This window comes from Prescottella sp. GW823-FHT02E09, assembly GCF_058797375.1.
The window spans coordinates 113,399-155,273 of record NZ_JBXAJP010000013.1; the positions used below are offsets into that span (position 1 = coordinate 113,399).

The window sequence follows — 41,875 nt, forward strand, 5'->3', positions numbered from 1 at the left end:
TACTACGGACCTCCGCGGTCGGCAGCGCCATGTTTTGCAGGGTCGTATCCTCCCATTGCCCCTCCGCCGGTCGTCACTACACCGCAACAATCGAACCTGTTCGCCGCAAACACCAGTGGGCAGAATCCCGTGCCAACGGTCGACATGAATCGCGCCACACAGGAACAGATAGGCACGTTGCCCGGTATGACGCATGAGTTGGCGGCAGCCGTAATCGCTGAACGGACTCGCCGTGGTGGATTCACCGGGTTCGATGATTTCGCAAACGCGGTGAACCTCCAGCCACACCAACTGGTTAAGATTCGCGACCACGTCACATTTAGTGGGCCGCAGAGACAATCGGCACCGTCAGCCAATCAATCCCGCGGTCGAATCCTTGACATCTAACCTCACAGTGCGGATAGCGCACACGATCGCGCGCACTGTGGCCGAGGGGCCGGGAATCAGGTTCGCGGTCTGGGTGCAGGGTTGCGCGATCCGATGCGACGGTTGTTTCAACCCGCACATGTGGAACCCAGCAGGCGGACACCTCACGACAATCGAAGCTCTAGCCCAGGCGGCTCAAGACGCTGATGTCGAGGGTGTGACCCTTCTCGGCGGTGAGCCATTCGAACAAGCGAAGGCGCTCGCCGAGTTCTCCCGCGTGATCCAGTTGCACGACATGTCGGTGATGACCTTCTCCGGCTATACATACGACGCATTGACCACGATGTCCCATGAGGACTCTGGGGTGGCGGACCTGTTGAATCGAACTGATCTGCTCGTCGACGGACCTTATCTTGCCGAGAGTCCCGATACGACGCGTCCGTGGGTGGGGTCGACGAACCAACAGTTCAGGTTCCTGACAGACCGCTACCGTGGGCTCGCCGAGAGCCTCCAGGCTCTGCCTGATCGGATCGAAGTCCGAGTCGATGCAATGGGCAGAACGGCGGTCAACGGCTGGGCATCCGTGGATGCACTCGACGAGCTGCTGACAGATCTCGGCACGCCCATCAAGCGCGGATCAATCCGATAGCAAGTGGACCGCACCGGGACATATTCGTTGCGACACTCAGCCACCACCGACACGCCGGCACGGGCGCATCCCAACGAATCCTCATTGCTAGGGTCTGCCGAGGTGAACGCGACCGCCGTCGGCCGCGAAGGAACAACGTGACAACGGGCGGTGACGTGGCACAAGACAGTGACCGGTGGCTGCTTAGTGAGAACGCTCAGATTGTCAGCCACACAGTCTCCTGACACGTCGCGACGCGCAGTTGATATAAAGCTCTCACCACTTCTGGGGAGAGAGAATTCATGGTTGCGCCGACGCCCACTCATCTGAAGCATCAAGCACTCCTGGCCGATATCGAGCGTGGCCTGATCAAGATCCCTCAGTTCCAGCGAGAGTTTGTCTGGTCATTGCCGAGCTCGGCCAAGCTACTCGACAGCGTCATCAAGGGCTACCCCGTTGGCACTTTCATCTTCTGGACAACTCGCGAACGACTTCGCTCCGTTCGGGAGATTGGGGGTATCACACTCCCTGCAGCTCCCGAAGGTACCGAAGTGGCCTTCGTTCTGGACGGACAGCAGCGCTTAACCAGCCTGTTCGCCGCGATCCGCGGCGAGAAGATCACCCGACCGTCCGGGAGCATCGACGACTTCTCCCAGATCTTCGTCGACCTGCGGGCAACCGAGCATGATCCGATCGTCGTCACCGACGTCTCCGAACTCGAACCTGGCTCGTGGATCGCTCTGACGGACCTTCTGAACGGAGGCACGAGGGTGGCAAAAAAGTACGCCGACGAGTTCCTCGACAACATCGACTCCTACCGCGAGAGGCTCGCCTCCTACGACTTTCCGATTGTCAAGGTCGCTGACGTCGAGATCGACGTGGCCACCGAGATTTTCACGCGGATCAACGTCGGCGGTAAGTCACTGACCACATTCGAGATCATGGCGGCGAAGACCTACGACGAGGCCCGTGACTTCGATCTCTCGGCGAAGTTCGATGACTTGCTCAGCCGCCTCGAGTCGGTCGAGTACGAGACTGTTTCCGATGCAACCCTTCTCCAGCTCGTCTCACTCATCCTGGACGGCGAGTGCAACAAGAAGTCGATTCTCCGACTCAACAAGGATGAGTTCATCGATTGCTGGTCCGCTGCAACAGATGCACTGGAGTCTGCTGTGGAGTACTTCCGTGGCACCTACCGGATCCCTGCGTCGAAGCTACTTCCGTTCAGTGCGCTGCTCGTACCGTTTGCGTACTTCTTCTACCACCAAGAGTCGAAGCCGACCCCAGCTCAGAAGAGGCTGCTGGAGGACTTCTTCTGGCGCTGTGCGCTCGGTGGCCGCTACTCATCATCGACCGAATCCCGGCTTGCTCAGGACAAGCACCGAATCGACCGGATCCTCGTAAGCGAGTCACCGGAATACGATTGGGCCGTCGACGTCACTCCTGACTTCTTGATTCAGAACGGTTGGTTCACACCGAGCCGCGCCTTCGTCAAGGCCATCCTCTGCCTGTTCGCATACCACGAGCCAAAATCGTTCGAGGACAACGCGAAGGTCCACATCGGCAATGCGTGGCTGAAGCAGGCGAACAGCCGGAACTACCACCACTTCTTCCCGAGGGCCTATCTGAAGAAGAAGGGCCGCACGGAGCGTGAGGCCAATAACGTACTCAACATCACCATCGTCGATGCCGATCTTAACAAGAGGCTGATCAGGGCCGACGCGCCGTCAAAGTACATGAAACGCTTCTCATCTGCGAACCCCGACATTGAGAAGACCATGGCCTCGCACCTGATCGGATCATTCAAGAAGTTCGGATTCGGTTCCGACGACTACGACGTCTTTCTGCGGAAGCGCGCCGAGTTGGTGAGTGGGGAGCTCGGCAAACGCATCATTGACCGACCAATAGACCAACGTGGCCAGGTGGCACGAGATGACGATCTCGACGAGGAGCCTGGATACCGCTGAGCCGCTACATGGCGGAGTTGCATGTCTGGGACACCGGCGCTGAAAGAAATTCCGGTCGGTGATGTCCGATATCCTTCTGTGTGCGGCCCGACGGACTTCCGCTGTGATTCACAGCCGCGGACATGCCCCCGCCCGCACGACTGGATTCGTGCTGCCCCGGGGACCCCGCTGCGACCTTGCTTCGTACGTCGGCGAAACGCGTCGCCGACATCGCTCGTCCCGACTCGCTGGTCGAACAAACTGTTGGAGCAGATGCTGTTCACCACCGGACGCCGAGCGAGCGAAGCGGAACAGAAGTCGTGGGGTCGTAGGCTGTCGGTTTTCGCCCGCGATCTCGTTGATGTGGGACTGGGCGATGTCGAGATGCTCATCGAGTACCACCTGCCGTTGACGTCGCAGCGTGCCGACGTCGTCCTCACCGGCATCCATCCAGACACGGGGGGGCACCGTCCTACGTGGTCGTCGAGCTCAAGCAGTGGTCGTCGGCTTATCGGTTCGAGGACAGTCGGAGCTCGTCGAGGTTCCTGGCATGCCGGGAGGCCCGAAGCTGCACCCGGTCGCTCAGGTCAAGGGCTACTGCGACTACCTCGCGGCCTTCGCGAAGGCCGTCGCCGATCAGCCCGACGCGCTCGCCGGTTAGGCATATCTGCACAACGCGACGGACCCGTCATCGGTGTCTGACTTCGTAGTTTCCCGACATCCGTCACCGGCCGCCTGTTCACCGCGGCCGACCGAGACGATATGGCCGCGTTCCTACGCTCACGCCTTTCCACCACCGCCGCCGGTCACGCTGCAGGCGACACCCTGATACGGTCCGCGGTCGCGACGTCCCAACAACTGCTTCAGCAGCTGGCCGTCGACCTTGTTCTGCATTCCGTCGAGCATGCCCGATCCACCGACAGCAAGCGGGTCGTGGTCGTCACCGGCGGACCAGGGCAGCGGCAAGAGCGCCATCGCGTTTTTCCTCGTCGGTGAACTCGCCCGCCGAGACCGGACGGGTCACCGAATCGACGGTCACTTCAGTACTTAAGGCTGGGCACATCGACCGGCACTACGGACCGCACACCAACCACGTAACCAATGGTCTGCTTCTGCGTTCGGATATCCATACGCTGTTCGACCTGCGACACCTCACCGTCCCCAGCGCCATGACAGTGCTCCTGGCACCCTCGCTTCGCGAGACTGATACGGGCTACTCTATGACAGGAACGTCCGAATGCCGGCCGATGCCAACGCATACCCTGCCGTCGACGCACTGGAACGGCACCGTCAATCTTGCAAGTGGACGTAGACACAAGGTCTGCGGAGCACGGCGTTCGGATCCTGAACTACACCGCAGACCGGAATTCCTTGTAGCTGATCTCCAGCAACCCACGGTCCGGCCGCTCGGACGCCTTGGCAGGCAAAACCATCAACCGCTTGCCATGCCGCTCCTTCAGCCCATGTTCGAGCATCGGTCCATCGATCTCCGCGAGTAGATCCTCGCGAATCTCGACGACGAAGTCCGGGCTGATTCCGAGAATCCGATGGTCGTAGGCGGCATGGTGAATCTTGCACAGGGCCATGCCGTTTCGCACCGACGCGATGCCCAATTCGTTCCCGTCGGGGACGATGTGCGCGGCGTCGAGCAGTTCGCCGTGCGCCAGTGCGCATACAGCGCAGCGCGTCTCGTATGCGCGCATCACCGTCGCACGGAAGACCGGCTGATGGAGCCGCCGCTTCGTCTCGGCCACCACATACCGGCGTAGAGTCTCTTCAACCCGCGAATCCGGTCGATGCAGATCGCGTGACGCATCGATCGCAACGACGAACTGATGCCTGTCGGGTTCCTCATCGACCAGATACACCGGGAAGATCGGTTGGTAGCGACCGACTCCCACCCCGTAGAACCAGATCAGCGGCACCTGGTGATCCATCGCCGCCCGTAGTCCACGATTGTCCATGTGATCAGGATCGGTCCCGGACCACTTGTACCGCAGAAATCCGTCGCCACCGACTTCATCCTCATAAGGCCGCTCGGATCCCTCGGCCCGATAGGTCGTCATGATCGACAGCGCGGAGCTCAGTTCTTTGGGCTTGCGGATTCCGCGGGTCTTGTCGACCAGGCGGAACATCTCGCCGTCGAACGTGAAGTCGAGCAGTTCGTCCCGAGTGATCGAGTCGACCCCGTCGTTCGTGCGAACAGTGAGAAACCGCATCGCCTCTTGCCTCAGCCGAGCATCATCGCTCGCCCCCATCACCACAGCCATGCCTGCTCTCTCCGATCCGCGGAAGTGACTCGCAGGCTATCCGACGACGAGCACAAACCTTGACACAGAGTCAAATGGCACCGACTCGCTGCCGCATGTCGCAACGGCATAGGTCGTGTGTCTCGGGGCCGCATCCTCCCGTATCCCCCGGACGAACGCCGCGATACCGTAGACACCCACCGAACACCGACTTTGCAGCGACCGAACCGTAGATCCGGCCGGCGCCGGACAGGGGAATGATGACCGAGCACGACACGACCGAACAGCCGCTCCAGCTCGAGGGCGCGTTTGCGATCGCCACGGAGGAGCGCGATCAGCTGCACAGCCTGTCTGTGCGGACGCTGACCGAGCTGCTCGGCAGTGCGCCCGAGACCGATGAGGACGGCGACATCCTCGTTCCCGTGCACGGCTTCGGCGTGTACGTCACCGTGGCGGACGACGGCCCGCAGCTGCACGTGTGGTCCTCGCTCGTCACCGGGATTTCCGACCGCACCAAGGCCGTCGAACAGCTCGTCGAGCTGTCCACCGAGTGGCCGCGTCTGCGCTTCACCCTCGAGGACGAGCACCTGCTGGTCTCGACGGTCCTCGACGCCGACCCGTTCGCGCCGCAGCACCTGATCAACCTGGTCGACGAGATCCACGAGTTCACCCACGAGCTCGACGACGATTTCGCGGCGAAGTTCGGCGGCACCCTCGACTGTGATGCCGACGACGACTCCTACGCGGGCGGTTGCGGCGGCTGCGGTGACGACTGCGATTGCGGTCACGACGCCGGCGACCTCGGCGCCACCATCGCCGTCGGAGAACCCAAGGCGTAAGCCTGCAGTGACGTCGGCGGCGCCACTCGCGCCGTCGACGTCCACTCGTTCCGCCTCGCGTCGGACGTCAGCCGTCGACCTCCAGGCCGTATCCGGTCGCCAGGGCCGCCAGGCCGTCCTCGTTGCCCTGGCCGACGGCACGGATCCGCCAGGCGCCGCCGCGCCGGTAGATCTCGGTAAGGACCATGGTCCGTTCGACGGTGCCCGCGTCGAGCACGAACGTCGCGAAGGTGCTGTCCGGTCCGTCGACGCTGACCGACACGGCCCCGAGGTCGCCGAAGGTGCGCTCGCCGTCGATGGCCGCGGCGATCACGATGCGGTGGCATTCAGCCGGCAGCGCCGCGAGGTCGACGCGAATGCACTGCTCGCTGCCACCGTCGATCGAGAGCTCGACCGCGTTGTCCTCGTCGACCGGGTTGTTGTAGAAGACGAAGTCCTGGTCCGAATCCACCCGGAAGTCCTCGCCGAGGAGGAAGGCGACGACATCGACCTCGAACTCGTCACCCACATTCTCGGCACGCCAGGCCACGTTGACGGCCCACGACGACGCCTTCGGCGGAAGATCCACCACCTGCCCGCGCGCCAACATCGGTGCGGACAAGCGTGATTCGGCGCGCATGTGCGCCGGAATGACGCCCGAGCTGAGTGCCTCGTTGACGTCGGATTCACGAATCAAGGGGAGTCCGCGCGCCTCGACCCGCGCCATGCGGCGGTCGGACTCGCCGTCGGTCAGGACGAGCACATCGGTGACGGCGGCGGTGAGATTGAGCGACGGCCGGGCACCGAGCTGGACGATCCGCGAGCGCATCAGCACACAGTCCAGATGGGATCCGCCCATCAGCAGCACCCGACGTCCGCGCCACGGCGTGGACCTGCTGACGGGGGCCGGTCGCGGAGTGACTGCGGGTGTCGGTGCGGCCGGGACGATCTGGGGCTGCGGGTCCTCCGCGACGATCACCTCGGGAACGACCGTCACCGGCTCGACGGGTTCGGCAGGCTCGACGGCGACCGAGACGACCCGAACCTCTTCGACAACAGCCGGTTCCACGACGGGCTCGGGCGCGGCGGGGAGCACGATGCGCGTCGACTCCGCCTTCGCCACGCCCGGCTCGACCCACGCCAGCAACTCGTCCAGCTGCGCTTCCGAGATGACCGGGATCCCATCCGAGACGGCCCTTCGCACCTTCGCGTTCTGCGAGAGCGGATCGTCGCACACCACGACGCTGGTCTGGCGACTCACCGAATTCATCACGTCGAACCCGGCGTCGGCCAGCCTGGCCGCCAACGCGAGTCGTGGGGTCCGGGTGGAGCCGCTGATGACCACCTTCATGCCTTGCACGAGCCCGGTCGCCGGATCGAGCCGACCCGGGTTCACGAACTCGGACGGCACCCGCTTCACCTGGTCGGGGTACACCGTCGTGCGGCGGCCCCGGCAGCTGACGACGGGCAGCGGCAGCTGCAGCGCCTCCGCCAATGACGCGCTCCGCGTGAACACCTCGGTGAGCACCCGCGCGTCGTCGTAGGCGTCGTGCGCGTTGAACTGCGGAATCTGCCAGTATTCGGCGAGGGTGGACAACCGGTGATTGGGAACGTCGAGTTCGAGACGCCGCGACAGTGCCAGCGTGCACAGCCGATTCTCGATCGGGGTGGGCACGCCGACCCGCTGGAACTCCGCGTCGAGAAACCCGAAGTCGAAGGACGCGTTGTGCGCCACCATGGTCTGCCCGGACAGCAGTTCCGCGAACTCGTCGGCGACCTCGTCGAACCGCGGCGCGCCCGCCAGCCGATCCGGCGTGAGGCCGTGGATCTCGACAGGTCCCGGATCGCATCCGGGATTCAGGAGTGTGGAGAAGTCCCTTTCGACGGATCCGTCCTCCCGCAACACCAGCGCCGCAAGGCTCAGGACTCGGTGCGATGCGGCACGAAGGCCGGACGTCTCGACGTCGACCACCACCCACTTGTGGCCTGTCGGCATCGAGTGAGCCCGCTTCTCGTACACGCCCGCCCTGGTCATGCGTTACCTCCGAAGTCGTGCCTGGGCCACGTCGATCCCCCGGCGCAGAATTGCCTGGACATCATTGCCCATCGAACCGACAGGTCGGACGGCGACCTACTACCGCAATATGTCAGGCCCCGAGTCGCACGCGGCAGAGCGACCGCACCCGACGACGTCGGGTGCGGTCGCGATGGTGAACCGGACGAAGACTACCGACTACTTGCCCACGCGTTGCGCGTCGGGCTGCAGCGACATCCACGCCGAGATGAGCGCATCCATGTCGGTCCGGGCAGCCGGCAGGGCCGCGTGCTCCGGCTCCGGCTCGGGTGCCGGTCCCTCCTTCAGGAACGGCCGGACCAGATCGAGCGGCAGCGGGAAGACGACAGTGGAGTTGTTCTCCCCACCCATCTCCCCCAGGGTCTGCAGGTAACGCAGCTGCAGCGTCGTCGGATTGCGGCTGATCACGTCGGCGGCCTCGGCTAGCTTCGCGGACGCCTGGAACTCGGCCTCCGCGTTGATGATCTTGGCGCGCCGCTCGCGCTCGGCCTCCGCCTGCCGCGCGATGGCCCGCTGCATGTCCCGCGGAATCTCGACGTCCTTGATCTCGACGGTGGTGACCTTCACACCCCACGGTTCGGTCTGCTGATCGATCACCTTCTGCAGGTCCTCGTTGAGCCGCTCCCGCTCGGCGAGCAGCGCGTCCAACTCCGCCTTGCCGAGGATCGACCGCAGCGTCGTCTGCGCGATCTGCGACGTCGCCGCGAAGAAGTCCTCGACGCCGACGATCGCGCGGTCCGCATCGACCACTCGGAAGTACGCGACCGCGGTGACCTTGACCGGCACGTTGTCCCGGGTGATCACTTCCTGCATGGGGACATTCAGCGTGACGGTTCGCAGACTCACCCGCACCATCCGGTCGACGGCCGGAATCAGCAGGACCAGACCGGGTCCCCTCAATTCGACGAGCCGACCCAGCCGGAACAGCACCCCCCGCTCGTACTCGCGCAGCACCCGCACCGCCGCCGACGCCACGATGACGGCGAGCATGGCGACGACGAGGACGACAACAGCGATGGTGATCAACATGGCAACTCCCACGGTTCACGACGACGCACGCTCAACGTGAGTCCACGGACATGCTCGACGATGACGGACTCCCCCGCCCGCGGCGTCTCGGTGTAGCCGAACTCCATTCGGGCGCCCCACAATCCGCCGTCGGCCTCCACCTGACCGTGGTCGCCGTCCCAGCTGCGGACGGTGGCCTCCGACCCGACCATCGACTCCGCCCCGGCACGCACGGGTTCGCGCCGCGCACTCAGGACCTTCCGGCCGGTCACGGCGACCGCGCCGACTCCGACCACGGCGACGCCCAGCGTCACCGGAAGCGCAACCTCCATGCCCAGCCCACCGGACGTGAACAGCAGCCACACCCCGGCCGCGGAGAGCGCGGTGCCCGCGACGCCGAGCGCACCGAAGGTCGGGACGTGCGCCTCGATCACGATCAGCAGCACGCCCAGCACCAGTGCCAACACACCCAACGCGGCCATCTTCAGTCACCTGCGAGGGCCCGGTCGCCTCGCGTAGCCATTCGCGATCGAGCCCTCATTGTCAACGGTATGCCCGGTTCCTCGGCGCTGCCACCGTGTCGTGCGCCGCGGCGTCGGTGGTTGGTGCGATCATCGCGGCATGCATCTGCTTGACGAGGGGTTCGAGCCGCCGGAGGCGTGCGTGCAGTGGTGTGCCGCCCGCGCCTATCCGCTCCATGTGCTGGACGACGGCGTCCAGGTGGACCTCAACTGGTGGAACCATCATCTCCGTGAGAGCAACCACGAGATCGTGCTTCACGGACGGGATCTGGACGGTCGGGTCGTCGACCGCGGGACCGCGATCGTGCAGCGCAACGACCTCCGGCTCGACAGCGAACTGTTCGACGCCGACCACAACGGACTGGGTCTGCTGTTCCTGTGCGCGGCGTGGCGCAGCGCCCACCGCGGCCGGCGCGCCACCCGGCGACTGCCCGACGTGTTCGACCCCTACACCCCGAAGGATCCCCTCCGGAAGATCAAGTTGATCTTCGACCACTGCGCCACCTCACGGACCCTGCCGCCCGCGTCCAGCAGCAACTGGTCCGGCTGGCCCGACACCCCAGGCGTCGGCGTGTCCCTCATGGCCGTCTACCTGTGGGCGGTCGGGGTGACGCGGGAGGGCATCCGGGCACAGATGATCGACCAGCACGGCGTGTCCACGCTGATCCACGAGGGCTGGCTCGAGGAGCCGTCGGTCAGCGGCTTCACACTCCGCCGCTACGACCGCTACCAGGAGCTGCTGCGCACGTGGTCGATCCAGGCCCGAACCCACCCCGAATTGATCGAGATGTGGCTGGTCCAACGGTGGAACGCCCGGGTCCAGGAGGCCCGCAGCGGCGCCCGCGCCGAGCCGACCCTGTTCTGACCAGCGTCGACATTCGGCCCTTGTGGAAAAACAACGACTGGTCAAACGGTATCGCTGATCGGTTGTGTCATTTGACTAGCTGCATGATCAACCGGACCTCGGAAAACTGATACGACACACGTCTGAATTGTGTGATAGTCGTCCAAACATCAACGGGGACGCAATCCGAACGAAGGAACAACCATGACTACACCTGCCGGGTGGCATCCAGACCCCGAAGGCTCCGGACAGCTGCGGTGGTGGGACGGACAACAGTGGACGTCGGCACTTCAGCCGCACACGACGGGCCCGACACCGTCCGGACATGCGCCGGAGGCGCCTGCAGGTGAATCCAAGCGCAAGAAGTGGCCGTGGCTCGTCGGCCTCGTCGTAGCGCTCATCGCCATTGTTGGTGTGGTCAATTCAACCGGTGAATCGTCTGATAATGCATCGAGCAGCCCGGCGAGCTCGACACAACCAACTACGGTCGAGAAGGCTCCGGCGACAACGAAGCCCACGACCTCGACTGAGGCTCCACTACCCCCGCCGCCCCCGGTAGCACAGGTGGCACCTGCCGAGACAGTGCCGCTAGCACCCCCCGTCACCGTCAAACCGGAGACAACCGCGCCGGCAAGGGCAGAATCCGGGATGACGGGTGGCCAGAGGAACGCTGTACGAGCGGCGAGAGATTATCTCGATTACACCGCCTTCTCGCGACAGGGCCTGATCGAACAGCTGGAATTCGAGGACTACTCGACTGCGGACGCGACTTTCGCCGTGGACTATGTGGCGCCCGATTGGAATGAACAGGCTGCAAAGTCCGCGGAAGCCTACCTCGACTACACGGCGTTCTCGCGCCAGGGCCTGATTGATCAGTTGATTTTTGAGGGGTATACGAGCGAACAGGCGCGTTACGGAGTCGACCAGACCGGAATCTAGCCTCCTGCACCATTTGATTCTTTGCAACAGTCCTCGGGATTCGGCCTCGAAGAGAAGCCCGGGCGAATGATCTCGTGGACACTGGTGGAATGCCCACCAATCCAGTCACGATCACAGTAACCGGACACGCCGAGCGCTCGTTCACGCCGAATCGGTGTGTAGTGCAGCTGAACATCGCGTTCGACGGCGCCACCCGCGCGGAGGCCGCCGACCCTGCCGCGAAGTCCGCGGCGGCGCTGGTCGAGCTGGTCCGCGAGCTCGAGGACGATTCGACGCGTCCACTCCGGCGGTGGTCGATCGATCAGGTCCAGCACACGCGGTATCGGCCGTATCACCCGCAGGGCAAGAAGCTGCCGTGGAACTACCGGTCGACGGCCTCCGGTTCGGTGACCTTCCGCGATTTGGACGCGGTCGCGGCTTTCGTCGACAGCGCGTCCGCGATCGAGGGGGTCGACGTCGGGCAGCTGCAGTGGACACTCACCCGGAAGGCTCACGCCCAGGCCCTGACCCGGGTGCGCGATCTCGCCGTCCGCGACGCGCTCGCCAAGGCGAAGGGGTACACCCGGAGCCTGGGCTGCAAGCGCATCGAGGCGGTGGCCCTCGCCGACCCGGGCATGCTGAACGCGGGGCCGCGACCCGACTTCAGCGCGCCGGCCGTGCGGATGATGGCGGCATCGGCTCCCGTCCAGGACACCGAACGATCAGCAATCGAGCTCACGCCGGAGAGCCTCCGCCTCGCCGCCGACGTCGAGGTCCGGTTCGAGGCTTTCTGAGGGCGTTCGGAACTGCGTGGCAGACAACCAGCCACACGGACGCCGGTCCTGTGTTCACCAGTCGGTGCCCAGGATCGACGGTCGGTCGTCGAAATACTCGTCGTCACCGTCCGCGGGGGCATCGGCGATCGAGGCAACGTACTCCTCGTCGATCCGGCGCTGCCCCTGCGCTGCAAGGGCTTCCATCTCTTCGTCGGTCAACTGGGACAACTCGCAGAGTGCTCCGACAACCAGCGGATTGACGACGCCCGAGAAGGTGGTCGAGTCGACGACGTCGCGCAGACTCGTCCGTCCCGCGAGGACCTCGGTCACCATCTGTTTGAAGGCCGGATCGGGTGTGGCATCCGACAGAGTCCGTAGCGACTTCCTCAGTCGCAGGGCCATCGCCGGGTCTTGCTCGAGCGAGGGAAGCAACGGACGCTCATCAGCCACCGTCACACCCCACTGCGATCGTAGGCAGCGCCGGGCAGGGCCGGGAGCTTCGTATCGTTGATGGCGCCCATGTAGCCGGCGACCAGGCCGGTCACAGCCTGCGCACCCTGAAAAGCCTTGTTGAGCACGTCGATGATCTTCTGGATCGTTTGGAAGACCTTCCACCCGGTGGCTAGTGCCACGGCCCAGGCACTCGCGGTGATGATCGCGCCGACTCCGGTTGCCGCTGCAAACGTCGAGGCCCCTGCCGCGGCCAACTCGATCAAGAACTGGATCATCAGATCCGTGGCAATCGCCAACAATCCCTTGATGGACTGTGAGAACTCGTACATGCCTAGTGCCACAGTCTCCAGTTCGGCACCCATCGAATTGATCGCGTGCTGCTGAGAATCGACGGCGCGGACCAACTCGTCGAAGTAGCCGGCGGCCGAATCTGCCGCCTCTCCCTCCCAGGACTTTGTAGCGGTGCTCGTCGCCGACGACAGCGCCTCTGACATCAACACGTTGAAGTCGCCGACGGACTTCACCGCACGACCGGCCTCCTGCACGGCCGCCCAGTCACCGGCGACCGAATCCGCGATCGTGTCGATCGGGTTCTGCTCCACTCCGATCATTCCGAGTGCTCCCATGACGGGCGCGGTCAGCCAATAGGTCGGGCTGAGATAGGAACCGCTGAGCGCGTTCTCGAGCGGATCCGGTATCGGATCCTCCGCCACCGGTTTCTGCAACGCACTGCGTGGATCGTCAGTCATAGGGCCCCCAGTTCGAAACGTTCTTCAGTGGCGCTCAGTACACGCGGTCCAATGCGGCGGCGTTTGTCGAATCAGTCGCCCGGTACTGCTCCGCGGTGCGGGCGATCTCCTCACCCGACAGGGCGACCAGGCGCCCGATCGCGGCGGCATTGTCCATCAAAAGCGCCCGAACGGCGGTGACCGTGGGTGCAACCGACAGGAAGATCCGACCATCAGCCATCCCGATCGACAAGTGCTCTTCCAGATAGGCCGTGGCCTCCGACACCTGCTCGGCGAGGTCCCCCAGCCTGGCAGCGAAGTCATCCAGTGCATTCGGATCGACCAGCACCGCATCCCCCAATCTCTGGCCGGAGCCCCTCCCCGGGCGCCGATCACGTTGGCAACGTACCAGTGAGGCCGGGAAGACTTGCATTGGGCCGCGATCGGAGGCTATGCATACCGATCGTGGCTCCCTCAACGACGGACCAGGTCGTCTTCCCTCTGCGTGAAGGGTCTGACGGCGAACTCGGCCGATGGAAGGATCATGCTCAGGCACGGAAGCTGATGCGCTTCGTCGCGGTAGTGATGCCCGAACTCTGTGTGGCGCATGGTGAGCCGGGTACATGGTCTAAGCGTTTCCGGTGCTACTCACGGCCCAGGACCGACTTCGATCGCAGGTCACGGCGCTCGCAACTACTGCACGATTTCGTGTTCACCTCGGACCGACTCTTCCGACAGGTGGACCGCCTGGCGACAGCCTACTCGACCACCGTCACGACATATGGCTGCGCCGCATGCCGACGCTGGCTCCGCCTACGACGCGCCCGGTCCGCAGCGCTGCTCGTGGTTACCCTGCTCCTGCTCATCGCCGTGCCGATGGCACTGGCCGAGTCCGCACAAGAAGGTCTCGTAGCCCTTTCCCTCTTCGCGGGGCTTGGCATTCTGGTGGTCACCGCCGCGTCCGCGCGATGGATCCATGCGTTCGCCCGGGCGTCAGTCAGCGAGGACGGCACCCGTCTGGTCATCGACGGCCCCCACCCCGGCTATGCGCGCGCCGCCATGATGTTGGGCGCCGAACGACACCCGCGCGTCGAACGCGCCGAGGAGCACTAGGACTCAGCCCCGCCGCAGCCCACTCGCCCGCAGGACCCGCCGCCGCACGCCGGCGCGGACGGCGTCCTCGGTGCCGACGATCCGCACGTGGGTGCGGGCGCGGGTGATGGCGGTGTAGAGCAGCTCTCGGGTGAGCAGCGACGACTCCTCGCCCGGCAGGATCACCGAGACCACGTCGTACTGGCTGCCCTGGCTGCGGTGGATGGTCATCGCATAGACCGTCTGCACCGACGCGAGATGACTCAGGTGCACCAGATACGGGTCCTCACCGCGGGCGAAGGCCGCCACGAGTTCACCGTCGCCGCCGGCCACGACAACGCCGGTGTCGCCGTTGTAGATCCGCATCTCGTGGTCGTTCGCGGTCACCATCAGCGGCTGCCCCGCGTACCAGCGTTCCGGATCCAGCCGGCTTCCCGTGGCCTCGCCGATCCACGTCATCGCGTTGCGCGCCCACCACGACGCCCCGAACGGTCCCTCGCGATGCGCGCACAGCAGCCGGTGCTGCTCCGACGCCCGCACCGCGGCGGCCGCGTCACCGGCCAGGGCGGCGGCCGTCACCTCCGCCGACGTCGACACCACATCGGCGCGCAGCGCGGCCAGCTCCTCGGCGTCGACGAACGACACGTCCGGCTCGCCGCTGCGCAGGATCTCCAGCACGCGGTCCTCGTCGCCGTCGCGCACCGCGACCGCCAGTTGCGCGATCGCGCCACCGAACCGCCGTCCACGGCTGAGCCGAATCACGCCGCCGCGCAGGCGGTCCCGCTCGGACACACTGAGCGCCGCCTCGTCGGGATCGTCGGACGCCGACAGGTCCGCGCCGACGACGCGCCCCAGCACCGGGTTCGCGGCCCCGGCCACCGGGCGGGCCACCAGGTCGGCGAGCACGGCACCGGCGTCGACGGAGGTCAACTGGTCCGGGTCGCCGACCAGGACCAGTCGCGCCTCGGGCCGCACGGCCTCGAGCAGCCGGCACATCATGGTGAGCGACACCATCGACGTCTCGTCCACCACGATCACGTCGTAGGGCAGATGGTTGGTCTCGTTGTGCCGGAACCTACTGGTCCCCCGCTGCCAGCCGAGCATGCGGTGCAGCGTCATCGCCGGGAGTTCGGCCTGCAGCCCGACGGCCTTGACCTGATCGCTCACCGACTCCTGCAAGCGCGCCGCCGCCTTGCCGGTGGGCGCCGCCAGCCCGATCCGCAGGCCGGGCTGCTGGCGCTCGAGCAGCGCGAGCACCCGGGCGACGGTGTGCGTCTTGCCGGTGCCGGGGCCACCGGCGATCACCGACGTCCAGTGTGTGGCGGCGACGGCCGCCGCGATCCGCTGCCGGTCCGGCGCGGCCGAGGGCCTGGAGCTGTCTTGGTGGTCGCGGAACAGTTCGTCGAGCCCGGCGCGCAGCAGGTCCTCGTCGACCGGCGGATAGCTGTGGGCGCGTTCGTCGAGGATGCGCCGCACGGTCTGCTCCTGCCGGAAGTACCGGTCCAGGTACAGCAGGCTGCCCTCGTCGGATTCGACGAGTCGCAGCGGACGCAGCGGTCCGGCGTCCCCGCCGATCACCAGCGGGCTCGACCGCAGCCCGTCCATCACGACGGTGTCGTCGGGCCACGGCAGTGCCGCCGGATCCACCTCGAACTTCTCGTCGACCGTCACCTCACGAAGCCGGCCGAGGTCCAGGCACACCGAGCCCGACCGCACGGCCCGCACCGCGAGCGCGGTCGCCAGGTGCACCGGCTCGCTGGTCTCGCCGCCGAGCATCGCAAGCCGCAGCGCGACGTGCACGTCGGCGGCCTCGAGCACCCCGGCCTCGTTGAACTCGCGCAGCACACCCTTGCCGCGCTGCGCGACCCGCGCCTCGATCATGCGTCCCCCTCACGATCGGTGATGCCGGCCAACAGATCCGACAGCTCCACCACCAGCGCGGCCGGCGGATCCCAGTCGAACACCCCGGCGCCGTCCGGCGTGTCGGGGCCGACCATGCCGCGCACGAACAGGTACTGCACACCCCCGAGATGCGTCGCCGGGTCGTAGCCGGGCAGCCGCCACCGCAGATACCGGTGCAGCGCAACCGCATACAGCAGCGCCTGCAACGGATAGTGCGAGCGCATCATCTCCCCCGCCATGGCGTCGCGGGTGAAGTCGGCGGTGGTCAGTTCCCCCGGCGCGATGCGGTTGGTCTTGTAGTCGACCACCACGAATCTGGGCCCGACAGCACCGGTGAGCCGCAGCACCGCGTCGATGCTGCCGGTGAGATAGCCGCGCAGCGGGGTGGGCTCGAGCGTCGCGAGCCGGTCCGCGTAGGGGGCCAGCACGTCGTCGGCGGGCAGGTGCGCGCGCAGCAGCGCGGCGATCCGGTGCAGCGTCACCGCGATCGACGCGGGATCGTCGCCGCCGGCGAGCGGCAGCTCGAAGTCCAGCTCCGGCAGCCGGTCCGAGGGCGTGACGTCGGCGAGGGTGCCGCCCCCGGCGAGCGGGGTGCGCAACACCGGCAGCAGCGCGGCCGCCAGCGCGTCGGGCTCCACCTGCGACATCCGGGCCGCGACCGCCTCGCGGCAGTGCCGTCGGAGCTCGGCCTCGAGGTCGCCGCTGGCGGTGTCGACGTGTTCGAGGATCTCGTGGACCAGGGTGCCGAACACCGCGCCGTAGGGCATCCCGTTCATGGTCGACGGGATGCCCGCCACGGGCGCGGCCGCGACGAGCGCCGGCTCCTCCGGTTCGTCCTCGATCTCGGGTTCCTCGGCCTCGCTGGTGACGCCGGGATGCTCGTGCGCGGACGCGGTGAGCGCCGAGTACGACGTGCGCCGCCACCCGGCGTCGAGCACCCGATCGAACACCGCGGCCTTCAGCTCGCCCGTCTCCTCCTGCGGCGGCGTCCACGACACCTCCGGGACCGGGTCGGCGCCGACGGCCTCCACCTCGATCGTCACCGGCGCGGTCTCGGCCCACCGCGTGAGCTGCTGCGCCACAACGGGATCCTCGGGCACCGCAACCTTCTGCGGGACGTCGCCCTCTCCCGGTTCGCGGCCGAACAGCATCCGGTGCAGCGGCGCCTCGGTGGTGGAGTAGGCCGGCGCCCACCACAGCACCAGCTGGCACTGGGCGCGGGTGAGCGCGACATACAGCAGCCGCAGGTCCTCGCCCGCGGCCTCGGCGTCGCGGCGGCGCCGCCGGTCGCCGTAGCCGGGGCTGCCCTCGCCGCCGATGTCGAGGATTCGCCGGCCCTCGTCGTCGTGCAGCAGCAGCCGATTGGGGTCGGAGAACCGTCCGGTGCTCCACCCGAACGGCACGTACACGATCGGGTATTCGAGCCCCTTGCTGGCGTGGACGGTCGCGATCTGCACGGCCGCGGCGTCGCTGTCGAGGCGTCGGCTGCGGTCGCCGCCACCGGACTTGGGGTCCTTGATCCGGTCGATCAGCCAGCCGGTGAGCGCGGTCAGGCCGAGGGATTCGTCGACCGCGACGGCGCCCAGCAGTTGCCCGATGTGCCGCAGGTCCGTCAGGGTGCGCTCCCCCGACGCGATGGTCAGCAGCCGGGCCTCGAGACCGGACTCGGCGGCCAGCCGTTCGAACAGCGCCGCGAACCCGGACTGCGCGAACACCGCCGACAGCTCCCGCAGCTGCCCGCCGACGCGGGCGACCAGTTCGTCGCTGCGGGTGTCGATCTGTTCGGCCGTCCACCCGAGCAGCGGGGTGAGCGCGGCCAGGCGCACCCGATCGGGGCGATGCGGCTGCTCCAGCGCCTGCAGCACCTGCAGCCAGTGCTGCGCAGCGGGCGTCTCGAACACGCTGGTGCCACCGGCCAGTACCGACGGCACCCCGGCCCGGTCGAGGGCCTCGCGGACCAGCGCGATCTGCGCGTTGGTGCCGGCGAGGATCGCGATGTCCCCCGGTTCCACCGGCCGCGCCGCGCCGTTCAGGTCGAGCGTGGCGTCGCTGTCGAGCAGCCGCACGATGTCGGCGGCCACGTCGGCGGCGACGCGTGTGCGGAGCGCCCCGACCGCGGGGTAGCCCGAATTGTTGAGCCGTCCGGCCCCGGCCCGGCACAGGTACCGCAGACGCAGCGGCGCGGCGCCGTGCAGCCGGGTGCCCGCCTTCGCCGCCGACACCGGATGCACGACGATGTCGTGGTGCCCGAGGGCCGCACCGCCGTGCAGATGCCCCAGCGCGGCAACCAGTTCCGCGTCGCTGCGCCAGTTGGTGGTGAGCTCCTGGCGGCTGCCCGCCGCCCCGACAGCGTCGAGGTAGCTGAGCACCTCGGCACCGCGGAACGCGTAGATGGCCTGCTTGGGGTCGCCGACCAGCACCAGCGTCGAGTGCCTGTGGAACGCGGACCGCAGAATCCCCCACTGCTGCGGATCGGTGTCCTGGAACTCGTCGACGAGCACGACCCGGTAGCGCTCACGTACCCGCCGGCACGCCGCCGCCCCGTGCTCGGGGTCGGTCAGGACACCGTGCAGCAGCGCGGGCAGGTCGTCGAAGTCGCGGATCCCGGCCAACCGCTTGCGTCGCTGCGCCTCACGCCGGACGGCGGACGCGAACGCGACGGCGTCCCCGGCGCGGCCACCGTCGGTGTCCTCGGGGGCGAGCGTGGACTGCGGGTCGAAGATCGCGGCCCGCGCGGCGGCGCGCGCCTCCGACGGCCGCAGCGTCGGCGAGTCGGACCGCGCGAAGCGCTGCAGGAACAGGTCCGCGATCACCTCGGAGACCAGGTCCTCGGCCTCCTCGACCAGCACCGCATCCGGATCGCGCTCCCCGGCGATACCGAGGCCGTCGAGCATCCGCTGGCAGAAGCTGTGGGTGGTGACGATGGTGCCGGCGTCGAAGTCGGACAGCGCCTGCAGCAGCCGTCGGCGCCGGGCCGCCACCACAGTGTCGTCGACGCCCGCGAGATGCGCGACCAGTGGGTCGCGACTTTCGCGGGCCGCGGCAGCGTCCGCCAATCCCGCTGCGGCCGAGGCGAACCGCTCCCGAGTCCGCTCGCGGAGTTCCTTCGTGGCCGCACGACTGAACGTCACCAGCAGCAGCTGCGACAGGTCGATGCCCTCCTCGGCGACGAACCGGGCGGCGAGCCCCACGATGGCGTAGGTCTTGCCGGTGCCGGCGCTGGCCTCGAGCACGGTAGTGCCGGTGGGCAGCGGGGCGAAGAGGTCGAACGCGGTGTCGGTCATCGTCGGGACGGTTCCAGCGGTCACGGCTCTCCCAGGGTCTCGGCCGCGAGCAGCGGGCCCCACAGCACGGCGGCCTCGGTGCCGAAGCAGGTCGGTTCGTACGCACCGGGCGGCGCCTGCTGTTCGGTGAGCACCGCCAGGCTCGCGCCGGACCCGTGCACGAACTGGACGTGGCGGTCCTTGCCGTCACCGAAGTCGCCGCCCCACGCGCGCTCGGCCGCTGCCAGCGCCATCTCGATCGACCGGCCCCGGAAGCGCTGGTCCGCGTAGGCCGCCGACGCACCCAGGGTCACGGGCAACGGTGCGACCAGGCCCCGGTCACGCATCGCGACCAACCGCACCAGGATCTCCGCCGGGTTCTCCGGCGCCGCGAGCGACGACCGCATGACGGGGGTGCGGCCGCTGCCGCGTCCGGTGGTGACCGCGGTGAGCACCTCGTCCCGTCCCGTCGCCGCGACCGCCAGCAGCCGCACCCACGCGCCGATCCGATGCTTGGGCGCCAGCCGGGAGAACGTGGTCCGGGCGAGCACGTCGCCGTACAGCCCGTCGACGGTGCCGACGAGCCGACGCCCGCCGAGGTCGACGTCGATGTCGACGGCCTCCGAGCGTCCGGTGTACACCGGCCCGGCGGCCCGGGCCAGGGAGTCGACCGTCCACTCGATCTCCGACAGCGCGGTGTCGCCGAGCTTCGCCGGCGGCAGGGTGCCGCGCCGCCACTCCGCGGCCCGGAACGCAGCCGGATCGATGCCCGCCAGCCGCGCGGCGAGCATACGTTCACCGATCCCCCACCGCGCCAACGGATCCAGCTCGAGGTCGAGCGCGTCGGCGACGTCTTCGTCGAGGTCGGGCACCCGGAACCCGAGCCGCTGGCGGAGGAATCCCTGGATCGGATTCTCCAGGAACGAGATCAGCTCGGCAAGGTTCACGAACCCCGGTTCGGGCGGGGCCAACGGCGCGGGCAGGAAGTCGGGCAGCGGCCGCGGTGGCTGCTGCGCGGCCCGGGCCCCGGCCAGCGCGGCGCGGTCGAAGCTCCGCGGTCGGTCCGGATCGAAGTTGCGGGGATCGAACGGCTGCAGGGGATGCCGCGTGACGGTGTCCGCTCCCGTCATCGCCGCGAGCACGTCCCGCAGCTCGCTCAGCGGCACGGCAGGCGGGCGCGGGGTGCCGTTGACCGGGTCGGCGCCGGTGTAGAACAACAGCAGACGCTCGGTCGCCGACATGATCGCGTCGAGCAACAGCTGCCGGTCCTCGCTGCGCGGATCCCGCTCCCCGAGCAGCGGATCGCGGGCGAGCACGTCGTCGCCGTCGATGTTGGTGCCGCGCGGGAACACGTCGTCGTCGAGCCCGAGCAGCACCACCACCCGGTGCGGCACCGACCGCATCGGCACCATCGTGCAGACGGTCAGCTCTCCGGTGCGGAAGTTGGCGCGGGTGGGCCGGCCGGCCAGTCGGGAGCGCAACATCGCGCGGACGTCGGCGAGCCGCAGCTGCGCGTCACCCCCGTGCTCGACGGCGGCGGCCAGCTCCCGTCGGGCCTGCCCGAGCTGCCAGGCGTCCGCCTCCGCCACGTCGACCAGCAGGTCCAGCGCCCGGCCCAGCGCCGCCGACCACTGCTCCCCGGACTGCGGACCGACCAGCCCGCGCAGCGCGACGTCGAGCCGGTCGACGTACTCGGCGAGCCGTCCGGTGAGGTCGATGTCGTTGCTCTCGACGTCGTCGAGAGGCAGTGCGAGCGACAGCCATTCGTCGTCGACGTCGTCGGCCGCGGCGCCCAGCAGGATGCGGTCGAGTGCCGCCTTGAGGGTGTTCTGCTCGAAGTCGGCCAGCCCGAAGGTGCCGCGTTCGCGGCGACCGATACCCCAACGGGCGCCGGCCGCGGTGGTCCATTCACGCATCCGCTCGAGATCGTCGTCGTCGAACGAGAACCGCCGGCGCACCGGCGCCGTCGCGGCGAGGTCGAGGACCTCACTGACGGTCACCCGGGAATCGGCGAGGTCCAGCAGCGTCGCGACGACACCGAGGACCGGGTTGGTCTGGTGCAACGCCCGGTCCGCGAGCCGCACCCGCAGGCGGTGGCCCGGATGGCCGAGCTGCCCCTGCACGCCCTGCCCGAACGCGGCCCGCACCAGCGGCGCGTAGGTCTCGACGTCGGGGCACATGACGAGCACATCGCGGGGCTCGAGCGTCGGGTCGTTCTGGAACAGGTGCAGCAGACGTTCACGCAGCGCCTCGACCTGGCGGGCGGGCCCGTGGCAGGCGTGGATCTCGACGGTGTCGTCCGGCGCCCACTCGGAGGGCTGACGGTCGGCCGCGATGTCCGACCGGAGCCGGCCGAGCAGCGTCTCCGACCGGCGCGGCCCGGGATGGTGGACGTCGACCATGTCGCAGGCGCCCAGCCGGGACTGCAGTTCCCGCACGTCGCGGGCGAGGCTGGCGAGCAGGGGATGCTCCACCTCGAGGGCGCGCCGATCGTCCGCGCGACGGATCGGCGGATCGGCATCGGCCATCGCACCCCACATCTCGAGGCTGGGATGCGGGACCCACAGGTGCACATCGCGATTCGCGCCGATTGCGGAGAGCACCGCGATCTGGTCCGTGCCGAGACGGGTGGGACCGAACAGCGACAGGCGCTCGGGCAGGTCCAGCAGTGCCGGTTCGGTGCGCAACCGCGCGCACGCGTCGTCGAGTCGCTCGGCCGGACCGGGACTGCCGATGCGCTCGCGCAGCCGACGCCACAACTGCGGCTGCCACCGCAGGTCGTCGTCCAAGGGGTCGGTGCCGTCGATGTCGCGGCCGGCGGCCCAGTCGACGAGCATCGTGGGACGCTGCGCACCGTAGGACCGGAACAGCTCGGCCAGGTGTGCGGCGGTGCCGTAGCGGCGCCCCGCACGGTGGTCGTCGCTGCCGTGACCGAGGTGTCGGGCCAGCACCGTGCACCAGGATTCGTCCACGCAGTCGTCGATGACGGCCAGCAGCGTCCACAGCATCCGTGACGGATGCCACGGGTCGCTGTCGATGTCGTGGCCGATGGCCGTGGCCAGCGCCCCGTCCACCAGTCGCGTCGGGGACGGGAAGTCGATGTTGGCCGCGATCCCGTCGCCGTCCACCGCACCGAGGACGCGCGAGAGCCGCTGGGTGAGCCACCGCTCGACGCCCTTCGCGGGCACCGCGACCACCTCGCGCTGGAACGGGTCCGCGAGCGGCGTGACCAGCACGTCGGCGAGCGCGGACGCGAGTGTTCCAGCGCTCTCCGCGCGGTGCAGCGTCAGCAAATTTCGTACCCCCTCCGGCGTCCCCACACCGTGTCGTCGGGTCAATTCCAGAGCCTAGGAGTATCACACGCTCCGGACATCCGAGCCTATCCGGACGGCCGGCACGAGTGGTCCCGCACCGTTCCGGCCGAAAGCGGTCCGCGGTGCACTTCGGTTTTGTACAGAACCGCCTCCGGCGGAAGCGACTGTCCCCATCCGAGGCAGAAGGACGCCCATTGGACCGCTCGTTCTGTCCACTGAAATCTCACAGCCCAATGGACGCTTCCGCTGAATACCTTGTTCGTCGCCGCCGCGGGATCGGTGATCGCCGCCCCGATGCTGAGATTCGCATGACGCCGATGGGGTCTGTTCCCGGGCCGTTGCCGGCCGGGAACAGACCCCATCGTCGGTGACTGTGCGCTGCTTGCTAGTTGCCGGATCCGAAGCCGCCGAGGGAGCCGAGGCTGCCGGTTCCGCCGGGCTCGCCCGGTCCGCCGGGTCCGGGGTCTTCGCCGGGTGCCACGATCACCGATACCTGGTCGGACGAGGCGTTGACGGTGCCCTGGCCCGAGTACTCGGCGGTGATTGTCCGCTGGCCGTCCGTAGCCGGGGTCCACGCGGTCGTGGCAGTCCCGTCGGATCCGACCTGGCCGGTACCGATGACGGTGCCGCCGTCCTTGAAGGTCACGGTGCCGCCGGCGTTGGCGGGGCTGACCTTCGCAGTCAGCGTGGTGGCCTGGCCGACGGTAGCGCCGACGACCGCGTCGAGGGTGGTGGTCGAGTCGGTGGTGGAGGCAGGCGCCTCGGCGACGTTGACCTGCCCGGTAGTGGTCGACCCCGTGACGCCGTCACGGCCGGTGAACGTAGCGGTGAGGGTGTGCGCGCCGGCTACCGTGGGCACCCACTGGTAGGTGACCTTCCCGTCGTTGCCGACCGGCAGTGTCGCCAGTGACGTGACGCCGTCACGGAGTTCGATGCTGCCACCTGGCGCGGTCGGGGTGACCGTGGCGGTGACAGTGGAGGCACGGCCGACCTGGGCGCCGGTGACCGGTGCGAGGGCGATCGTGGAGGTCACGTTCTGCTCGGCGACCTCCACGGTGATCGACGACGACTGGGAAGCGGTGGCGAACGCGTTCTCGGCGAAGTACGCAGCGACGGCGTGGCTGCCCCGAACGGTGGGGGTCCAGTCGAGGGTCGCGGTTCCGGCGGCGTCGAGGGTGCCGTGGCCGATTGTGGTTGCGCCGTCGCGGAACTCGACACTGTCGCCCGGTGCGCCGCCGGTGACGGTGGCGGTCAGGGTGCTCGCCACTCCGACGCGAGCGCCGGCGACGGGAGCGAGGGTTGTCGTGGTGCCGGTCTTGGCCATCGTGATCGACGGGCCCTTGGTGCCGTAGTTGCCGCTGCCGAGCGATCCGCCGTAGTCCATGCCGGTGGCCAGGGCGATATTGCGGGCGCAGTTCTGGCCGACCTTGTAACTGACGCTGAACTCCGGTGAAGCGTGGAAGCCCGGACGATTCTGGACCACCCACGAAGTGACGCCCCAGGAGGCGCGAACGTAGCCGGTCCCGTTGCCCTCGTCTGCCACGACCCCGTCGGTATTCGTCGGGGATCCGCCCATCTTGGCCGAACCCGGAACGTAGGTCAGGCACGACGGGTGCCGGTCCTTGACGTTGTAGATGAACTCGTCGACCCAGTTGGTCCGGTCGAACTTGGTCGTCACGGTGATCGTGTCGCCGACCGCGGGGGTCGTGTTGCTGACGGTGCGGGTGAAACGGGAGCTTCCGTCGTCCCAGGTGATCGACCCGGGGGCTGCGCCGGCGACACCTGCGCCGAGGATGGCGAACGCACCGATCGCCAGTGTCGTTGCCGCGCCGACGGCGATGCCACGCGTCATCGCTCGTGATGTCATGTGTTTCCTTTGCTCGCTGGTGTCGCGACCGTCGACATCGAGGTCGCAGCGTTGGTTGAGTGGCCCTGTGCTGGGTATCGGAGCGGTCGGGGCTGCGCTTCGACAGACTGCGGATCGATTCACACAGATCTCCGTTCGATCAAGCACATTCCGGCAGCATATGACTGCAGGACCCCAGCGAATGAAGCGCCCGTGCGCGAACCGAATCACGCACGGGCACCTTTATACAGACAATCGTCCAATTGGCGCGGGGCTTTCGCGGACCGGACGGCCGAGGACCGGAGAAACCGCAGGTTCGTGCCTCTCATCGACTCCGACAACCAACTTGCTACGCTCCCCCGTGACACCAGTAGCCAGGGGGGCGAGATGTCAGAACTGTTTGTCGAGCCGGACGATGTCGACGCATTCGCGAAACATGTGGCGGACCTGAGTGCGCAAGCAGATGCCGCGCGCCAGTACTCCGAGAAGTGGACCGCAATCGGGTACAGCGAGGGCCGCATGTTCGTGCCGGTCGTCGAAAAACTGAGCGGATTGCACGATGTGCTGTCGGAGAACTTTCGCCGCATGACCCAACTCTCTGCGGACGCAGCGAACGAACTGGCACGCGCCGCTGCCATGTATCGGACGAGCGAAGGTGCGTCGCGCGATCGGATCGACTCCACCTACTGAGCTCGATCACCTTGGGGGAAAGAAAGAATGACGACGACGATCGACCTGAAGGACCCTGTCGCGAACGATCCCGTTCCGGACCTCGTCGAGAACATTCTCGGCGCCGCGCAGTACATGAGCCCCTCCTACTGGATCAACGAAGCGGCGAAGCTGGTCTGCGGTACCGACCCGATGGCGTGGATCGCGGCGCAATTCGCAGGCGATTGGGAGGCGGTTCAGAAGGCAGGTCTCAGCATCGCCGTTCTGGGCGAGTTCAATGCGGAATACTCTCGCCAGATCGACCAGGAGGTCGCGGGCATACCGAGCTTCTGGAGAGGTCAGGCTGCGGACGGCGCGTCAACATACTTCACCGACTACGCGGCCACAATCCAGAGCCAATCACACGACTTCACGCAGATCGGTGAGCAGATTCACCAGATCGCGGTCGGTATGTACGAGACCGCGAATGCAGTCAAAGGACTGTGGCAGATGCTCTTCGATTGGCTGATCACAATCGGCGTGACCCTGGCAGCGGCCGCCGCTACCAGTTGGACGGGCGTAGGTGGCCTTGTCGGCGGCGCCGCCGTGCTCGCGGAGATCGCCGCAGCCACTGCGATCTGGCGTCAGGCCGTCGATATCACCGGCAAGGCGTGGGATGGCGCACAGGGCTCGATCGGGCTGATCACCGGCTTGATGGCCGGACTCGAGAACATCTCGATCCACGAGCTTCCGCAAACCGCGTACGACCATCCCGGGACGTGAGATGACGACCGACAATCAATCCCAGAATCTCGCTGGTGGAGACGCCGGCGTCGCGCAACACCTGGCGAATTCCCTCCGAGCCCTGAAGCAGCACAGTCCCGATCCGGAGTTCTCCCGGCTCGTCGACGACGTGCTCGGCGGGCGTCTGCAGTTACGCGATGTAGTCGGTTCCGACGTCTTCGCTCGTGTCCTCGACCCGTTGGTCGAGCGGTCTGTTGCGCACTACCGCGCACTCGAGGACGACGAGAAGGCCGACCTCGAGAAGGAGGGCAAGCGTCAACTGTCCCAGTTGGAAATGTCGAGCCCGCCAGCCGAATCTCCCGCACCGGGTGAGCCAGCAGACGACTTCCCCACCTCGACCCGGATTCTGTCCTCGGAGTGGTGATCGATGTCAGCCTCCCCCGAACCCTCCATCGAGTTGAGAACGGTCCCAGTTGACGGCCTCGATCGGCAACACGCGCTGGCGACGTTCCTGCCCGATATATGCGTCGAGCATGGCCGGCCCGCTACGACCACCGCGACGGCTTGGATCCGTCCGAGCCGGAGGCTCACAGCCGACGTTCCCAAGGACGTCTCGTCCTATCTTCCAGGAGGATTCGGCCCGTTCTGGACAGGCGTCGCGAACGCATGGAAGCGCCTCCAGACCGAAACGGTCGTACGTACGGAGTGGCCACTGTGTTCTCGCTGCGCCGCTCGCCGGTCCCGCAGTCTGCGAGGTTCGGCGGGATTGGCCGCGGTGGCGGCGGTTCTGATCATCCTCGCTGTCGGCTTCGGTCTGGCCGGTATCGAAGGTGCGCTGCTCATCGCCGCGTTCCTGGGCGGACTTCTCGCCCTGCCCGCCTCGATTGTAGTGCTTCACGCGGGCCGGCCGGAGAAACTCCTGCACGCCATGGCGACCACCGACGGCTCCGCCGTGATCGTGACCGACCCGCACCCCGCTTTCGTGGCGGCGGTGCGGGCCGGCCAACGGTGAGCACTGCTCAGTCGACGATCACCACATGCAGATTCCGCGGCCCGTGGACGCCCTCTACGCGCTCGAGTTCGATGTCGGAGGTGGCCGACGGCCCACTGATCATGGTGGTGGGACGCTCGGGCACCAAGCGCGCCATGGCCTCGGGGACGCCCACCTCGATGCTGTCGACGGTCACGACACACACGTGCAAGTCGGGCACCAGGGTCAGTGCGCGACGACCCTGGTCGGGGCGGGCGTCGAGGAAGATGGTGCCGGTCTCGGTGCACGACACGGCCGACGCGGTGACGACACCGTCCAGATCCCCGAGGTCGGGCGCCGGAATGTCCACGGAGTCGACGACGATGTCCCCGTCGAACCGCGACAGCCACGAATCGTCCAGTCCGGCAGGCACACCGACACGTCGGGCACCGACGTCACGCAGAACCCGGGCCAGCATCTCGGGCAACTCCGCCGCTCCGCTGCGGTGCACGACTGCCTTGTAGTCGACCAGCCGATCCACCAGCAACTCGACGCGTTCGGCGTCGGGCATGGTGCGCCCCGTGCGGTATGCACGCGGAATCTCCTGTGGGACAGGCGGGGCGAGCGTCAGCGCGTCCCGGATGCGCCCCATGATCACGTCACGCGAACTCATCGCTGACCGTCCTTCCGTGCATCCGAGATCGCGGCGCGACCCTCGGCCGAGTCCCACCACTGCCGGAACGTCTGCTTCGGCGGTGCCGGGATGTCGCGGGCGGCGGTCCATCCGCTCAACGGGGGCGGCAGCGTCGAGATCTTGCCCTTCTTGCCGGCCATCACCCGGCCCAGGCCGGCGGCCTTCTGGGCCAATGTGAATCGCTTCGCCGACGACATCACCACGGACGCCGCCTTCATCGCGGCCGCCTCGGCGCCGAACCGGGACTGCTCCACCTTCTGGTGCCGCAGTTCCACCAGCAGGGACGGGATGTCGATCTTGACGGGGCAGGCGTCGAAGCACGCGCCGCACAGGCTCGATGCGAACGGCAGCGTCGAGTTGGGGTCGTCCTTGCCGTCCATCCCGGCGAGCTGCGGGGTGAGGACCGCACCGATCGGACCGGGATACGTGGAGCCGTAGGCGTGGCCGCCGGTGCGCTCGTAGACCGGGCACACGTTGAGGCACGCCGAGCACCGGATGCAGTTGAGGGCCTGACGGCCGATGCTGTCGGCGAGCGCGGCGGTGCGGCCGTTGTCGAGCAGCACCAGGTGGAAGTCCTGCGGCCCGTCGTCGGGGCTGACGCCCGTCCACATCGACGTGTACGGGTTCATCCGCTCACCGGTGGACGAACGCGGCAGCAGCTGCAGGAACACCTCGAGGTCCCGGTAGGTGGGGACCACCTTCTCGATGCCCATCACGGTGATCAGCGTCTGCGGCATCGTCAGGCACATCCGCCCGTTGCCCTCGGATTCGACGACGCCGAGGGTGCCGGTCTCGGCGACGCCGAAGTTGGCGCCCGAGATCGCGACCGGGACGGTCATGAACTTGCGCCGCAGGAACTTCCGGGCTGCGGCGGCGAGATGCTTGGGGTCGTCGTCGAGCGCGGGATCGACGTCGGCCATCTCGCGCAAGAAAATCTCCCGGATCTCCGCGCGGTTGCGGTGGATCGCCGGGACGAGGATGTGCGACGGCTTGTCGTGGCCGAGCTGGACGATCAGCTCGGCCAGGTCGGTCTCGTACGCGTGGATGCCGTTCGCCTCGAGATGCTCGTTGAGCTCGATCTCCTGCGTGGCCATCGACTTGACCTTGATGACCTCGTCGGAGCCGGTCTCCCGGACCAGGCGGGTGACGATCTCGTTGGCCTCGTTCGCGTCGGCCGCCCAGTGCACGGTCCCGCCGCGCGCGGTCACGGCCGCCTCGAGCTGCACGAGCAGCTCGGGCAGCCGGTTCATCACGTCGGTCTTGATCGCGGAGCCGGCGTCGCGCAGATCCTCCCAGTCGGGCAGCTCGCCGGTCACGTTCAGCCGCTTGGCACGAATGGTGTGGGTGGCCTTGCCGATGTTGCTGCGCAGCTGCGTGTTGGCCAGCTCGTGGTGCGCGGCCGCCGGGAACTTTTCGGTGCCGCGCAGGAACCCGACACCCTTGGGGGCGCGGGGCGGGAACGCCGGCAGCCCGAGCGCAACGCCACTCATGCGGACACCTCCACATCCGACTCGACGGAGGCGAGGATCTCCGCGAGATGCACCGTCCGGGCACCCATCTGCAGCCGCGACATGCCGCCGCCGATGTGCATCAGGCACGACGAGTCGCTGGCGCAACAGTATTCGGCGCCGGTGTCACCGATGTTGCGAATCTTGTCGGCGAGCATCGCCGTCGACGTCTCGGCATTCTTGATCGCGAATGTGCCGCCGAACCCGCAGCAGGAATCGGCCTCGGGCAGCTCCACGAGGTCGATCTCGCGGACGGCCCGCAACAGTTGCAGCGGCTTGTCGCCGACACCGAGCATCCGCAGCGAGTGACAGGTCGGGTGGTAGGTCACCCGGTGCGGGTAGTACGCGCCGACGTCGGTGACACCCAGGACGTCGACCAGCAGCTCGGACAGCTCGTAGGTCTTGGCCTTCACGGTGTCGACCCGACCGCACAGCCCCGCGCTCCCGTAGCGGGAGGCCACGATCTCGTGCTGGTGGCGGACCGAGCCGACGCAGGAGCCGGACGGCGCGACGACGGCGTCGATCGAGGCGTCGCCGAACGTGTCGGCGTAGTTCTCGACGAGCGGCAGCGCGTCGGGCTGGTAGCCCGTGTTGACGTGCATCTGCCCGCAGCACGTCTGCGCGGGAGGGAACACGACTTCGTGCCCCAACCGCGTCAGCAGCAGGGCGGTGGCGCGGGGGGCATTCGGGAACATCGTGTCCCCCATGCACGTGGCGAAAATCGCGATTCGCATGCGGATCTCCGGAATCGTCCGACGGTGTGGTCTGACCACAGTAACCCATGGTCAACGGCTCGACACACCGGAGACAGAGTTCTGCACCAACTTTCGTTCAGGCCGCGAATGTGATCGGGGTCATGGTGTACGGTCCCTGTGGTCTGACCACATAGCGGTCACGAGTACGGCCTTCCCCCAGAGTCGCCGACACCCCGGCGCGAACCAGGAGTTACATGTGGAAACCGAGCTTCTCGCGGTGACCTTCACCCCCGCGACCGACGCCGTCGGCGGCAGCCTCACCGCCTCGGCGCTGGTCGGCCTCATCCCGCTGGCCACCTTCTTCGTACTGTTGGCCGGATTCAAACTCAAAGCCTGGTACGCCGGACTCGGCGCGCTCGCGGTCGCCGCACTGGTCGCGATGATCGGCTTCGACATGCCGGCGTCGCTGACCGGGCTGTCGGCCCTCCAGGGCATCGCCTTCGGCCTGTTCCCGGTGATGTGGATCGTCGTCACCGCGATCTGGTTCTACGAACTGACCGTCGTCAGCGGCCGGTTCGAGGATCTGCGCCGGGTGTTCAACTCGATCGGTCGCGGCGACATGCGCGTGCAGGCCATGCTGATCGCCTTCTGCTTCGGCGGCATGCTCGAGGCGCTCGCCGGATTCGGCGCTCCCGTCGCGATCACGGGCGCGATGCTGATCGCGCTCGGCATGCCCCCGATCCGCGCCGCCGTCACCGTCCTGGTCGCCAACACCGCTCCGGTCGCCTTCGGCGCCATGGCGATTCCGATCACCACCGCCGGCAACCTCACCGACATCCCGGCCACCGAGATCGCCGCCGTCGTCGGACGCCAGACCCCGATCCTCGCGCTGTTCGTGCCGCTGCTGCTGCTGTTCCTGGTCGACGGCCGCCGCGGCATGAAGCAGGCCTGGCCGATCGCACTCGTCACCGGCGCCGTGTTCGCGCTGGCCCAGTTCTGGTGCTCGAGCCACTTCTCGTACGAGCTCACCGACGTCGTCGCCTCGCTCGCCGGGCTGGCCGCCGCGGTGATCATGCTGCAGTTCTGGGGACCGAAGACCCCCGAGGATCAGCGCTCACACGTCCAGGCCGAGCGCCTCGGGCCGTCGCGCGTGTTCCTGTCCCTGTTCCCGTATCTCCTCGTGGTGGTCGTGTTCGGCATCGCGAAGCTGTGGACGGCGGGCGTCGACATCCCGGCGTGGCTGGCGCGCACCGACCAGTTGGTGGAGTGGCCCGGCCTGTACGGCAATCTCCTCACCGGCACGGGCGACCCGGCGTCGAGCGCGGTCTACACGTTCTCGTGGTTGTCGAATCCCGGCACGCTGCTGTTGATCTGCGGCATCATCGTCACCGTCGTCTACGCGCTGTGGACCGACAACGGCCGCTTCACCCTCACCCCGCGCGCGTCCGTCGCCACGTTCGGCGTGACGCTGGTGAAGATGCGACTCGCGATCGCCACCGTCGCAACCGTCCTCGGCCTGAGCTACGTGATGAACCAGTCCGGCCAGACCGTCTCGATCGGCACCTGGCTGGCGGGGACGGGCGCGATCTTCGCTCTCTTCTCCCCGATCCTCGGCTGGCTCGGCACCGCGGTCACCGGATCCGACACGTCCGCGAACGCGCTGTTCGCGAAGCTGCAGCAGACCGCCGGCCAGACTGCCGGCATCGATCCGACGCTGCTCGTGGCCGCCAACACCTCCGGTGGTGTGGTCGGCAAGCTGGTGAGCCCGCAGAACCTGACCATCGCCGCGACCGCGGTCGGCCAGGTCGGCAGCGAACCGATCCTGCTGCGGAAGGTCATCGGCTACAGCCTCGGCATGCTCGCCATCCTGTGCGTGCTGGTCTACCTGCAGTCCACCCCGGTCCTGAGCTGGATGCTGCCGTGACGGCCCACATGACACCAGCAACTCGGACGACCCGGGCACTACGCCTAGGCTGACCTGTCATGTCCTCCGAGTTCTCCACCAGCGACCTGACGATCGCGTCGCACCCGCGCGCCTGGGAGCACGTGCTCAGCAAGGTCGAGGAGATGATGGTCTCCGGAGAGCTCCTGCCCGGTCAGCGTCTCCCGGGCGAACGCACCCTCGCCGCCGATCTCGGCGTCGGGCGGTCGTCCGTCCGGGAGGCGCTCCGCGTGATGGAGGCCCTCGGTCTGCTCAAGGCACAGACCGGGTCCGGCCCGAACGCCGGCGCCATGATCGTCGCCCGCCCGACCGGCGGGATGACGATGCTGATGCGAATGCAGGTGGCGGCGCACGGATTCCCTGTCTCCGATGTCGTGCAGACCCGTCTCGTGCTCGAGTCCGAGGTGATGCGCACGCTCGCACGGCAGGACTCGGCGGATCTGACACCGGCGGTGGAACTGCTCGACTCGATGGACGCGCCGACGCTGACCGCCGACGAGTTCCTCGTCCTCGACGCCCAGTTCCACGTGGCGATGGCCGATGCCGCCGGCAACCAGGTGATCGCCGCGATGATGGCCGGACTCCGCGCGTCGATCGAGTCGTACGTCGTCGGCGGCGTGGACGTCGCCGCGTGGCCCACGACGTGCACCCGACTGCGGCACGAGCACCGCGGCCTGGTCGACGCCGTCACCGCCGGTGACGCCGCGCTCGCCGAACGGCGGATCGTCGACCACATCCGCGGCTACTACGAGGGCGTGCGCGGGGGCGACTGAGCGTGCGATCCACCCGTGCCGAACCCCGACCTGGCGCGTGTCTCGCGAAGCGCCGGTCCCGACGAAAACACCCCGGATGCGCTGGCGGTCAGCCCCGCTGCCCCCACACCGACATCATCCCTGTCGCGAGATCGATGAAGGTCGGGTCGTCGAGCAGCGCCATGGCTGCGTCGAACTCGTCGTCGTCGAGGTGGCCCGCAGAAACGATCACTTCGCGCAGCTGACCGCAGCTCAGCCGAAAGAAGTCTGCCGTCGGGCTGCCGCCACGAACCTGGGGCACGTGCGCATCGATGCCGATGTTCACGATCCCGTGCTCGGCGAGGACTGCCGGATAGTTGCGCGCACAGTTCATATCCGTGCCCATCGACCGATGGAGCGCGTCCACGAACCCCGCCATCAGCCTGCGATAGAGGTCACTGGAAGAGGTGGCACTGAGCGGGTCGATACCCTCGCTCAACAGGATCCAGCCACCCGGCGCCAACCACGACACCGCACGCCCGATGACCTCTTCCCGCTCGGAGAGGTGCTGGAGGACCAAGCGCGCATGGATCACATCGAAACTTCCGGGCGGGAACTCCGCCGTGGTGATATCCGCTTCCATCACCTCGAGGTTCTCGCGGGCATTCGGATCCAGAAGAGCAGTACTGCGATCGAGAGCGATGACGTGTCCCGAAGCGGCACGATCGGCAAGGGAGGCGGCGACCGTGCCTGTGCCCGCGCCGATATCCAAGCACCGCGAGTCAGGCCGAATGGGCAGCGTGTCGAGCCGCGCGAACGAGATCTCATCGAGTGAACGGGTGAGCGCGTCCAGGCGATCACGCTCGTCACTGCGCTCATGAGCGAAAACCTCGTCGCCGTACCGACCGTTGAGCGTTCTCGTATCCACCATCGAAACCCCGACCTCCATACTCGAATCTGACGAACCGACGATAGGGCGCCACGTCGATCAAACGGCCGTTTGACACGCTGCAACCTGCTCGATCGGCGAGAACAGAAGCAGTGCAGTATCATCCACCTTTCCACGCCGCGTGATCGAACGCATCGACTGCCGCTACTGGGCCCGCATTGCGGGGCGTGACGTATGCGCTAGCCGACCGCGCGACGCATCGTCGCCGCGACCTCGGGCTCGTAGGCGACCAACGTGACGACACCGACGTTCGTCGGCGTCGCCCGGATCGCCGACACCGCCTGCAGCACCGCGTCGTCCGTGGGCCAGCCGAAGGCGCCCGACGAGATCAGCGGGAACGCGACGGACGCCGCCCCGAGGTCGTCCGCGACCGTGAGGCTGCTCCGATAGCACGAGCGCAGCACCGCGGCGCGGTCCTCGTGGCGCGAATAGCGCGGACCGACGGTGTGGATCACCCACGTCGCGTGCAGATCGCCTGCCGTGGTGGCGACCGCTGCACCCTCCGCGAGCCCGCCCGGCAGCGTCGTCGCACGCAGCTTCCGGCAGGCCGCGAGGATCGCGGGTCCGCCGCGGCGGTGGATCGCACCGTCGACTCCCCCGCCGCCGAGCAGCGACGAGTTCGCGGCGTTGACTATCGCGTCCGCCCGCATTCTGGTGATGTCACCCTCGGCGACGGCGATGACGGTCATACGTTCCCTCCGTTCGACGTAGTGGTGGCCACTCGCCCCGTCGCGATCTGCAGGCCGATGCGGACGAGATCCTCGCCGCGGTGTCCGGGCCAGCCGTGCAGCATCCGCCGCCACCGGTCCGGCACCGCCGACGCACCCCATCGCGCGCCGAGCAGACCACCAGCGATGGCGGCGGTGGTGTCGGTGTCGTGTCCGGCGCGGACGGCCTGCTCGAGCGCCCGCGGAAGATGCTCGGGACCCGACGGGTCGGTGGTGGCGATCGCCCACCACGCGGTGAGCAGGGCGTCGACGACCCAGCCGTTGTTCGGGAAGTCCGCCGGCCCGCCGCGTTCGGCCGTGTCGAGCAGCGGCGCCCAGTACTCACGCGTCGGCCGCGGCGCGCGGTCGAGGTAGCCGCGGACACCGTCGAAGGTCCCGTGCAGCACGGCGTGCCGGATCGCGTACGTCCACATCTCGCACGCCTCGACCGCACGGGTGTCGTGGTGGGTGAGCAATCCGATCGCGCGCGCCGCCCGCACACACCCGTCGACGTCGTCGAGGTAGGCCAGCGCCACCGGGGCGGTCCGCATCAGTGAGCCGTTGCCGCCCTTGCGGCCCGGTACCGCCCACGCCACCTGGGCCATCTCGGACGCCGACGACGGTCGCCGGGACAGCACCGCCGACGTCTGGTTCCCGATGTCCGCGGGATCGGAGTCGAACCACCGGACGAACTGTGCCGCAACGGCATCCCGACCGGGACCACTGCCGATGTCGACGCCCGTAGCCGCGACCTCCGCGATCGCGAGCGCCATCGAGGTGTCGTCGGTCCACTCGCCGGGCGCGAACGCGCCGATGCCCCCACCGATCATGTCGATCACCGTTCCCGTTCCCGGAGTGGTGAATTCGTATCCCGCCCCGAGCGCGTCACCCGCCGCGGTCGCGAGCAGGACACCCGCCGCACGGTCTGCCATCCGTTCGTTCAGCTCCACCGGAACCCCCTTTAGATCGTAACTGCGCTAAACGTTAGATCATGCCTGCGCTAATCTGCAAGGGTGACGAAACGAGCACCGAAGACGACGTGGTCCGACACGGCCGGCAAGGCCCTCACCGATTACCCCCGCCCCTCCGTCGCCGTCGACGTCGCGGTGCTCACCGTCGACGCCGGGGAGTTGGACGTCCTGGTGGTCGAGGGCCCCCGCGGACTCGCCCTGCCCGGATCGTTCCTGCATCCCGGCGAACGGTTGTCCGACGCCGCCGACCGCGCGCTCCGAACCAAGGCGGGCCTGACGGGCACCGACTTCCACCAACTCGCGATGTTCGACGCCCCCGACCGCGACGACCGCGGGTGGGTCCTGTCGATGGCCCACGGGGCGGCTCTGCCCCTGAGCCGCCTTCCGCACGGCGCGAGACTCGTTCGCATCGACGGCCGGGTGGTCACCGAACCGCTCGCGTTCGATCACGCGGACATGGTTTCCCACGCGGTCGACGATCTGCGCGCCCGCTACGCGCGCCGACTCGACCCGTCCGGCTTGCTGCCCGAGGTGTTCACCGTCCTGGAACTCCGGCGCCTGTACGAGGCGGTCCACGGGCGCGCCCTGCCCAAGGATTCGTTCCGGCGGATGGTCATCGACTCGCTCGAGACGACCGGGCTGATGTCGAGCAGCGGGACCGGCCGGCCCGCGGAACTCTTCCGGCGCCACCCCGAATCCGACCTGCCCGCCGGCGCCGCAGCACTGTTCGCGAACTGACGAACACACGCCGGAACGCCAGTGCCCGAACTTGTCAGGGGTCCGCGCTACCTTGATGGCAGCACGACGCGGAGGCCCCGGGCGGGACCTCCCGAGTGACGCTCCATCCCGAAAGACAGGGGGGCTCATGTTCGATCTCGACAGCTTCGACCAGGCAATCGACCGGTCCTGGACCCAGTTCCAGAGTCGGCTCGCCGACCACCTCTCCGCGATGCGGAACGACGACATCCTGATCCTCGACTGGATCGAGGAAACCACGGTTGACGGATTCACGCCGTGGGTGCAGTTCCTGGTGTGGGACGACGAGTACATCCGGAGCGAGGTCTCGTCCAACGCCTATCTCGCGCCGCGACACGCACTCCCACCGCAGTCCGAGTCCCGCCTGTGCGAGCTGGGATGGGAGCGGCCCACGCGGCTGCCGGACGAGGAACCCGACGAGGGATCGCCCGCGTTCTTCGTCGACAAGGAACAGCGTTGGGCCGATCAGCTGGCCGCGATGACCGTCACGACGCTCCGAGAGGTCTGGAGCGTCCCCCACCCGAGCTTCCTGAATCCCGAGATCATCGGCACGCTCGAGGACACCGATCTGCTCGGTGCCGACACACCCGACGCCCCGCAGCCGGCCCCGGTGACGCTCGACGAGACCACCGCGGTGGCACCCCGTGACCCTCGGGAACTTCGGGACCTGATCTCGCGCACCGTCGATCAGGCGCTGGGTTTCGTGCCGCAGGTCGACGACGACGGCGACGTCGTTCTCACCCTCGGCAATCAACCCGTGTTCGTCATCGCCCACCCCGACAAACCCCTCGTGCGGCTCTGGATTCCGCTGCTGCACGCGGTCGCGGGACGCACTCGCGCGGCCGAGAACATCTGCGACCTCACCAAGCAGTGGCCCGACATCCGGTTCACCCTCGACGAGGACCGGCTCAACGCGTCGATCGACATCTCCGGGAATCCGTTCGTTCCACGTCACCTCGTCGACGCGATCGACGTGATCGGGAAGTTCCTGCCCACCGTCGACGCACGGTTCGCCGCCCGATTCGACGGGTCCCGGTTCGCGGACGACCACGCGGATGTCGAATCCAGCTACGCCGAGGCCGCCGGCCTCCTCGGCCCGGACCCCTTTGAACCAGGCCCGTTCGAACCCGACCACTTCGAACCCGGCTCTTTCGAAACCGGCTCTTTCGAAACCGAGGACACCGGCGACGACGACCTGCCGTCGGCGCTGCTGACGCTGCTCCATCTGGATCCACACGGGGCCGGCGTTCTCAGTGCGGAGGAGGTCGCGGAGGTGTGCGGCCACGACCGCGACGCGATCCTCGACTATCTGCGGACCACATCCGAGCAGGAGATCTCCTGGCGCGAGTCCGCGGAACAGGCCCGCGCCGAAGGCGATTCGGAGGAGGCGGACGCGTGCGATCACGAGTCGAGGGCGTGGGCGCAGACACACGAGGCGCTGCGGTCGGCGCTGCGTGTGGTCGCGCTGCCCGGTCCCGCCCGGCCGGTACCGTACGCCGCCAAGCCGCATCAGATGGAATTGTTCGGCAATCCCACCGAACCGTCCCTGTTCGACGATGCGGCCGCGATCGAGCCACGCGACCACCGCGCGAAAGGTGTCGAATGATCGCCATGGCACACGCCGCGGAAATCGCAGGGTGAAATCGGTGCCCTGATGCACCCCGGCAGAGGAGAATGGGTGTCACCAGGCCGTTTCACCTTTCAGCGAAGGGACGAGGTCATGTCCGACGATGTGGTCGAGCAGGGTGTCGCCAAAGGCACGTCGATGGGGGCGGCGGTCCTGCTGGTCACCATCGGTGTGCTCGAGTTCCTCCAGGGGATCTCCGCGGTCGCCAAGGACGACGTGATCGTGGTCGGCCTCGAGTACGTATACAAGTTCAACGTCACCACGTGGGGATGGATCCACCTCGTGCTCGGCGTGATCGTCGCCGTGGTCGGTGCAGTCCTGTTCACCGGTGCAACATGGGCGCGGGTCGCCGCGATGGCGATCTGTTCCCTGTCGATTCTCGCGAACTTCCTGTGGTTGCCGTACTACCCGCTGTGGGCGATCTGTCTCATCGCGCTCAACACCGTCGTGATCTGGGCGGTGGCCACCTGGAATCCCAAGGTAGCCTGACTCGCGCGCCGAGCGCCCGTACCGGATAGGAACTACATGGACGACGGCACGAGCGCCGGCCCCCTCGACAGCGACGAGCGCGCGGAACTACTTCGGTTGCGCGCCGAGGTGGCGACGTTGCGTGCCCGGGAACCGGACACCACCGGCGCCGTCGCGGCACGGCGGACTCCGCACCACTGGTGGCGGTGGACGGCGGTGACGATCCTGCTGGTCCTGGTAGGTCTCCTGTCCATCGCCTCGGTGACCTCCCGGTTCACCCGCAGCGAGATCCTCGACACCGATCGCTACGTCACCACGGTCGCGCCGCTGGCCGAGGACCCGGCCATCCAGTCGGAGATCTCGAATCAGGTGACCGACGAACTCTTCTCACGAGTCGACATCGAGGGCCTCACCACCGAGGCTCTGGCCGCGCTGGTCGATCTGTCGAACCTGGACGAGAGAGCGCCCCGAGTCGATCAGGCGATCGTCGGGCTGGCACCGGTCATCGCGGGACAGACGAAGAGTTTCGTCCAGGAGACCGTGCTGAACTTCGTCGAATCCCAACAGTTCCGGGACCTCTGGGTCCAGGCGAACCGCACCGCGCACAATGCCCTCGTCCAGGTCGTGACCGGAAACTACGGCCCGAGCTCGGTCGAGGTCGACCGGAGCGGCACCGTCAGCATCTCGTTGGCGACCATCATCGACAACGTGCGCACCGAGCTGACCGATCGGGGCTTCTCCTTCGCCGAGAAGATCCCCACGGTGGAGAAGCAGTTCGTCCTGTTCCAGTCCCCCGAACTGGTCCGGGCCCAGCGCGCGGTCAACGCGCTCGACAAGGCCTCCGCGGTGCTGCCGTGGCTGGGAATCGCCTGCGCCGCGGGCGCGGTTGCCGTCGCACCCCGCGGCCGACGGCTGCACACCCTGTCACTCGCGGGGCTGGCCATCGCGGTCGGGATGTTCGTCCTCGCGGTGGGAATCCTCGTCGGACGCGCGTTCTACCTCGACGCCGTCCCCGCAGACGTGCTGTCCCCGGACGCGGCGACGGCCGTGATCGACACCGTCCTGGTGCCGCTGCGCACGAGTCTGCGTGCCGTCGCGGTGCTGGGTCTGGTCATCGCTCTCGGCGCCTACCTGATCGGGGGCTCGTCGTCGGCCACCGTCGTTCGTCGCGGATTCGGGAGGTCCCTGGACCTGGTCCGGCACCCCCGCTCCGACCGAACCCCGAACACCGTCGAACGCTGGGCCGGCCAAGCACGAGTACCGCTGCGGTGCTTCATCATCGGAGTCGCGGCCCTGCTGCTGGTGTTCTGGCGGTACCCGACAGGACTGGTGGTGTTCTGGATCGTCGTCATTGCCCTGGTCGCGCTTCTCGCACTGGAAATCCTCATCCGGCCGACCCGCACTCCACAGGTGGAGGACGCCGCCGGCGCACCAGAGGACCTGGAGGAGGCGGAGGACATCGCGGACACGGAGAAGCCAGAGGAGCCGGAAGGGTCGACATCCCGTTAGGCCGTCTCTGACAGAACATGGTCTCCAGCGTGTACTGGGATGAAGCGATCGCGCACGGTTGCGGTCGGGCCGGCTTCATCGCTGATGAGATGCCGGTAGGTCTGCTCGTCTGCAAGATTGGGAGAGGCTTTGGCTGACGCTGTTCGTCACGACGAGGGCCCGGACGTCGACTGGTTCTGGGACGTTGTAGAGGAGTCCGCGAGGAGCCGTGATCGCCTTCGTGAAATTCTTGGGCGACTGCCGAAGGACGCCGTCTACAGGTTCCAAGATCTGTTCTTGGACTTCGCCGCCGAGCTACAGGACGAGCCATATCGGTCCTATCTCGGGCCCGATGAGTCCGAGGATGGCCTGGAAGATGCAGCGCAGTGGGTCGTCAGCCAGGGGCGCGTGAGATACGAAGCGGTTCTCACAGAGCCGAGCCGCATGCCGGCACACATCGACGGCGGTGATCCCGCCAATCTCGGCGGGCTCGCTTACGAGGTCTACTACGACCGGTTCGGGGAGCCCTTGGACCTGATCTAGGTGTACCCAGCCGTGATATCGCTGCAGTGGCGGAAAGCGGCGCCGGAGGCTGTCTCCCCGACGACCCACGAGTGCGTGAAGTGCTCGGGTTCGCGTGCGGGGCGTGCGTCATGCAACGTCGGGAGTGCAGCGGGTGCGCAGACCGGCACGGAATACTCGCCCTCGATCCGGCGCTGTACCCGGGTAACGTGCGTTCGTAAGCAAACGAAAGGAGCCCGGCCGTGGCGAACAGGATCGAGCACAACGCGGGAGAGAACCGCTTCGAGATCTACGTCGACGACGCCCTCGCCGGCTACGCCGACTACATCGAGGCGCACGGCGTCCGCGACTTCGGGCACACGGTCACCAACCCGGACTTCCGCGGCCAGGGCCTGGCGGGTCAGGTGGTCAAGGCTGCCCTGGACGCTTCGCGCGAACAGGGCTTCAAGATCGTGCCGTCGTGCTCATACGTCGAGAAGTACGTCGCATCGCACCCCGAGTACGCCGACCTGGTTGCGTAGCCGCATCTTCCGTTAAGTGGGACCGGTCACGCCGCCGCGAAACCCGAAGAGTAACTATGGAGGCATAGGTAGAACGGGTTTTCATCTAGCCAACGAGGTTTGCGCAAATGACAGGTGCTTCGGCCATCGGTGATGGCATCTTCCAGATCACTGTTCCCATGTCCCACAATCCGCTGGGCAGCACCCTGGTCTACGCCATGGAGTCGCCGGGCGGGGTGATCCTCGTCGACGCCGGCTGGGACGGCGACGAAGGCTGGGACGGCCTGACCGCGGGCCTCGAATCGATCGGACATTCGGTGTCCGAGGTCGAGGGTGTGGTGCTCACACACTTCCATCCCGACCACACGGGCCTGTGTGGCCGGGTCCGGGAGGCGTCGGGTGCATGGATCGCGATGCACGAGGCCGACCACGACATGTTCGAGAAGATGTCTTCGGGCCGCAACCAGGAGTGGATGGACTTTCAGCTGTCCAACCTCGAGCGCGCCGGCGCACCGCTCGTCGACCGGGAAGCGTTCGAGAAGGCCGCGCAGGGCGATCCCCCGGTGGGTCCCGCGTCGGCACCCGACCGGATCCTCGTCGACGACGAATTGATCGCGCTCGCCGGGCGGAACCTCCAGGCGGTCTACACACCGGGCCACACCCCGGGCCACGTGTGCTTCTATCTCGAGGACGCCGACGTGATGTTCACCGGCGACCACGTGCTCCAGAAGACCACGCCGCACGTCGGCAACTTCGTATACCCGCTCGAGGAGCGTGACGCGCTCGCCGAGTTCATGGAGTCGCTGCGCCGCGTGCAGAAGATGGACGTCACCCGCGGCCTCGGCGCGCACGGTCTTCCGATCGTGGATGTGGCGGGCCGGGCCGGTGAGTTGATCGATCACCACGAGGAACGTCTCGACCACCTGTACGAGGCGTTCGGGGCCGACGAGATCACCGTGTGGCAGGTGGCCGAGCGGATGAAGTGGTACCGGCCGTGGGAGAAGTTCCACCCGATGGCCAAGGGAATGGCCTTGTCCGAGGCCGCCGCGCATCTGCGGCACCTGGTGGCACGCGGGCAGGTCTCGCAGTTGCCGGACACCGAACCCGCGCGGTTCGCACGGAACTGACCGATATGCGGCGGGGGGGGGGGGGGGGGGGGGGGGGGGGGGGGGGGGGGGGGGGGGGGGGGGGGGGGGGGGGGGGGGGGGG

General features: G+C 67.6%; 39 protein-coding genes and 1 pseudogene (1 of these 40 only partly in view). 22 read left to right on the forward strand and 18 right to left on the reverse strand.

Annotation, left to right across the window (positions count from 1 at the left end; translation table 11 throughout):
• The 3 genes from AC1RIF_RS25260 to AC1RIF_RS25270 form a co-directional block, all read left to right on the forward strand.
• Positions 1–387 carry the 3' end of a helix-hairpin-helix domain-containing protein gene (locus AC1RIF_RS25260; protein WP_492604121.1) on the forward strand. 435 nt of this gene lie to the left of the window's left edge, so the window shows 387 of its 822 coding nt (coding positions 436–822); its start codon lies beyond the left edge, outside the window; its stop codon occupies positions 385–387.
• A 37-nt stretch (positions 388–424) separates the two neighbouring features.
• A complete protein-coding gene (locus AC1RIF_RS25265; RefSeq protein WP_492604122.1) occupies positions 425–1,015 on the forward strand; it encodes a 4Fe-4S single cluster domain-containing protein in 591 nt (196 codons plus the stop codon).
• Between the two features lie 281 nt (positions 1,016–1,296).
• Positions 1,297–2,961, forward strand: a complete 1,665-nt coding sequence (locus AC1RIF_RS25270; protein WP_492604123.1) for a GmrSD restriction endonuclease domain-containing protein — start codon at positions 1,297–1,299, stop codon at positions 2,959–2,961.
• Positions 2,962–3,720: 759 nt separating this feature from the next.
• Here AC1RIF_RS25270 and AC1RIF_RS25275 read toward each other — a convergent pair.
• Complete coding sequence (locus tag AC1RIF_RS25275; protein WP_492604124.1) at positions 3,721–3,915, reverse strand: hypothetical protein; 195 nt, start codon at positions 3,913–3,915, stop codon at positions 3,721–3,723.
• Between the two features lie 17 nt (positions 3,916–3,932).
• Here AC1RIF_RS25275 and AC1RIF_RS25280 point away from each other — a divergent pair.
• A pseudogene (locus AC1RIF_RS25280) lies at positions 3,933–4,088 on the forward strand (HNH endonuclease); the annotation flags it as partial.
• Positions 4,089–4,289: 201 nt separating this feature from the next.
• On the opposite strand, the gene AC1RIF_RS25285 reads toward AC1RIF_RS25280, so the two are convergent.
• Complete coding sequence (locus AC1RIF_RS25285) at positions 4,290–5,210, reverse strand: HNH endonuclease (protein ID WP_492604125.1); 921 nt, start codon at positions 5,208–5,210, stop codon at positions 4,290–4,292.
• Between the two features lie 239 nt (positions 5,211–5,449).
• Here AC1RIF_RS25285 and AC1RIF_RS25290 point away from each other — a divergent pair, with 239 nt between their 5' ends.
• A complete protein-coding gene (locus AC1RIF_RS25290) occupies positions 5,450–6,028 on the forward strand; it encodes a T3SS (YopN, CesT) and YbjN peptide-binding chaperone 1 (protein WP_492604126.1) in 579 nt (192 codons plus the stop codon).
• Between the two features lie 67 nt (positions 6,029–6,095).
• Here AC1RIF_RS25290 and AC1RIF_RS25295 read toward each other — a convergent pair whose 3' ends face one another.
• The 3 genes from AC1RIF_RS25295 to AC1RIF_RS25305 form a co-directional block, all read right to left on the reverse strand.
• Positions 6,096–8,042, reverse strand: coding sequence for a TerD family protein (locus AC1RIF_RS25295; protein WP_492604127.1), 1,947 nt, complete (start codon positions 8,040–8,042; stop codon positions 6,096–6,098).
• A 198-nt stretch (positions 8,043–8,240) separates the two neighbouring features.
• Positions 8,241–9,107 (reverse strand): slipin family protein, encoded by an 867-nt coding sequence (locus tag AC1RIF_RS25300; protein WP_492604164.1) that lies wholly within the window; start codon positions 9,105–9,107, stop codon positions 8,241–8,243.
• Positions 9,104–9,571 carry an NfeD family protein gene (locus AC1RIF_RS25305; protein WP_492604128.1) on the reverse strand — a complete coding sequence of 156 codons (468 nt, stop codon included), beginning with the start codon at positions 9,569–9,571 and terminating at the stop codon, positions 9,104–9,106. The genes AC1RIF_RS25300 and AC1RIF_RS25305 overlap by 4 nt, the downstream gene beginning before the upstream one ends.
• Positions 9,572–9,710: 139 nt before the next feature.
• Here AC1RIF_RS25305 and AC1RIF_RS25310 point away from each other — a divergent pair, with 139 nt between their 5' ends.
• The 3 genes from AC1RIF_RS25310 (at position 9,711) to AC1RIF_RS25320 (ending at position 12,166) form a co-directional block, all read left to right on the forward strand.
• Entirely contained in the window at positions 9,711–10,475 is a 765-nt protein-coding gene (locus AC1RIF_RS25310; RefSeq protein ID WP_492604129.1) for an 8-oxoguanine DNA glycosylase OGG fold protein, read from the forward strand.
• Positions 10,476–10,658: 183 nt separating this feature from the next.
• The gene (locus AC1RIF_RS25315) at positions 10,659–11,393 is read left to right on the forward strand and encodes an Ltp family lipoprotein (RefSeq protein ID WP_492604130.1); all 735 of its coding nucleotides are present in this window, start codon (positions 10,659–10,661) and stop codon (positions 11,391–11,393) included.
• An 89-nt stretch (positions 11,394–11,482) separates the two neighbouring features.
• Positions 11,483–12,166 carry an SIMPL domain-containing protein gene (locus AC1RIF_RS25320; protein ID WP_492604131.1) on the forward strand — a complete coding sequence of 228 codons (684 nt, stop codon included), beginning with the start codon at positions 11,483–11,485 and terminating at the stop codon, positions 12,164–12,166.
• A 54-nt stretch (positions 12,167–12,220) separates the two neighbouring features.
• Here the strand turns inward: AC1RIF_RS25320 and AC1RIF_RS25325 are convergent, their stop codons facing one another.
• From AC1RIF_RS25325 to AC1RIF_RS25335, 3 genes are read right to left on the reverse strand one after another with little or no spacing between them, the layout of a single operon-like run.
• Positions 12,221–12,598 (reverse strand): hypothetical protein, encoded by a 378-nt coding sequence (locus AC1RIF_RS25325; protein ID WP_492604132.1) that lies wholly within the window; start codon positions 12,596–12,598, stop codon positions 12,221–12,223.
• 2 nt (positions 12,599–12,600) lie between these two features.
• Complete coding sequence (locus AC1RIF_RS25330) at positions 12,601–13,350, reverse strand: hypothetical protein (protein ID WP_492604133.1); 750 nt, start codon at positions 13,348–13,350, stop codon at positions 12,601–12,603.
• Positions 13,351–13,384: 34 nt separating this feature from the next.
• Positions 13,385–13,678, reverse strand: a complete 294-nt coding sequence (locus AC1RIF_RS25335) for a type VII secretion target (protein ID WP_492604134.1) — start codon at positions 13,676–13,678, stop codon at positions 13,385–13,387.
• A 359-nt stretch (positions 13,679–14,037) separates the two neighbouring features.
• Here AC1RIF_RS25335 and AC1RIF_RS25340 point away from each other — a divergent pair, with 359 nt between their 5' ends.
• Positions 14,038–14,442 (forward strand): hypothetical protein, encoded by a 405-nt coding sequence (locus AC1RIF_RS25340; protein ID WP_492604135.1) that lies wholly within the window; start codon positions 14,038–14,040, stop codon positions 14,440–14,442.
• 3 nt (positions 14,443–14,445) lie between these two features.
• Here the strand turns inward: AC1RIF_RS25340 and recD are convergent, their stop codons facing one another.
• From recD to AC1RIF_RS25360, 4 genes are all read right to left on the reverse strand, one after another.
• Positions 14,446–16,302, reverse strand: a complete 1,857-nt coding sequence (gene recD / locus AC1RIF_RS25345) for an exodeoxyribonuclease V subunit alpha (protein WP_492604136.1) — start codon at positions 16,300–16,302, stop codon at positions 14,446–14,448.
• Complete coding sequence (locus AC1RIF_RS25350) at positions 16,299–19,607, reverse strand: UvrD-helicase domain-containing protein (RefSeq protein WP_492604137.1); 3,309 nt, start codon at positions 19,605–19,607, stop codon at positions 16,299–16,301. Before AC1RIF_RS25350 ends, recD begins: the two co-directional genes overlap by 4 nt.
• Positions 19,608–19,627: 20 nt before the next feature.
• Positions 19,628–22,879, reverse strand: a complete 3,252-nt coding sequence (gene recC, locus AC1RIF_RS25355; RefSeq protein WP_492604138.1) for an exodeoxyribonuclease V subunit gamma — start codon at positions 22,877–22,879, stop codon at positions 19,628–19,630.
• Positions 22,880–23,285: 406 nt separating this feature from the next.
• Positions 23,286–24,767: an Ig-like domain-containing protein gene (locus tag AC1RIF_RS25360; RefSeq protein WP_492604139.1), complete on the reverse strand. Its 1,482-nt coding sequence runs from the start codon at positions 24,765–24,767 to the stop codon at positions 23,286–23,288.
• A 366-nt stretch (positions 24,768–25,133) separates the two neighbouring features.
• On the opposite strand from AC1RIF_RS25360, the gene AC1RIF_RS25365 reads away from it, so the two are divergent.
• The 4 genes from AC1RIF_RS25365 to AC1RIF_RS25380 all read left to right on the forward strand — a co-directional run bounded on the left by AC1RIF_RS25365 (position 25,134) and on the right by AC1RIF_RS25380 (position 27,150).
• Positions 25,134–25,436, forward strand: a complete 303-nt coding sequence (locus AC1RIF_RS25365; protein WP_492604140.1) for a type VII secretion target — start codon at positions 25,134–25,136, stop codon at positions 25,434–25,436.
• Positions 25,437–25,463: 27 nt separating this feature from the next.
• Positions 25,464–26,177 (forward strand): hypothetical protein, encoded by a 714-nt coding sequence (locus tag AC1RIF_RS25370; protein WP_492604141.1) that lies wholly within the window; start codon positions 25,464–25,466, stop codon positions 26,175–26,177.
• A 1-nt stretch (position 26,178) separates the two neighbouring features.
• Entirely contained in the window at positions 26,179–26,562 is a 384-nt protein-coding gene (locus AC1RIF_RS25375) for a hypothetical protein (RefSeq protein WP_492604142.1), read from the forward strand.
• Between the two features lie 351 nt (positions 26,563–26,913).
• Positions 26,914–27,150, forward strand: coding sequence for a hypothetical protein (locus AC1RIF_RS25380; protein ID WP_492604143.1), 237 nt, complete (start codon positions 26,914–26,916; stop codon positions 27,148–27,150).
• Between the two features lie 7 nt (positions 27,151–27,157).
• Here AC1RIF_RS25380 and AC1RIF_RS25385 read toward each other — a convergent pair whose 3' ends face one another.
• From AC1RIF_RS25385 to AC1RIF_RS25395, 3 genes are read right to left on the reverse strand one after another with little or no spacing between them, the layout of a single operon-like run.
• Entirely contained in the window at positions 27,158–27,781 is a 624-nt protein-coding gene (locus AC1RIF_RS25385; protein WP_492604144.1) for a LutC/YkgG family protein, read from the reverse strand.
• Positions 27,778–29,292, reverse strand: a complete 1,515-nt coding sequence (locus AC1RIF_RS25390; RefSeq protein ID WP_492604145.1) for a LutB/LldF family L-lactate oxidation iron-sulfur protein — start codon at positions 29,290–29,292, stop codon at positions 27,778–27,780. The genes AC1RIF_RS25385 and AC1RIF_RS25390 overlap by 4 nt, the downstream gene beginning before the upstream one ends.
• Positions 29,289–30,044, reverse strand: coding sequence for a (Fe-S)-binding protein (locus AC1RIF_RS25395; RefSeq protein WP_492604146.1), 756 nt, complete (start codon positions 30,042–30,044; stop codon positions 29,289–29,291). The genes AC1RIF_RS25390 and AC1RIF_RS25395 overlap by 4 nt, the downstream gene beginning before the upstream one ends.
• A gap of 217 nt (positions 30,045–30,261) precedes the next feature.
• On the opposite strand from AC1RIF_RS25395, the gene AC1RIF_RS25400 reads away from it, so the two are divergent.
• Positions 30,262–31,929 (forward strand): L-lactate permease, encoded by a 1,668-nt coding sequence (locus AC1RIF_RS25400; RefSeq protein WP_492604147.1) that lies wholly within the window; start codon positions 30,262–30,264, stop codon positions 31,927–31,929.
• Positions 31,930–31,988: 59 nt separating this feature from the next.
• The gene (locus AC1RIF_RS25405) at positions 31,989–32,720 is read left to right on the forward strand and encodes a FadR/GntR family transcriptional regulator (protein ID WP_492604148.1); all 732 of its coding nucleotides are present in this window, start codon (positions 31,989–31,991) and stop codon (positions 32,718–32,720) included.
• 88 nt (positions 32,721–32,808) lie between these two features.
• Here the strand turns inward: AC1RIF_RS25405 and AC1RIF_RS25410 are convergent, their stop codons facing one another.
• The 3 genes from AC1RIF_RS25410 to AC1RIF_RS25420 form a co-directional block, all read right to left on the reverse strand.
• A complete protein-coding gene (locus tag AC1RIF_RS25410; protein ID WP_492604149.1) occupies positions 32,809–33,627 on the reverse strand; it encodes a class I SAM-dependent methyltransferase in 819 nt (272 codons plus the stop codon).
• Positions 33,628–33,806: 179 nt separating this feature from the next.
• Complete coding sequence (locus AC1RIF_RS25415) at positions 33,807–34,316, reverse strand: O-acetyl-ADP-ribose deacetylase (protein WP_492604150.1); 510 nt, start codon at positions 34,314–34,316, stop codon at positions 33,807–33,809.
• A complete protein-coding gene (locus AC1RIF_RS25420) occupies positions 34,313–35,284 on the reverse strand; it encodes an ADP-ribosylglycohydrolase family protein (protein ID WP_492604151.1) in 972 nt (323 codons plus the stop codon). The genes AC1RIF_RS25415 and AC1RIF_RS25420 overlap by 4 nt, the downstream gene beginning before the upstream one ends.
• 63 nt (positions 35,285–35,347) lie before the next feature.
• On the opposite strand from AC1RIF_RS25420, the gene AC1RIF_RS25425 reads away from it, so the two are divergent.
• The 7 genes from AC1RIF_RS25425 (at position 35,348) to AC1RIF_RS25455 (ending at position 41,793) form a co-directional block, all read left to right on the forward strand.
• On the forward strand, positions 35,348–36,043 hold the full coding sequence (locus tag AC1RIF_RS25425; RefSeq protein ID WP_492604152.1) for an NUDIX hydrolase: 696 nt from the start codon (positions 35,348–35,350) through the stop codon (positions 36,041–36,043).
• Between the two features lie 127 nt (positions 36,044–36,170).
• Positions 36,171–37,667 (forward strand): TY-Chap domain-containing protein, encoded by a 1,497-nt coding sequence (locus AC1RIF_RS25430; RefSeq protein WP_492604153.1) that lies wholly within the window; start codon positions 36,171–36,173, stop codon positions 37,665–37,667.
• 114 nt (positions 37,668–37,781) lie between these two features.
• Positions 37,782–38,177 (forward strand): DUF7144 family membrane protein, encoded by a 396-nt coding sequence (locus AC1RIF_RS25435; protein ID WP_492604154.1) that lies wholly within the window; start codon positions 37,782–37,784, stop codon positions 38,175–38,177.
• A gap of 36 nt (positions 38,178–38,213) precedes the next feature.
• Complete coding sequence (locus tag AC1RIF_RS25440) at positions 38,214–39,665, forward strand: phosphatidylglycerol lysyltransferase domain-containing protein (RefSeq protein WP_492604155.1); 1,452 nt, start codon at positions 38,214–38,216, stop codon at positions 39,663–39,665.
• Between the two features lie 129 nt (positions 39,666–39,794).
• Positions 39,795–40,187: a DUF4240 domain-containing protein gene (locus AC1RIF_RS25445; protein WP_492604156.1), complete on the forward strand. Its 393-nt coding sequence runs from the start codon at positions 39,795–39,797 to the stop codon at positions 40,185–40,187.
• Positions 40,188–40,408: 221 nt separating this feature from the next.
• Entirely contained in the window at positions 40,409–40,687 is a 279-nt protein-coding gene (locus AC1RIF_RS25450; RefSeq protein ID WP_492604157.1) for a GNAT family N-acetyltransferase, read from the forward strand.
• A 107-nt stretch (positions 40,688–40,794) separates the two neighbouring features.
• Positions 40,795–41,793, forward strand: coding sequence for an MBL fold metallo-hydrolase (locus AC1RIF_RS25455; protein WP_492604158.1), 999 nt, complete (start codon positions 40,795–40,797; stop codon positions 41,791–41,793).
• Positions 41,794–41,875 lie beyond the last annotated feature (82 nt).

Coding starts and splice junctions, on each gene's coding strand:
- AC1RIF_RS25270 (WP_492604123.1), top strand. CDS start 1,297: ATGGTTGCGCCGACGCCCACTCATCTGAAGCATCAAGCACTCCTGGCC.
- AC1RIF_RS25275 (WP_492604124.1), bottom strand. CDS start 3,915: ATGGCGCTCTTGCCGCTGCCCTGGTCCGCCGGTGACGACCACGACCCG.
- AC1RIF_RS25285 (WP_492604125.1), bottom strand. CDS start 5,210: ATGGCTGTGGTGATGGGGGCGAGCGATGATGCTCGGCTGAGGCAAGAG.
- AC1RIF_RS25290 (WP_492604126.1), top strand. CDS start 5,450: ATGACCGAGCACGACACGACCGAACAGCCGCTCCAGCTCGAGGGCGCG.
- AC1RIF_RS25295 (WP_492604127.1), bottom strand. CDS start 8,042: ATGACCAGGGCGGGCGTGTACGAGAAGCGGGCTCACTCGATGCCGACA.
- AC1RIF_RS25305 (WP_492604128.1), bottom strand. CDS start 9,571: ATGGCCGCGTTGGGTGTGTTGGCACTGGTGCTGGGCGTGCTGCTGATC.
- AC1RIF_RS25310 (WP_492604129.1), top strand. CDS start 9,711: ATGCATCTGCTTGACGAGGGGTTCGAGCCGCCGGAGGCGTGCGTGCAG.
- AC1RIF_RS25315 (WP_492604130.1), top strand. CDS start 10,659: ATGACTACACCTGCCGGGTGGCATCCAGACCCCGAAGGCTCCGGACAG.
- AC1RIF_RS25320 (WP_492604131.1), top strand. CDS start 11,483: ATGCCCACCAATCCAGTCACGATCACAGTAACCGGACACGCCGAGCGC.
- AC1RIF_RS25330 (WP_492604133.1), bottom strand. CDS start 13,350: ATGACTGACGATCCACGCAGTGCGTTGCAGAAACCGGTGGCGGAGGAT.
- recD (WP_492604136.1), bottom strand. CDS start 16,302: ATGATCGAGGCGCGGGTCGCGCAGCGCGGCAAGGGTGTGCTGCGCGAG.
- AC1RIF_RS25350 (WP_492604137.1), bottom strand. CDS start 19,607: ATGACCGACACCGCGTTCGACCTCTTCGCCCCGCTGCCCACCGGCACT.
- AC1RIF_RS25360 (WP_492604139.1), bottom strand. CDS start 24,767: ATGACATCACGAGCGATGACGCGTGGCATCGCCGTCGGCGCGGCAACG.
- AC1RIF_RS25365 (WP_492604140.1), top strand. CDS start 25,134: ATGTCAGAACTGTTTGTCGAGCCGGACGATGTCGACGCATTCGCGAAA.
- AC1RIF_RS25370 (WP_492604141.1), top strand. CDS start 25,464: ATGACGACGACGATCGACCTGAAGGACCCTGTCGCGAACGATCCCGTT.
- AC1RIF_RS25375 (WP_492604142.1), top strand. CDS start 26,179: ATGACGACCGACAATCAATCCCAGAATCTCGCTGGTGGAGACGCCGGC.
- AC1RIF_RS25385 (WP_492604144.1), bottom strand. CDS start 27,781: ATGAGTTCGCGTGACGTGATCATGGGGCGCATCCGGGACGCGCTGACG.
- AC1RIF_RS25390 (WP_492604145.1), bottom strand. CDS start 29,292: ATGAGTGGCGTTGCGCTCGGGCTGCCGGCGTTCCCGCCCCGCGCCCCC.
- AC1RIF_RS25395 (WP_492604146.1), bottom strand. CDS start 30,044: ATGCGAATCGCGATTTTCGCCACGTGCATGGGGGACACGATGTTCCCG.
- AC1RIF_RS25405 (WP_492604148.1), top strand. CDS start 31,989: ATGTCCTCCGAGTTCTCCACCAGCGACCTGACGATCGCGTCGCACCCG.
- AC1RIF_RS25410 (WP_492604149.1), bottom strand. CDS start 33,627: ATGGAGGTCGGGGTTTCGATGGTGGATACGAGAACGCTCAACGGTCGG.
- AC1RIF_RS25415 (WP_492604150.1), bottom strand. CDS start 34,316: ATGACCGTCATCGCCGTCGCCGAGGGTGACATCACCAGAATGCGGGCG.
- AC1RIF_RS25430 (WP_492604153.1), top strand. CDS start 36,171: ATGTTCGATCTCGACAGCTTCGACCAGGCAATCGACCGGTCCTGGACC.
- AC1RIF_RS25435 (WP_492604154.1), top strand. CDS start 37,782: ATGTCCGACGATGTGGTCGAGCAGGGTGTCGCCAAAGGCACGTCGATG.
- AC1RIF_RS25440 (WP_492604155.1), top strand. CDS start 38,214: ATGGACGACGGCACGAGCGCCGGCCCCCTCGACAGCGACGAGCGCGCG.
- AC1RIF_RS25455 (WP_492604158.1), top strand. CDS start 40,795: ATGACAGGTGCTTCGGCCATCGGTGATGGCATCTTCCAGATCACTGTT.